Source organism: Dyadobacter soli (assembly GCF_900101885.1).
Lineage (GTDB): Bacteria > Bacteroidota > Bacteroidia > Cytophagales > Spirosomataceae > Dyadobacter > Dyadobacter soli.
Genome location: NZ_FNAN01000021.1, coordinates 115,344 through 171,166, shown reverse-complemented (window position 1 = coordinate 171,166; position 55,823 = coordinate 115,344). Strand labels below are relative to the sequence as shown.

The window sequence follows — 55,823 nt, the reverse complement described above, 5'->3', positions numbered from 1 at the left end:
AAGAGGCTGTCTCACATGAGGCAGTCTTTTTTCATTTTCATGGTTGGGTAATTTTTCTGAATTGATTATCTTTAGGTATAAGCAAATCAAGGAAAAATGGGTCGACGACAGCCTAATTTCAAGCCCTATCACCAGCAGCAGTTAATGCTGCTTCCCCCAAGTTTAGATGAATTAGTCCCCAAAGGTCACGTTGTACGTGTGGTCGATGATGTGATCAATAAGATCAATTTAGAGTCGCTCAATGCTGCCTACTACCTGACCGGCCCGGCGAGCTACCATCCCCAGATGCTGTTAAAAGTGCTTGTATTCGGCTACATGAGCAATATTTATTCAAGTAGGAAGCTGGAAGCGGCTTGTAAGGAGAGCATTTACTTTATGTATTTGAGCTCAATGAGCTTCCCTGATCATAACACCATTAACCGTTTTAGGGGCGTTCGTTTAAAGGATACGTTCAGGACGATTTTTGAGCAAGTGGTCAGCTTGCTTGCCCAGGAAGGATATCTGAGCATTGAGGAAGTATTTACCGATGGAACCAAAATTGAAGCGAACGCCAATAAATACACATTTGTCTGGAAGAAGGCGATTGCCAGCAATAAGGAGAAAATGAAAAAACAACTGGCTGAGATCTGGGCGTATGCACAGAGCGTGGCTGCCACCGAAGACAACATGCCCGAGCCGCCAGACTTGACCACAATCAATAAGGAGAAAGTCCAGGATACGGTCGATACGCTTAACCAGGTGCTCGGTAAAAAGGAGAACATCGACAAGAAAATGAAGACCAAACTGGGTTATGTGACCAAGCATTACCCGGCCAATATTGCCCGCTACGAGCAGCAGGAAGCCATTTTAGGTAGACGAAACAGTTATAGCAAGACCGATCCTGACGCTACCTTTATGAAGTTGAAGGAGGACCATATGCGCAACGGCCAGCTCAAACCTGCCTATAATGTTCAGATATCAACCTCAAATCAGTTCATCGTAAATTACTCCATCCACCCCAATACCACTGATACGAACACGCTGTCCAGTCACCTGGAACAGCATGAGAAAAGCTTTGGCGCTGCCCCCAAATCGCTGACTGCCGATGCCGGTTACGGCTCGGAGGAAAACTACACTTTATTGGAAGAAAAGAAGGTGACTGCCTTTGTGAAGTACAACCTATTTGACAAACGCCAGAACCGCGCCTTCAACAGGAAACACCCATTTGCCACCGACAAACTTTATTACAACCCGGGGCAGGACTATTATATCTGTCCGATGGGTCAGAAAATGGCTTACATAGGCGATCGGACAAGGAAAACAACCACCGGCTTTGGGCAGACCGTAAGGCTTTACAAAGCCAGAAACTGTCAAAATTGCCCATTGAACGGAGCTTGTCACAAGTCACAAGGCGATCGGGTGATTCAGATAAATGTCAATCTAGAAAGGCAAAAGCAGCAAGCTGACCAGCTGCTAACAAGTGAAGAAGGCATCCAGAAACGAAAGAAGCGATGCTATGATGTTGAACCGGTCTTTGGCAACATCAAAAACAATCACGGCTTCCGGCGATTCATGCTCCGCGGCAAGCAAAAGGTCGAAATCGAGTGGGGATTAATAGCATTAGCCCAAAATCTAAGGAAAAGAGCGGCCTAAGACAGCCGTTTTTTGCCTTCATTAACCAAATCGAGCCCAATAGCTTCTTGTCTAAGATATTACTGCCGATTCCAGATCATCAAAAATAAAATGAAAGAGGGTGCCTCGTTTTTTAATTGAGACACCCTCTTTTTTTATTGCAGGAAAACAGGCTGGCTGCCAAACCGCACGCGAGCTCCCCGAAGATTTTTATCGACAGAAGCCGTCTGACACGACGTAGTACTTCTAATAGATTCAGGAGTAGTTATTCTAATACCGGACATTTTAGTAGTTTCATAAGAAAATAGCCCTCGATACACCATACCATTGTCCTATGAGAATCCTCCTGGTCGCGTTGATTTCTCTCATTCTGCATAGCTTTCCCGTAGCTGCGCAGCAGGAGCAATTTATTGTTTCTCAATACAATACCGACAATGGCCTCCCTCAAAACAGCGTGAAAGACATCGCATTCGACGAATGGGGCTATTGCTGGCTTGCTACCGAAATGGGAATGGTGCGTTACGACGGGCAACGTTTTGTCACCTACGGTACCAATGAGCTGCCGGGGCTGAAATCGGCACGTTTGGCGGGGCTTACCGCCGACGCACGCGGCACGTTGTACGCGCGGCTGTATGGGGAGCAGATCATCAAGGTAGCGGCTGTTGGACCGCATGCTGCGCCGGCGCCGGTATTGCTTCCGCAATGGACGGTGCATGTGGGGCTGCAAGGCGTGGCGGTCGATGACAAGGGAATGCTGAACAAGCTGGCCTATTTTTACGAACATCTGGGGCAGAATCCATTTCTTTTTACGTCGAGTATTTCCAATCATGAAGTATACCTTCAAAACGAGAATTCTTTGCTCTATTTGTCGCCTGGCCTGAAAGCGCCGGTGCAAATCAGGGATTATACGGGCGCGAGGCCGCAGTATGCGATCTTTGGCGGGCAGTTCCTAGCTTGCATTTTACCGGGGAACCGGGTGGAAGCGTGGAAAAACGGCCGCGTTGTGCCTGCGTACACATCGATTGAAGGGCCATTGGCTTCCAGTCCCCTGTTTCTTTCCGGCGATTTTCGCACCTTTCCCAGTCCGGACGGGCTGTATGTTTACGCAGGCGACGATCTTTATAAAGTTGCGCTGCGGAACGGCCGCCTCAGTTCGGAAATCGAGCTGGACGGCGTTCAAATACCTTTTTTGAGTTGTATCCGCTATGTGCCCGAACAACAGGCCTACTACCTCGGTTCAACCACCGACGGGCTGTTTGTGGTACAAAAAAATCAATTTTCGTCGCCGACATTTTCGTCCCCCGTTCTCGAACAGAGCCTGTACGCGCAGGCGAAGCTGGACGACGGCCGTGTGGTCGTGAAGAATATGCTGGTTTCGATGGACCAGCCGCCCCGGCCATTGCCGATCAATACCGGCATCGGCCCCTGGTTGTTTGCACCGGGTAATGAACAGCTCTACTACGAGGAGAATTTTAAACTCAAAAAACTGGACATCGCAAGCGGCCAAAGTCGGGTAGTAGCTTCGGGATACGGGATGGTTCATATGAGTGAGGCGGATAAGGGTGGCTATTTTTTTGCTTCGTCCAGGGGATTCGGTAAACTCGTGAATGACAAGCCGGTCGGTTTCAAGAATTTTCCGCAATTGACGAATATCCTCTTTGCGAGGCAAATCCGGCCGTCCTATTTCCTGGTTTGTACGGAAAAAGGGCTCAAATGGTATGATTACGAGCGAAACCGGATCGATAAGTCGGTATTGGAATCGATGTCGGTGCGGACGGTGTACGCGGAAGCGGCGAATAAGATATGGATATCTACTTATGGAAAAGGGTTTTATCTTTTACACAACAAGAAACTCTACCACATGCCCACCGGCCCGCGGCGGGCGCTCACTACTGTCCATTCTTTTATCGAGGACGGCCACGGTTTTTTCTGGCTGCCGAGCAACAACGGCCTTTTCAAAGTGAAGAAAAGTGAATTGATGGCCTACGCGGAAAGAAAGCAGGACAAGGTCAGCTATTTCCGTTTCGACCGTACCGACGGACTTCCTACCAACGAGTTCAACGGCGGCTGCGATCCTTCGTTTGTGTGGCTGAAAGACAGCCTTTTATCGCTTCCATCCATGAAAGGGCTCGTCTGGTTTTATCCCCATAAACTCAAACCCTATTACCCGAGCCGCAACGTTTTTGTGGACAGCCTGACCGTGAAGGGCCGGCCCGTTGCGCTCAATGCAAAAGGCATCGATCTCTCGCCGGATTTCAAGCTGCTTGCCGTTCAGGTCTCGTCGCCCTACTTCGGCAATCCCGAAAACCTTGATCTCGAATACCAGGTCGCGGGCCTGGACCCGGGTTGGCATAAAGTGGAGAAGAATGGTTATGTAACGATCACCAGCCTTCCGCCGGGGGATTACAAGCTCCTGGTGAGGCGCAACGGCGCACATATACCGGATAGCGCGGGGCAGTTTGTCCTGCCTATCGAGGTGCAGCCCTGGTTTTACAATACCTGGTGGTTTTACGCGCTTTGCATTTGTGTATCGGTGGGGGTGGGGTATTTGTTATTTAAAAGAAGGCTAACCAAGCTGCAAAAGGAGGCGCAGGAACTCGAAAACACTATTTCGGCCCGTACACGCGAGCTGAAAAGCGCCGTGGACGACCTGGCGAAGTCGGAAATGGCATTGCTGGAAAGCAACCGGTTCAAAGACCATGTGATCACGATGGTGCTGCACGATATGCGGTCACCGCTGCGGTTCATTTCGCTCATTAGTGGTAACCTTTTGAAAAACCACACACAGCTCACGCATTCCGATCTCGATGCGTACCTGGGCGACTTGCATATGGGCACGCAAAATTTGCTGGGCTTTACCGAGCAGTTCTTCATGTGGATCAGCACGCAGCAGCAGGGTTTCAAGATCAGTAAAAACCTGTTTCCGTTGAATGCATTGTTCGAGGAAATTGCTTCGCTTTACAAGGAACTATTCAAGGTAAACCATAACCGGCTCACGATTGTGCACACCGATCTGGAATGTGTTTCGGACTACCAGATACTCTCCGTCGTGATCCGTAACCTGATCGACAATGCGAATAAAAACACGATAGAGGGCGAAATCACGCTTTCATGCCGGGAGGAAAACGGCCGGTTGCTGATCTCGATCGCCGACACAGGCCAGGGCCTGACCGACGAGCAGATCGCCCTGTTCATGAGCCGAGACAGGCAAGCCGGTAACCGCGGCACGGGCAGTCTGCTCATCCACACCATGCTCGACTACATCCAGGGCAGCATTGCCATCGCCAGCGAACCGGGGCAGGGGAGTACTTTTACGATTCTCCTTCAAAATCTGCCCCAATCTGATACATCTGGGCAAGATGGTTCAGTTCCAGCAAGTTCTTGATTTCCAGCTTGTCGAAAACGCGGCAACGAAAGCTGCTGGCCGTGGAGGCGCTGATAGAAAGTGCATTGGCAACTTCGAGTGCGCCATAGCCTTTGAGCAGGAGCAATGCTACTTCAAATTCCCGTTTCGAGAGCTTGTCGAAAGGCGTATTGGCTACATTACCGATCAACGCATTGGAAAAAATCTCGCTCTGCGACCTCGAAATGTACCGCCGCCCCTGGCTTACGACGTGTATAGCCTCGGCGAGGACCTGGTCGGGTTCGTTCTTGTTTACATACCCGAGTGCGCCTTCGCGGAAGAACCTGGCGGCAAAAACCTTGTCGGGCTTCATTGTTACGACCAGGATTTTTAGCTTGGGACGGATACGTAAAATGTCGGGGATCAGCGCGAGTTCGTTGGTCTCGGGCATGTTCAGATCGGTGATGAGCATATCGAAGTCCCGGGCGGTAACTTTTTCGATCACTTCCCGGCCGGCTTCGGCAAATTCTACGGTCACATTGAATCCCAGGACTTCTTTAACGACCATCTGCAGTCCTTTCCGGACAAGCTGGTGGTCGTCGGCTATAAGTATGGAGAGCGGCATATTTGAAACAGTCCTTTCAGGATTACGGTTTGATCGTAACGACTGAAATTAATGCATTTCAACCTGAATTACAAAACGGCGGGAGGCCATTAATTTGACAAAACCGAAGCCAGTTCGACGATGTTGATCACATTCTTTTTCAGCATGACCGTCCGTTTGATGGTGCTGATCGTGCTGTGCCTGACATTCAGTGCCGTCGCGATTTCCGAGGTCCTCATACCGCTGACGAGCAGGTTGGCTACCTGCTGCTCCCGGGGCGAAAGCTTGTTGGGCTTTCGTTGCAGGTTGTATTTGAGGAAGTTGCGTATCTGGGCCTGGTTGCTCGGGTCGAACAGGAATTCGTAGCCAAATTTCTGCAATGTACTTTCACAAATGTAGCGCCGCGCGTCGAGCACTTCCCGCAGGCATTTCTCCGTTTCCTGGTCGCGGCAACCCTTCGAAATGCACGCGCTGGCGCCGGAAAGTACGAGAGACAAGGCCTTTTTGTAGAGGTTGTCGTTGTACATGATCACCCACGGGATAGCGCTGTGCTTCTCTATCAGCCGCGCATCGATCCCCGATTTCTCGTTCACCCCCACCACTACCAGGTCGATTTTATGGTTTGCAAGATACTTCGAAACACCCGCTACGGTATGGGTTTCAAAGAATGTAAACTCGTTTCCGAGGTTTTTAAAAAACTCTTTAAGACCCCGCAGGATAATCGGGTGGGAGTCGTACAAAATTACGTGGCGCATGGTGATGATGCTTGTCTTAGAAGGGCTAGCCGGTAATCCGGTAATTGGTATACGTTATTCCAGTGTATGAATGGCCTGTACCAGGTTGGTCATCGAAAGCTTGCGGAACGCACGTGCTTTCAGGGTGCTCACGGTGCTGTGCTGAATTTGGAGGCGGTCGGCGATCTCCCCGGTTTTCATGCCGGTTTCCAGCATCGATGCGATTTCCGATTCACGGCTCGTGAGCTGGCGCACGCGGGGGCGATAACTACCCGTGGCGCCGTTGCGGATCGCCCTGAACCGCCAGTACTCGGCATTCACGTGCGCCTGGGTAGTGGCGCACACGTAGCGGCGCTGTTGCAGCACGGCCGAAATACCTTCCCGCAATGCGGCGTCGTTGCATTTTTTCGACATGCAGGCGCCTCCGCCGAGAGCCATCAGGTCCATGGCGTTTTCAGCCCCTTCTTCGGTGTAAAGCACTACGGTTTTAGGGAGTATCTTGCCAATCAGTTCGTTGTCGAAACTGTCTACGTCGTTCACGCTCATCACAATGAGGTCGAAGCGCTGGGTAGTGGCGTATTTGTAAAACTGGCGCACGCGGCCGGCTTCGGTCACTTTCATGCGCATGTCCATGGTATCCAGCAGGAGCCGGATTCCTTTACGGGAAATAGGGTGTAAATCGAAAACTAATACTTTCAGGGTGCTCTCAGGTTTCATTGTCACGGGGGCGATCTGTTTTTGACTGTGCAAAGATTCACCCCCGGCAGCTAATTGGTGGTGGCTCTCCACCGAACCCCATGTAGCTTTGTAGCCACAGCGATGTAGTACCCCGGCGTTCCGGCGTACCGGCGGCCCGGCGATCCGGCGATCCGGCGTACCGGCGATTTTGGCTAGTCCTTCCCCCGAGTACCGACGATCCGCTTGCCGGAGATTTACGCCCGGGCGCAATTATGCTGCCCCTACATCCGTGCTCGCCTGCGCGTGTACCTCATTCCGGAACCGGTACAGGAATGGCGCTTTGTTGGCGGCGCCGGTGAATTTCTTTTCCAGCCTTTCCAGCACATTCAGGTCGAGGATCTTTTTCTGGAAGTTATTCCGGGCGAATGCGCGGTCGAAAATGGATTCGTAAAGCTCCTGGACTTCACGCATCGTGAAAGTTTCGGGAAGGAGGTTGAATGCGATGAGCTTCTGGTCGAGGTTGAGCTGCAATGTTTCCAATGCGGAATGCACCATTTCGTGATGGTCCATGATCATCGGCGGCAATGCGCGTACAGGGTACCAGCTGATAGATTCGTCGAGCTCCGTTTTTTGTGGGACTACCTTATTGATATCCACCAATGCATAATAGCCGATCGAAACGAACCGGCGGGTAATCCAGTCGAACTCTTTGCGGTCGAAGCGCTTATCGCCGAGTTTGTCCTCATTGAGCTCGATCAGCCTTTCCAGGAAGCGGATATTCGATCTCGGCGCGTCGCCAAACACCCTGAATTGTTCGAGGTAAATATCTTTAATGCCCGTGCGGTCTTCCAGAATCCGGCGCGCCGCCTGGTCTATGCCTTCATTTTGATAAATAAACCCGCTCGGCAGCGCGCAGAAATCGCCCCGGAAATTCAGTTTGGGCACCAAAACGCTGAGCTGGGAATCCTGGTAACCGAAAATGACGCAGTCGATAGAAAGCTGCTGTATGTAATCCTGTTCGCTAGGTGAATGCATATGAAGAAGAAATCCAATGCCCCGGTCTTCAGACCGGGGAGAGATGTTGTTGTATGATTAGAATATATGTTAGTACAAAATTTATTGTCTCAAATATAGACAATAGTATTTTTTGCTGTACATTTGAAAGTCACAAATTCAAACAACCTAACCGGATGAAGAGAAAATTACAGGGCGTGCTGCTGGGCTGTGCATGGCTGCTGGTCGGTCATGTAATGGCGCAGGCGCCCAAAATGCAGTTGCTGGTATTCAGCAAAACGGCGGCTTTCAGGCATCCGTCGATCGAGGCGGGGAAGAAGGCGCTGGGCAAAATGGCGACCGAGAAGGGTTATGGCGTCAGTTTCACGGAGGACGCCGCGCAGTTTAAGGAAAGCAATCTGAAAAAATACAACACGGTTATCTTCCTGAATACCACCGGGGATATACTCGATGCCGAACAGCAAAGCGCATTCGAACGCTACATTCAGGCGGGGGGCGGCTACGTGGGCATTCACGCGGCCAGCGATACGGAATACGAATGGCCGTGGTACGGTGCATTGGCCGGGGCCTGGTTCCTCGACCACCCGATGCCCAACAATGTGCAGAAAGGGAAATTTATTGTTACCGAGAAAAATCATTGGGCCACGCAGGGTATGCCCGACGAATTCGAGCGGAGCGATGAGTTTTACAGTTTTAAAAATATATCCCCGAAAATCAACGTCGTCCTGAAAATCGACGAAAAGAGCTATACCGGCGGCAAAAACTCGGATTTCCACCCGATGAGCTGGTACCAGGAGTTTGACGGCGGCCGGTCGTTTTACACGGCCATGGGACATACCGACGAAACTTTCGAAGAGCCCCTCTTCCTGAATCACCTCTGGGCGGGCATTCGCTACACCACGGGCGGTGATACGCCCAAGCCGGTCGATTTTGCCAAAGCACGGCCGGAAGAAAACCGTTTTTCCAAAGTGATACTGGCCGAAAAACTGGACGAACCCATGGAACTCAGCGTGCTGGGTGACGGGCGCATCCTGTTTATCCAGCGGAAAGGCGAGGTGCTTTTGTACAATATCCAATCCAAAGAACTGAAAACCATCGCCAAGCTGCCGGTGAGTACCAAGTATGTGAGCAAGGAAGGTAAGGAATCCATGGGCGAGGATGGTTTATTAGGATTGAACAAAGACCCCAATTTTGCCCAAAACCACTGGATCTACCTCTACTATTCCGACCCGAACGAGTCGAAGAATGTGCTGGCACGCTTTGAACTGAAAGGCGACGAGCTGGACCTGGCATCGCGCAAAATCATGCTCGACGTGCCTACGCAGCGCGAAGAATGCTGCCATACCGCCGGCTCTATTGCCTGGGATAAGGATGGTAACCTTTACTTATCGACCGGTGACAACACCAATCCGCACGGCTCCAACGGATACAGCCCGAGCGACGAACGTGCAGGTCGCGAGGCATGGGACGCACAGAAATCTTCCGCCAATACCAATGACCTGCGCGGCAAGATCATTCGCATTAAACCGCAGGCGGATGGTACCTACACCATCCCGGAAGGAAACCTTTTCTCGAAAGGCACAGCGCAAACGCGCCCGGAAATCTACACCATGGGCCACCGTAACCCGTTCCGTATTTCGGTGGATAAGCACACCGGCTACGTATATTGGGGAGAGGTGGGGCCCGACGCTGCCAAACCCGACGCTAACCGCGGCCCGGCCGGTCACGACGAGGTAGGGCAGGCCCGCAAAGCGGGTAACTTCGGCTGGCCGCATTTTGTAGGAGATAACAAGGCTTACAACAAATATGACTTCACGGCTAGCCAATCTGGCGAGAAATGGGATGTAGCGGCGCCGACCAACAATTCTCCCAGTAATACGGGCTTGAAAGTGCTGCCTCCGGCGCAGAAAGCATTCATATGGTATCCTTACGACGCCTCGCCCGAGTTCCCGCTCGTAGGTGCGGGCGGGCGCAACGCCATGGCCGGCCCGGTATTCTATTCGGACGATTTCAAGACTGCCGGTGCATTTCCTGCCTATTACAATGGCAAGCTGCTGGCCTACGAATGGATGCGCGGCTGGATTATGGCCGTGACGATGGATAAAGAAGGCAATTACACATCCATGGAGCGCTTTATGCCGAGCTATAAATTCTCTAACCCGATGGATATGGAATTTGCACAAAACGGGGATCTGTACATGCTCGAATACGGCTCCGGCTGGTTCTCCGCCAATGACGACGCCCGCCTGATCCGCATCGAGTACAACGGCGGTAACCGCAAGCCGAAGATTGAAATGGCCGCCAACAAACAAGGTGGTTCCGCGCCACTGACATTGAAACTTACAGCTTCGGGCACAGACGATGCCGACGGGGACGCATTGACCTATTCATGGAAAATCACTTCCAAAAACGGTTTTACCAAAACAATCAACACCCGGGACGCGCAGCTAACGCTTGCCAAAACAGGGCTGTACAAAGCTGCACTAACTGTCAACGACGGAAAAGGCGGCATTTCGACACAGTCGCTCGATGTGACGGTTGGTAATGAGGCTCCGGTGCTGAGCCTGGACATGCCGGGGGCCAACAAGTCGTTTTTCGTGCCGGGCAAGCCGTTCCAATATGATGTAAAAGTGAAAGATAAGGAAGACGGTGCGCTCGGAAGCGGCATCGACGCCGACGCCGTGGCCGTGAACATCGACTACCTGCCCGAAGGTTTCGACAAGGTAGCCATTGCGCAGGGGCACCGCTCAGCGGACGCGACAGCGACATTTGCGAAGGGCAAAAAGCTTATCGAGGCAAGCGATTGCAAGGCCTGCCACGCCATTAGTAAAAAATCCATCGGCCCGGCTTACACCGACGTCGCCCGCAAATACAAAGGCAACGGCTCGGCCGTGGAAACGCTTACCAAAAAGGTGATCAATGGTGGTGGTGGCGTGTGGGGCGAAACGGCGATGGCCGCGCACCCGCAGCTTTCGGCCGCCGAGGCTTCGGAAATGGTGAAATACATTCTGAACCTTTCAAATGACGCCGCAAATGCTTCGCTACCTGTGAAAGGAAGCTACACGGCCGCATTACCGAATGGCGATAAGGGCAAGGGCGTGTTCGTCGTGCGCGCTGCGTACGAGGACAAGGGTGCGAAAGGCCTGCCTGCATTACGCTCCGAGCAGACTTTTGTGCTGCGGAATTCGAATATGGACGTGCACGGGTTCGATGTGTATGACAATGTCAATAAAATGTCGTACGGCGGTAATAACCTGGCTATTCCGGCAAAATCGGGTGCTTATATGGGGCTGAAACAAGTGGATCTGAATGGTGTTTCGGTATTCCGCATTATGGCTATGGCGCCGAAACCGCAGCTGAATGCGTTGGGCGGCAAAATAGAGCTGCGGCTCGACAGCCCGACGGGCAAGGTAATCGGCGAATCGGCCTACCTCGAACCGACCGACAAGCTCGATTTCAAACCGTCGGCCCTGGAAATTCCTGTAAAACTCCCCGCGGCGGATGGTAAGTCGCACGATGTGTATATGATTTTTGTAAACCCTTCCAAATCATCCGGCAGTCTGATGGTTGTAATGAGTGCACAGGCGGTGCTGGCATCGGCGGCGCAGTAGCGACCTTTTGAATTGGCATTAACCTGAATGGCGGCCCGACGATACCGGGCCGCCATTGATTTTTAGCGGGTGGCGGCCGGTGATGCTTTCGCCTGGTCGACGCTGACCCGGTCGAGCGGTTTCCGGGCGGGGCCGGTAAGTACTTCTCCCTCGCAGTTGAACCGGGCGCCGTGGCACGGGCAGTCCCAGCTTTTTTCGGAATTATTCCACTGAACAATGCATCCCGCGTGGGTACACACGGGGTCGAGCACGGTTACCTGGCCGTTTTCTTTTTTGTAAATACCTACTTTCTGACCCTCATATTCTACGATTTTACCGCTACCCGCAACAATTTCGCCCAACGATTCGATTTCCTCAATGCCGAACCGGTCTCCCACGAACCGGCCAACCACGTCGGCATTCTCTTTGACGAATTCTGTGAAAGCTGCCACCGGTTTAACCCGCGCGGGATCGAACAGCTTTTCATAAGGGCTGGTACCCTCCGAAATCAATTCGCTGAGCACGATTGCCGCCACCGTTCCCAGGATCATACCATTGCCGTTAAAGCCCGTGGCCACATAAATGCCCCCCGAAGCACCCGGCATTTGGCCGATGTAAGGCAGGCCATCGGCCGGGACATAATATTGCGCCGACCATTGGGTGGTAATCTTATCCACCGGGTAACATTTCTTTGTGTACTCGATCAGATCCGCGAATGCCTGTTCGGGATCGCCGTGGCCCGTTTTATGGTCGTGCCCGCCTGATACGAGGTATTTCTGGCCGTTAATGGCGTGCGTCCGGAAGTAATGGTAAGGCTCCTGCATGTCGTAGATCAGGGCATCGGGGTAGGCTTCGCCCTTCAAGGTAGCCGCCACGACGTAGCTGCGGTAAGGCGCATTACGGAAATGCAGCACATTGACCCCGCCCGGCGGAATGTGCGTAGCATACACGACAGATCTGGCTTTGATCTCCCGCTCGCCTGCGTGCGCGGTGTGGTATTCGTCGTTCGAATCGATGTGGTCGATCAGCGTATTCTCTAACACGATTCCGCCGAGGTCGGTAAATGCCTTTTGCAAGCCTAAAATGTATTTCAATGGATGAAACTGTGCCTGTTTGTCGAAGACGACGGCTTTCCGGAATGGGAGCGGCGCGGGCGCGTCATGCGCGGGCTCCGTGGACACACCAGCGCGTAAGGCGCTTTGGTAAAGATCGTCGAGCTGCTTTGTCTCCTCGTCCGTTTCGGAGTACACATAAGCCTGCTTCCATTCGAAATCACAGTCGATCCCGTACGTTTCCACCATATTGTGAATGAGGGCTACCGATTCTGCTATGGCCCCGGCAAATTGCTGCGAAGCTTCCTGCCCGAAACCGCTTTCCACTTCTGCATACGTAGTGTCGGCGAAGGTGTTAATGTGCGCCGTCGTGCCGCCCGTAGTCCCGTAGCCCGGCGAATGCGCTTCGGCGATAACGCATTTGCGGCCTTCTTTTTGAAGCAGCAAGGCCGTGGTAAGGCCGGTAATGCCAGCTCCAACGATCAGTGTATCAAAGATTTGTCCCGGATTTGCGGCGCTATTGTTGCCCGGCTGTGCTGTAACATTGGTTTGCCATAGGCTCTTGTTCGAACCGTCGCGTGCTACGCCCTTGGTGCGTGGACCGCTGTTTAGTATATTGTCCTGATTTGATATTGAGTTCATGGTATCCTGATTTTTTTGCGTGCAATCAGGACAAAATCCATGCCAACGATAGCTTCCCAAACACCTATGACCCGAAGAACCATCCTGCTGCTGACTTTGATCGTCCTGAAATTCCTGCTGCAATATTTTCTCATTATCCCCGGATACGAGCTGCACCGCGACGAGTACCTGCACCTCGACCAGGGGAGTCACCTCGCCTGGGGCTTCCTGTCGGTGCCGCCCGTCACCTCCTGGCTTGCGTGGGTGATCCAGGCATTGGGCAATGGCGAATGGACTGTGCGATTCTTCCCCGCGCTGTTCGGGGCGCTCACGATCCTGGTCGTCTGGCGAACCGTGGAGAGGCTGGGAGGCAATTTATACGCCTGTCTGCTGGCTGGCTTCTGCACGTTGTTTTCGGTTTTATTGAGGCTAAACCAACTTTTTCAGCCGAATTCGCTGGACGTGCTGTGCTGGACCGCGCTGTACTATTTCCTGATCAGCTTTATCCAGACCGATAACCGCCGCTGGCTGTATGCATTTGCGGCTGTTTTTGCCATTGGTTTTTTAAATAAATACAACATCGCATTTGCCGTCGTAGGGCTCCTGCCTGCCATTTTACTCACGCCTCAGCGCAAAATGCTGCTGAACAGGCACATTTACCTCGCGCTCCTGCTTGCATTGCTCCTCATCTCGCCCAACCTTATCTGGCAATACCAGAACAACTTCCCGGTATTTCACCACATGAAACTGCTCGCCGAAACGCAGCTCGTGAACGTGAACCGCGCCGATTTTCTGAAAGAGCAGCTTCTGTTCTTCATGAGCGCGATATTCGTCATCGTCGCGGGACTTTACGGGCTGCTCGTCCACAAGCCGCTGGCGCCGTACCGGTTGTTCTTTTTCAGCATCATTATCACCCTCGCGGTCTTCACGTACCTGCGCGCGAAGAGCTATTACGCCATCGGCATTTACCCGGTTTATATTGCATTCGGGGCTGCTTATATCGGGGCGAAAGTGAAAGCGGCGTGGCTGCGCGGTGTTTTTTTGCTGATTCCCATTATACTCTTCATCCCGCTGTTTTATGTGGCCTTTCCCAACAAAACGCCGGAGGAGATCGCCGCCAACCCGGAGCCTTATCAAAAGCTGGGAATGCTGCGCTGGGAAGACGGTAAAGACCACCAACTGCCGCAGGATTTCGCCGATATGGTCGGCTGGCGGGAGCTTGCGGGCAAAGTGGATGCCGCCTACGCATCGATGCCCGAGAAAGCCGCGACCCTCGTCCTTTGCGATAACTATGGTCAGGCCGGGGCCATTAATTATTATTCCAAAGCGGGCGTCAAAGCAGTGAGCTTCAATGCGGATTATGTCAACTGGTTTGATCTTTCGAAGCGCTACAAACACCTCATCCGCGTGAAATCCTGGGGTGATGGGGAGGATGAAATGAAAGAAACGGGGCCATTATTCGCGACCGGTTATGCGGCAGATTCGGTCACGAATCGTTATGCGCGGGAGTGGGGGACTACTGTTTTTGTGTTTCGCGATGCGAGGATTGACATTAATGCGAGGATTGAGAAGGAGATTGCGGAGGAGCGGTGGTGATACCATTACCATCAATATTTCCGAAAGGACATTCATTTCCAGCCGATCGGACATCGGTTTTCTTCCCCTAACCATTTCGGTATCAAATTGCAGTACTTAAATCAGTACCTCTAAATGCAAAACGGATACCTTGATGAAAAAACACTACACTATCCTTGCGGGAGCAGCTATCGCTGCGGCCGTTGCCTTTTTCCTGAATTTGAGCTCAATCATCCGTGATCGGAGCGATGAGAAAGCGTCTGTGAAACCGGGGAACCTACCCGGCGAGCGAGCGAATGTGCCGACAGGCAGCACATTAAACAGTATCAAGGGCGAAATTGCCCGGCGCGAGTATCATATCACCTACGATTCTTCGCACCACGTGCTGCAAAGCCCAAACCGGGAGCATAACCTGAGAGCATATTACCGGCCGGGCAACCTTACCGTCCAGAACCGCGTCGATTCGGCAGGCCAGAATTTCCGGATGGAGTTGGTAAATGAAGGGGTTTATGCGGACGGCGCGCTGATCGCCACAGCTGAATCCGATGCCGCAACGGACAATCGAAGCGATACACTGACTATTGCGCACCGGGACTTTGCCGAAGAATTTATCAATAATCAGTCAGGGATCCGGCAGAACTTCATTGTCTCCCGTGCGCCTGCACATACGCAACAGCTTTCCGTGCGCCTTTCGCTCCATGGTTTGCTCGCACGGCAACAGAACGCTGGTCAGCTGATATTTTATTCTGAAAACCGGGGCGAAGAGACAGATCGCCTCACATACAGCGACTTGCAATGCTGGGACGCGAATGGAAAACCACTCGTCGCTGAATTGGTGCTCTCCGGAAAACAAATTGAGATTAATGTTGACGTAGCCAATGCCGCATATCCGGTCACCATCGACCCGATCATCGCTAACGGCAGCCCGGCCAATGCAGATAAAACATTGGAAATCAACCAAAGCTACGCATGGCTGGGGTTCTCGGTTTCCACGGCAGGCGACGTCAACGGCGATGGGTATAGCGACGTGTTGGTAGGAGCCCCGAAATACGACAACGGGCAGGCGGACGAAGGCGCTGCATTCCTCTACCCGGGTACCGCCGGTGGCATCAGCCTTGCGGCCACTGTTTTGGAATGCAACCAGGCTAATGCACAAATGGGGTACTCGGTAAGTAACGCTGGGGATATTAATAAGGATGGTTTCTCCGATATCATGGTCGGAGCTCCATACTACGATGCATCTGCCGCAAATGAAGGCGCTGTGTTCATTTACAAAGGTTCTGCGGGTGGGATTGTTACCAACAACCCTTACGTCTTTAAATTAGATCAGGCCGAAGCGAACCTGGGTATTTCCGTGGCAATGGCCGGGGATGTCAACGGCGACGGCTATTCCGATATGCTTGCCGGAGCGCACCAGTTTGATAACAATCAGTCTAATGAAGGTATCGGTGTGGTGGTTCTTGGCGCGCCAAATGGCTTAGGACTGGTAACCTTTCTGGAATGCAACCAGCCCGGCGCCATGATGGGCTTCGCCGTAGCCGGAGCGGGCGATGTAGACGGCGACGGGTTCAGCGATGTCATGGCCGGAGCACGGCTTTATGCAAACGGGCAGGTACTGGAAGGGGCCGCATTCATTTTCAAGGGCTCGGCTGGCGGCGTGGTTACTGCAAATCCGACGGTTATAGAAGGCAACCAGGTCGACTCCCGGTTCGGGCATGCGCTATCATCCGCAGGCGACGTGAACGGCGATGGGTTCAGTGACATCGCCATTGGCGCCTATCTCTACGACAAAGGAAGCAGCAATGAAGGGGTCGTTATGATCCACCACGGTTCCGCCAATGGTATCAGCACGGTAGCTTCCCAAACCCTGGAAAGCGATCAGGTGGAAGCGCAGTTCGGCTTCTCGGTGGCTTGCGCAGGTGACGTAAACGGCGACGGTTACGCAGACCTGATCGCGGGAGCCCGGTACTACGACAAAGGCCAGGTCAACGAAGGTGCCGCATTTATCTATCAGGGATCAAAAGACGGGTTGAATGCGACACCGGTATCGGTCCTGGAAAGCAACCAGGGTGACGCGTGGATGGGTAGCGCCGTCGCTCCGGCTGGTGATGTAAATGGTGATGGTTTTAGTGATGTGCTGGTAGGGAGCTGGGCGTTTGATCATGGGCAGAAGGATGAGGGGAGTGTGTTTGTTTGGTATGGGGGGGGAAATAGCTTTCAAGATAGAACTTACAATGTCGTTTATACCAATCAGGTCGTTTCAGGATCGGGATGTTCTGTTGCCAATGCAGGCGATGTAAATGGCGACGGCTATTCTGATCTTCTAATCGGTGCCTACCTTTTCGATAATGGACAGTCTCAAGAAGGTGTTGCGTTCCTGTATTACGGTGGTCCAACTGGGATTGACCTGAATTCAAGTAAGTTGTTGGAATGCAATCAAGCGGATGCAGCTTTTGGTAAAGTGGCCGCAGCCGGAGATATCAATGGAGATGGATTTGGCGATGTGCTTGTTGGAGCGCCAAATTTTGATAATGTTGAGAACAATGAGGGAGCAGTGTTTGTTTTTCATGGCTCAGGAGCTGGTCTCAGTGGTATAGTAGCTACCATCGAAAGTAATATCTCGAATGCATTTATGGGTAATGCAGTGTCCAGTGCTGGTGATACAAATGGGGATGGATACGATGACATAGTTATTGGAGCCTCAAACTTAAGTAATGGGCAGACGGAGGAAGGAAGATTCTACATTTTTTTAGGTTCTGACAATGGCTTGGATAAAGCTTCAATCAAAACTTTTGAAAGTAATCAAGCGGATACCAGACTCGGGAATGCCGTTGCCTCGGCGGGCGATGTGAACGGCGACGGCTATGATGATATTGTTATTGGGGCATTTTCATCAGGCTCCACCGATAACGGATCTTCCTTTATATTTTATGGGTCAACTACTGGCATTAAGCTAGATTTTAGTACACATATAACAGGTGTCCAGCCCTATGAAAACTTGGGTTGGGCAGTTGCAGGCATCGGTGATATAAACGGAGATGGGTTTAGTGATGTTGCAATAGGCTCCCCGTATCATAATGGCGACGGCGTTGTATACGTTTACTATGGTTCTTCAAATGGAGTGGATAATGCCTTCATTTCTACAATAATTGGAAATCAAGCGGGGACGGCACTAGCATTCGGGTATTCGCTGTCGTCCGCTGGTGATGTAAACGGTGACGGGTTTAGTGACCTGGTTGTCGGAGCTCCTTACTATGTAGATCAACTCAATATGCATTTCGTTGGCGAAGCGTTAATCTACATCGGGTCGCCACAAGGAATTCAGCCAGATCCAATAGAATTCGATGTTAGCAAAAGCTATAACGATGATTACGTCGGCTTCTCGGTTTCAGGTGGTGGTGATGTAAATGGTGACGGATATAGTGATGTATTGGTAGGAGCACCTAATTATGATTGGTCATACCAAGACAATGATGCGGCATTCGTACACTACGGAAATAGCGCATTGGGCATCCGCAACAACCTCCGCCTCTACAACTCCGCCGATCTCACCACTCCCATCAACCACACCCAGTTCCCTCAACAAAACTTCGGCGCAGGCTTATTTGCCAAATCTTTCACTGGCAGAAACAAAGGCAAGTTGGCTTGGGAAACGAAACCGTTGGCGGAAGCCTTTTCCAAAGGCAGTAACAACCGCATTACCAACAGCACCCAGTCAACAGGATCGCAAAGCACTTATTCAAATTTGGGCACTACGGGTTTCGAGTTGAAAAATGTGATTGACAAGCAGGGGTCTGGTACTAAGGTGCGGGTTCGGGTGAAATATGATCCGGTTCTGGCATTGACAGGGCAATCGTATGGGCCTTGGCGTTACTTGCCTGCCTATTTGATGGGGAATAGTACTTCACCTGTACCGGAGGAAGTGGGGAATGATTTATTGGAAGCCGCCGGGGAAAGAACAGCGGAGTTAGAGGATAATAATGCGCTGGAACGCGTTGTGATTTATCCTAACCCTGCAACCGACCGTTTAAATATCCACGTCGAAGCTCCGGAGCAGGTATCAAGTATGAAAATCCTTACACCTGCTGGTTTGATGATTTACCAGGAATCGGGATTCAAGTCCTCCATTGAGGTTAGCCGGTTTTCTGCGGGAATTTATTACATCGTTATTACAGGAATCGATGGCGCTCATACGACGAGAAAGATTCTCATACGACGATAAATCGATATGGAAAGTTAAGCGTACGAAAGGTTTAGGTGTAATGCAGAAGGCGTTCTCGAGTTGTTCGTGAACGCCTTTTAGTTGTTCACCATAATCTTCGTCCGATGCGCCAGCCCCCAGTAATGCAGCTCTTCGAGCACCTTTTCAAGCGAGGCCCCATGCTCGGTGATGGAATATTCCACGGTCGGTGGGAAGGTGTCGAATACTTTCCGGTTTACCAGCTGGTTCATTTCCAGGGCTTTCAGTTCTTTCGAGAGGATTTTGTCGGTAATGCCGGTTACTTCGCCCGAGAGTTGCCGGAACCGCTTCGGGCCGGAGGATAGCGCGAAGAGGATCAGCAATTTCCAGCGTCCTTCGAGTGCTTCGAGGGCATCGCGAATGGATAATGCGGTTTTGGGGCAACCGTTTCCTGTGAGCATGTCGTGTTTTGTGATGAATGTAAGGCGCCGTTACTACCCGTTTGGATATTACTATCCGATCGGGAAAGTACTATCGGACGGATAGCGAAGGTAAATACTTTTGCTTTATCACAAAACATCATCCAAATGTCAATCAGAAAAACCTCGAAATGGCTGCATACCGCATTGTGGATCACGCAGGTATCGCTGTCGGTCACGCTCGTTTGGGCATCTTACATGAAATTATTCCAATCGCCGGAAATGCTTTCCGCGATGTGGCCCTGGGCAGGGCAGGTGCCGCCGGTGCTGGTGAAGGCGACGGGCGTCATCGATTTGCTGGCCGGGCTAGGATTGGTATTGCCTGCATTGCTGAATATCCGGGCCGGATTGACGTTCGTGGCTGCGGCGGGTGTGGTGTTGCTGATGCTTTGCGCAATGGCTTTTCACCTTTCCAGAGGCGAGTCACCGGTATTCAATGTCGTTTTTGCGGCGTTTGGGGGATTTGTGGCATGGGGGAGGCAGCAGCGGGCCGCCTCCCTATGCTGAATCAGTTGACCGACAACGACAAAGGCCCGAATTCTTCGAAATGAATATTGGCCTTTTCAATGCCGCGGTCGACGAGGTAGCGGTAATGCTGGCGGATGAATTGGCCCGGGCCGCAGATGTAGTATTTCGCTTCGGGATGCAGGGCTTCGGCCGGTAGCTGGTCGAGGGACACCCAGCCGAGGTATTCGTTGGCGGCCAGTTGCTCGGCGGAATCGTAGAAGAAATGCTTTTCGACGTTCGCTACCGCTTCGGAAATGGCATTCAGGTCGGTTTTGAATGCGTGTACCTGCTCGTTGCGGCACCCGTGTACCCACGTGATAGGCGCGGTGGCGTCGGTGCGTACGAGGGATTCGAGCATCGATAAGAGCGGCGTCTGGCCTACGCCGCCGCTGATGAATACCTGCGGTTTGCCGTCTTCGGCCTGCAATGTGAAGTTGCCTGATGGCGCGGAAAGGTCGACGACGTCGCCCGGCTCGACGAAATCGTGCAGGCGGTTGCTGATCATGCCGTCGGGGTGCTGGCTGCCGGCCTCGCGCTTCACCGAAATGCGGTAGTACTCGCCGTTCGGCGCGCTCGACAGGCTGTATTGCCGCGGCTGTTGCAGGTTGATTTCGGGCAGGAACAGGCGAATGCTGATGTATTGCCCCGGCTTGAAATCGGCCACTGCGCCGCCGTCGACAGGGTAGAGGTAAAAGGAGGTAATCTCGTCGGACTCTTTCACTTTTTTACGCACCACAAATGGCCGCCAGCCCGACCAGCCGCCGGGCAGGCTCACTTTTTCGTCGTACAGCGTTTGCTCGTGCCCGCTCATCAATGCGGCGAGCTGGTTATAGGCGACAGTCCACGCGTCGAGAAGCTCCGGTGTGGCGGCTTCGCCGAGTACTTCCGCGATGGAGGCGATGAGGTGCCTGCCGACGATCGCGTAATGCTCGGGGCGGATGTGCAGGCTCGCATGCTTGTGCCCGATCGTGTCGACCACCGGCAGCAGTACCGATGGGTCTTCGATATGCTCCGCGTATGCCAGTACAGCCATCGCAAGTGCGGTTTGCTGGCGTTTGTTTTGCTGGTTACCCATGTTGAAAAGATGTTTCAGCTCGGGGTTATGGGTGAACATGCGGTTGTAAAAGTGGGTCGTGAGCAGCACGCCGTGTTCTTTCAATACCGGTACAGTGGCTTTTACGAGGTCTTTTTGTAGTGGGGACATAATTTTGAAGTTTAGAATAAAGGATATTTTTGTCCTTTATTTGGGTAAAAAAATATTACTTGTTCAAGGTAAGCTGGCCCGTGATAAGCCCTTCATTGAATTTACCAATGGAAGTGTTTTGCAGCATGACCACAATTTGCCCTCTGATCTTCTTGAAATCGTTGTGCAGTGGGCAGGGATTGGTTTCCGAGCAATAACTGAGGCCCATCCCGCAGCCGTTGAAAATGCTGTCGCCTTCAATGGCCCGTACAATGTCGGCCAGGGGACGTTGCAAGCCTCCCGTATCGACATAAAAGCCTCCGTTCGGCCCTTTCGACGATAGTATCAGCCCGTCTTTGCTCAGTTTTTGCAGGATTTTGGCCAGGAACGGTTCAGGCGAATTGATATGCACGGCAATCTCGCGGATTCCAACCTTCTGGCCTTCCTCCGAACGTTGCGCGATGTAAAACACCGCCCGCATCGCATATTCGCATGTTTTTGAAAATATTCCCATTGGCTTTTCAGGTGCATTGCCGCTTACCTGGCACAAAGATAGCAGTGAATGTTTTAATAAAAGAGTTTTTTGTCTTTTATTAAATAAATAATATTTGAAATGCGCTCCGGATGTGTGTAAATCAATTATATTCAGCCCATTACTCAACGTTAAACTTACTACTCATGAAAACAGCTTTATGCAAGTTGGTCTCAATTTGCGTGCTCAACGCGCTCATCTTTTCCGCTCTCCAAGCCCAGACGTGCAATTTCACCGACTTACGCCTCAATTCACAGTCGGCCGTCAATTCGTTCAGTTCCTCTTGCAAGACAATTAATGGCGACATTACCATTTCCGGCACGGACATTACCGATCTCAGCCCTCTGCAAAACATCGAAACCATCAGCGGGAAGCTTACGATTCAGAACAACCCGGCGCTTTCGAGCCTGAGCGGATTGAAAAACCTGACTACCGCGCAGCATTTGTTGATATACACCAATAATTTGCTGAACGACCTCTCCGGATTGGAACGCCTGAAATTTGTTGGGGGCTCGACCCATATTCGTTACAATGCAGGCCTTGCCGATCTGAAAGGGTTGGACAGCCTTACTAACGCCAGTACATTCTATATTACCAATAACGATTCGTTAACCAGTTTGGCGGGATTGGGACGGCTCGAAACTGTGAGCGACATCCTGGCGATCAGTGCGAACAAAAGCCTGGTGACCCTGAACGGACTGACCAGTTTAAATTCCGTTAGCCGCATTAATATTGGTGAGAACGATGCGTTGACGAATCTCTCCGGATTGGAGCAACTGACGTCAGTCAGCTACCAGATGAATATCATGTCGAACAAAAAACTCACGAGTCTGCATTGCCTTACCAGCCTCAATTATCTCAGCGAAGCCTACATCAGTGACAATGATCTGATGACCGACTTGTCCGGATTGGAGCATGTGGGCTCCGTATACTGGCTGGTGATCGGCGATAACGGTGGTCTCACCAGTCTGAACGGCCTGAATAACCTTACTTCGGCCACTAACTTCATCATACGTTATAACGAATCACTGACGGACCTGTCGGGGTTGGAAAACCTGACCAATGTGGGATGGATACAGATCAGCGACAATGCCGAGCTGAAAAGCCTTTCCGGCCTGGGCACGGGTACGAATGCCGGGCGGGGGAGTGCGAACGGGCGCATTTCCGCGCTCGCGATCACCGGGTTGGTGATCAGGAATAATCCCCAACTGACGAGCTGCGCAATTGCTGCGGTGTGCGACTTTACCAGCACGGGCGAGGCGACCATTACCGCAAACGGCAGCGGATGCGAGAGCCAGGATGCGATAGAAATAGCCTGTTCGGCATTGCCGGTGACGCTTACGCATTTTAAAGTGGACGCGGAGAACGGTACCGCTCTTTTGCGATGGACAACGGCGGAGGAGCGCAACAGTGCAGTTTTTGAAATCGAACACAGCCTCGACGCCGTAACCTGGTACAAAGCAGGCGAAGAGGACGCCACGGGCGAGAGCAATGCATTGGTGCATTATCAATGGGTACATTTCACGCCCGCCAGCGGACTGAATTATTACCGCCTTAAAATGAGGGACCTGGATGGTTCCTTTACTTACAGCCAGATAGCCCGTCTCAGATTCGACGGCCAAACCGCAGCTATGGTTTACCCGAACCCGGTTTCGGATATAATGGTGGTGGAGAATAGCAAGGAAATTGTACAACTGCAAATCATCAGTACGGAAGGCAGAACGGTGTACGAAACCAGGAGCGTGCCCGATGCAATCCCGGTCAAAGGCCTGGCTGCGGGAATGTACCAGGTGCTGATCACGAGGCAGAACGGTACGGTGCAAAAGCAACGGATTGCGATTTTTTAATTCAATTTATTGATAATCAAATGCTTCTCCGGTTGTGCGAATGGCCGGAGAATTTTTTTGAAAATTTTTTTCAAGTTTTGTCCAGATGGCGAAATCCGATTGTCATTAGGTTTTTAAATCAAAAAATTCTCGAAAAATGGAAACCAGACTTAATTTCTTTCAAAAAGGACAAAATGCAGTAAAGCCGCTTTTCAATCTCAACGCCTATATTAAAAAATCGACACTCGGACATCAGCTGGTGGAACTCGTGGACTTCCGCGTGTCTCAGATCAACGGCTGCGCGTACTGCCTCGACATGCATTCCAAAGAATTGCGTGCAATGGGCGAGACCGAGCAACGCCTGTACGGATTGAGCGCATGGCGTGAAGCACCTTACTATACCGATCGCGAACGTGCCGCTTTCGCCTGGGCCGAAGCCGTGAATTCCCTGCACGTGACCGACGAGGTTTATAAAGAAGTATCCGCACAGTTTACAGAAGAGGAAATCGTGGACCTGACGATGGTCGTTACGGCCATCAGAAGCTGGAACAGCCTCAACATCGCATTCCCGGCCGGCGTGGGTACTTACCGTGTAGGCCAGTTCGGTTGATTCTGACCAAAACTGATTAGTTTTCGCATTCAAAAATATCAGACACTTTAAAAACGGTACCGTATTATGGACGAGTTCTTATTGGTATTCCGGCGCGATTTCAAGGATAAGGAAAATCAGCCGTCCCCGGAGCAATTACAGGAGCATTTTGAGAAATGGCACGCCTGGTACGACAGGATGACCGCCGAAGACCGGATCGTGTTCCGGAGAAAATGGGATGGGGAAGGTCTGGTGGTAAATGCCCAGAAAACCGTGCTGAATGGCCCATTTGCCGAAATTAAGGAAACGATCGGCGGGGCGGTGATCATCCGGGCGACGGGCTACGAAGAGGCCGCCGAGATTGCCAAAGCGGTACCGATCCTGGAATTCGGCGGGACCGTGGAAATCCGGAAAGCGCTCTGATTGCAGTTAAATAATCCTTTTTGATACTTTTGCGGGTAAACCGTTTGGGTCCGGCCGGGTAGGCCGGACCTTATTATCATGGAGGAAAAAGAACTGCTGCCACACCTTTTCAGGACCGAGTACCGAAAACTCGTTGCCGTGCTTTGCTACCTGTTCGGGATCGAGCACGTGGAGGTTGCCGAGGACATTGCGAGCGATACGTTCCTGACGGCGGCCGAAACCTGGGCTATCAAGGGAATACCCGAAAATCCGGCGGCCTGGCTGTATACCGTCGCCAAAAACCGGACGAAGAATCATTTGAAGCGCAATTCGCTGTTCGAACAGAAGGTGGCATCGGAGATCCGCTATTCGTCGGACAAGGAGGAGGAAATTGAGATCGATATGTCGCCCCAGAACATCACGGACAGCCAGTTGGCGATGATTTTCGCGGTTTGCAACCCGCTCATACCAGCCGATTCCCAGGTGGCGCTCGCGCTGAACCTGCTTTGCGGTTTTGGCGTGCAGGAGATTGCGGACGCTTTTTTGCTGAATAAGGAGGTCGTATACAAGCGCATCCAGCGCGCGAAGGAGAAACTGAAAGAGGGAAAGATCAGCATCGCGCAGCCGAGTGCAATGGAAATCGGCGAGCGGCTCGAAACCGTGCTGACGACCATTTACCTGCTTTATTCCGAAGGTTACTACTCCATTTCCCAAAATACCACATTGCGTAAGGAGCTTTGCGCGGAGGCCATGCGGCTCAATTTCCTGTTGGTGGAAAACGAGTTGACGGACCGCCCCGAAGCGAGTGCATTGCTTTCGCTGATGTGCTTTCACTCGTCGCGGTTCGAGGCGCGTACCAACCAGAACGGCGAAATGGTGCTTTATGAAGATCAGGACGAATCGCTCTGGAACCGGGAGCTTATCGAACGCGGCGCCTATTACCTCAGCCGGGCATCCACCGGTGAAAAGCTGAGCCGGTACCATTTGGAAGCAGGCATTGCCTATTGGCATACCCATAAGGAAGATTCCCAAGAAAAGTGGGCGCATATCCTCGACTTGTACAACCATTTGCTGGCCATCGAATACTCGCCCATTGCCGCATTGAACCGCATTTATGCCTTTGCCAAACTGAACGGGAAGGAAGCGGCCATCGCCGAGGCGGAGCATTTAAATTTGACCAACAACCATTTTTACTACTCGCTGCTCGGTAACCTTTACACGGGTATCAATGAAGCACAGGCCATTGCGCATTATCAAACGGCTATTAAGCTCGCGCATTCGGAGTCGGACAAGGCTATCCTGTTCAGGAATATCGCACGTTTGCAGGATAATGCGGGTTGATAGGCTATATTAGCCCAATCTAATCCCGCCGATATGTCAAAGCTGTTTTCGCCTGTTACGATTAAAAGTATCCGGTTCAAAAACCGGATCATAGTTTCCCCTATGTGCCAGTACTCGTCCGTCGATGGTTTCGCCACCGACTGGCACCTCGTCCACCTCGGCAGTCGCGCCGTGGGCGGTGCGGGGCTGATCATCACCGAAGCCACCGGCGTATCGCCCGAAGGCCGCATTTCGTCCGAAGACCTGGGCATCTGGAAAGACGAGCACATTGAAAAACTCTCGCAAATCACCGCGTTCATCAGCGCGCAGGGGTGCGTACCGGGCGTGCAGCTCGCTCACGCGGGCAGGAAAGCGAGTACGGCTGTTCCCTGGAAAGGCCGGGCGGAAGTGCCTCAAAGCCACGGGGGATGGCAGACATTCTCCGCCTCCGCGATCCAGTTTTCAGAAAACTATCCCAAACCCCTCGCACTCGATGCGGCGGGTATCGATAAAGTCGTTGCCGACTTCACCGCTGCGGCCAAACGTGCATTGCAGGCCGGTTTTAAAGTGATCGAAATACATGCCGCGCACGGCTACCTCGTGCACCAGTTCCTGTCGCCCCTCAGCAACCACCGCACCGACGAATACGGCGGCAGCTTCGAAAACCGCATTCGCCTGCTCCTGCGCATCATCGAATGCATCCAAACCGTATGGCCGGCCGACCTGCCGCTATTCACCCGCATATCCGCTACCGACTGGGCCGAAGGCGGCTGGAACCCCGACGACGCCGTGAAACTGGCGCACGTCCTCAAAGACAAAGGCATCGACCTCATCGACGTATCCTCGGGTGGCCTTGCGGCCCACCAGCAGATCACCATCGGCCCGGCGTACCAACTCCCTTTCGCCTCACGTATCAAACGCGAAACCGGCATTCTCACCGGCACCGTGGGGATGATTACCAATTCTTTGCAAGCCGAAACCATTCTCGTAAATGACGATGCAGATATGATCATCATGGCCCGTGAGATTTTGCGGAATCCATACTTTCCCCTGGAAGCGGCCAGGGATTTGAAAGATGCCATCGCGTGGCCGGTGCAGTATGAAAGGGCGAAGTGGTGACCGAAGGCTGACTGTGAAAGCGCATCGGGTTCTGCAAATCATATAGGCGATGAAAAGTCAATTTGCCAGGAATGTAGTCATTCGCGCCGGGGCGTACGTTGCTACGCACTTACTCGTGTTTGTGGGCAACTTTTATCTCTGCCAGTGGATATATGCAAGATGGAAGTTCGAACGTGTGCTGGATGCGCTCGAGGCGTTGGTTGATCTTCTAGTATATTCCTATGCGGCGTGGGCTCTTATATTCACTATTCCGCCAGCATTGATTTATATTCGCTTATATAAAAGGCCCAAGAGTATATTAAAGGCCGCCTCGCTTATATGCGTGATCTGGATGATTTTGTCCGATACTGCATTGCTAATATTATTTTTTGTGAATCCATAAATGGTGTGAGCAGGCGGACATCGAATAACCACACTATTTAGATTTATTAACTTGCTTTCATGAAAGACCTGAAAAACGAAAAAACACTTGCCGCCAAAGAAGCGGTGAAATACCTCTCAAACGGCCAGATCGTCGGCCTGGGCTCGGGGAGTTCGGCTTACATTGCCATTGCTGAAATCGGTGAGTTGGTGAAGAATGGGTTGAATATCAAAGGCGTACCTACTTCTGAAAAGACGCGCGAACTGGCTGAGTCGCTGAATATTCCTTTGCTCAAAATTGAGGAGGTAGATGCTATCGACATTACCATCGACGGCGCAGACGAGTTTACGACCGATTTGCAGCTGATCAAAGGCGGCGGGAGTTTTTTGCTGAAAGAAAAGGTAGTGGCGGCACTTTCGAAGCAGGAGATCATTATTACGGATTCAACCAAGAAGGTCGAGTTCCTGGGCAAGTTTACAGTGCCCATTGAAGTGATTCCCTATGCGCAAAACTACGTTTTGGCAGAAATACAAAAGCTGAGTGGAACCGGCAAAATCCGTTTGGTCGATGACGAACCATTGATTACCGAGCAAGGTAATGTGTTGATTGACGGTGATTTCGGGTTGATTCAAGACCCGGCTCTGCTGGCTGAGCAATTAATAAAGATCGTCGGAGTCGTGGAGCATGGATTGTTTATCAATATTGCCACAACGGTGATTATGGGCGTGGATGATGCGACAGAGGTATTTCTGAAAAAGTAACGCTGTTCGATCAGGAGAAAAAGCAGATTATATAAAATTAAATTATATATTAGCACTCGTTACAATAACGGGTGCTTAAAATACAAAAGCCGTCGGATCTTGTCCAACGGCTTTTTGTGCTTAACTACACTTAACAAAGACGCTAATTGATAGTGTATGTAGGTCTGAGTGGAATCTATTTCCAGCCGCCGCCGAGGCTGCGGTAGAGGTCTACGCGCGCTACGAGCGACTGGCTGCGGATGAATGCGAGGTTCAGTTCGGCTTGCAATGCATTGCCTTGCGCGGTAATTACTTCGAGGTAATTGGCCATATCGCTCTGGTACAGGAGCTGCGCATTGGAAATGGCTTGTGTCAGGATATTCACCTGGTTGCTCGCAATGGCTTCCTGTTCTTTCAGTTTCTGGGTTTGAACCAATGAGTTCGAAACCTCACCGACAGCATTCAAAACCGACTGGCGGAATTCGAGTACCGATTGCTCACGTTCGATTTTGGCAACTTCCAGGTTGGTTTTTAGCTGGCGTCTCGCAAAAATCGGACGGGCGATGGTACCGGCCGCAATGCCAAACAGTGAACCCGGAATGTTGAACCAGTTGCTCGATTTGAACGATTCGATACCGCCGCTCGCCGAGATAATCAGCGACGGGTACATGCTCGCCTGCGCTACACCGAGTTGCGCATTCGCTACCAGCACCGACATTTCGGCCGCACGCACATCGGGGCGACGGCTTACCAATGCCGCCGGAATGCCGGTAGCGAGGCTGTCGTTGGCTTTGAAATCGGAGAGTTTCACTTTCCGATCGATCGCATTCGGCATTTGTCCGGTCAGGATCTGCAATGCATTTTCCTGAATGGTAATGTCCTGTTCGAGCTGCGGAATGAGCAATGCGATGGCCTCGCGCTGTGCTTCCGATTGTTGCACGGAGAGCGATGTTGCTTCGCCGGCATCTTTGAGCAGGTTGGTCAGTTTCAGGGTGTTATTGCTCAGTTCGAGGTTGTGCTTGGCCACTTCGAGCTGTTTGTCCAGCATTAACAGGTTGAAAAAACCTTTGGCAATATCGGCCACCAGCCGGGTCTGAACCGCTTTGGTAGCTTCATAAGTTTGCAGGTACTGGCCCATGGTTGCCTGCTGCTGGCGGCGGATTTTACCCCAGATATCAGCCTCCCAAGACAAATCCACCGAGGCAATGTAGTTCTCAATGTGGCTCGATTTCAGGAAGTTGCTGGCGCTCAACCCGTTCAAACTGTTGTTCGAAGGGCGGTTGTACGTGCCTGCAACGCGCAGGTCGAGGCGCGGGAGTTGCAGTAATTTGGCCTGCTTCACTTGCTGCTGTGCGATATCGATGCGTTTCAGCGCGATTTGCAGGTCGTAGTTGTAGGCAATGCCGCGATCGATGAGGCGTTGCAGCGTGGTATCGGGGAAGAATTCCTTCCAGCCCATGTCCGCAATGGTGGCGGTGTCGCCGTAAGGCACATTGCGATATTCGGTGGGCAGTGCCAGTTCCGGGCGCTGGTAGTCCTTGCTCACCTTGCAAGAGGCGAGAAAGGTTACCAGCAGGATCAGAACAGCTATTTGCGTTAATCTGAATGTATTTTTCATGATGTTAATCTTAAATAAACGAGTCATCGCGTTTCGGTGCCGAAGCAGGGGCCACTATTGCACCTCCGCTTCGACCAGTTCCGGCTTAACCGGTTTTTTGACGACTTTTTCCTGCAAATACTGGAAGATCACGTACAGTACGGGGATCACGAACACACCCAGGATCACACCCGTGAGCATGCCACCCACCGCACCGGTTCCGATGGAACGGTTACCAAGCGCCGAGCCACCGGTTGCGCGCATCAGCGGCAGCAGACCGACGATGAATGCGAACGAGGTCATCAGGATCGGACGCAGACGGAGGCGTGAAGCTTCCAATGCCGATTCGACAATGCTCAGACCCGCCTCGCGCCGCTGCACGGCGTACTCGATGATCAGGATCGCGTTTTTCGCGAGGAGCCCCACGAGCATGATCAGACCGACCTGCACGTAGATATTGTTTTCAATGCCCATCCAGTTGATAAACAGCATTGAACCGAATACACCCAGCGGGATCGTCAGGATCACTGCGAAAGGCAGGATGTAACTTTCATATTGTGCCGCGAGCAGGAAGTATACGAACACCAAACTCAATACGAAGATAAGAATGATCTGCGAGCCGGAGTTGATCTCCTCACGCGTCATACCGGTCCATTCGGTTTTGTAGTTGTTCGGCAGCACCTTCTCGGCGGTTTCCTGTACGGCGCGGATGGCGTCACCGGTACTGTAACCCGGTTTCGGGGTACCGTTGATCATTACCGCGTTATAAAGGTTGTTGCGGGTCACGGTTTCAGGTCCGAACACACGTTTCAGCTGAACGAGCTGGTTTGCCGGTACCATCTCGCCTTCGGTGTTTTTGACATAAATCCCATCGAGCGAAGCCGGGTTCTGGCGGTACAGCGGGTCGGCCTGCGCCATTACGCGGTAGTACTTACCAAACCGGTTGAAATCCGACACGAAGCTCGAACCGTAGTAGATTTGCAGCGTTTGCAGCAAGTCGTTCACGGGAACATTCAGCTGTTTGGCTTTCGCATTATCTACTTCCAGCTGGAATTGCGGGTTACCGGTCGCGAACGTGGTGAATGCATAAGCGATCTCCGGACGCTGCATCAGTGCACCGATGAATGCATTGGTAGTCGTGCTGAGTTTTTCCAAAGAACCGTTTCCACGGTCTTGCAACATAAACTCGAAACCACTGACATTACCGAAACCATCCACGGTAGGGAAGGTGAAGAAGAACGCATTCGCATCGTTCACCGAACGTACCTGCTGCGACATCATACCCACGATCTGGTTGAAATCCTGCACCTCGCCGCGTTCTTCCTTAGGTTTCATGCGGATGAAGCCCACACCGTAAGGCGATGCGTTGGAATTTGAAATGATGTTCATCCCTTCCACAATGTAACGGTGGTCGGCGATCGGCGACTTTTTCACAATGCTATCCACCTGTGCCATGGCTTTCGACGTACGGTCGAGAGAGCTACCCGGAGGCGTGTTGAGCGCGTAGAGGAGGAAGCCCTGATCTTCGGTTGGGATAAAGCCCGTTGGTGTGGTTTTGGTTAGCCAGAATGTGGTACCTGAGATCACTATCAAACCGACGATGGTCACCCATTTCTGGCGGATCAGGAATTGAAGGCTCTTCACATAACGGCCGGTCATCGACTCGAAACCTGCATTGAATGCAGCAAAGAAACGTGCGCCGAAACCTTTCTTTTTCCCGTCGTGGCCTTCTTCCGCATGCGGGTTTTTCAGGAACAACGCGGTAAGTGCCGGGCTGAGCGTCAACGCATTCAATGCGGAAATCAAAATGGCTATGGCTAATGTAAATGCAAACTGCCGGTAGAATACCCCCGCTGGTCCCTCCATAAACCCGACCGGTACGAATACCGCGGCCATCACGAGGGTGATCGAAATGATCGCGCCGGAGATCTCATTCATGGACTCGATGGTAGCGGGTTTGGCCCCGAGGTTCGTTCGTTCCATCTTCGAGTGAACGGCCTCGACGACGACAATGGCGTCATCCACCACGATACCGATCGCGAGTACCAATGCAAAGAGCGTGAGGAAGTTAATCGTGAAGCCGAAAAGCTGCATGAAGAAGAACGTACCCACAATCGCCACCGGAACTGCAATGGCCGGGATCAATGTCGAGCGGAAATCTTGCAGGAATATAAATACAACGAGAAATACAAGGACAAATGCTTCCAGGAGGGTTGAACGTACCTGGTTGATCGACTCGTCGAGGAAGTCCTTCGAGTTGTACATAATGGTCGTTTTCAGACCTTTGGGTAATGTTTTGGAAAACTCGCCTACCAGTTTTTCAGCCTGGATCAGGATGTCGTTCGCATTGGTACCGGCTGTTTGGAATACTGCCACACCGGACGATGCATTGCCATCCAGCTTACCATTGGAAGAGTAGGTATAAGAACCGAACTCGACACGCGCCACATCTTTCAAGCGGATCACAGAACCATCGCTATTTGCTTTGATGATAATGTCCTCATATTCTTTGTTTTGCGTGAGTTTTCCTTTGTATTTCAAAACATATTCAAAAACCTCTTTGGATGCCTCACCCAAACGGCCCGGAGCTGCTTCAAGGCTTTGCTCGCGAATGGCGCCGGTTACCTCCTGAGGCGAAAGGCCCAGGGCTGCGAGACGGTCCGGTTTGAGCCAGATACGCATCGAATAATCGCGCGTACCGAAAGGCTGAGCCTGACCGACCCCCGGTATACGTTGCAGCTGAGGTACCAGGTTTATTTTAATGTAGTTCAAAAGGAACGTCTCGTCGTAAGTGCTGTCCTCGCTCGAAAGCGCTACGAACATGATGATCGAGTTCTGTTGCTTTTGGGTCGAAATACCGGCTTGCACGACTTCCTGCGGAATCTGGCTGACGGCCTTGGAAACGCGGTTTTGTACGTTTACCGCTGCGATATCAGGGTCGGTACCCTGTTTGAAGTACACGTTCAGGGCCATGGTACCGTCGTTGTTGGACGACGACGTCATGTAAGTCATGTTTTCAACCCCGTTCACGGCTTCTTCGATGGGCGTTGCCACTGCGCGGGCAACCACTTCTGCGTTCGCTCCCGGGTATACGGCGGTTACTTGTACCGTCGGCGGCGCGATGTCGGGGAATTTCGTGATCGGCAGCGTAGTGAGCGATATGATCCCCAGGAGTAATATCAGGATCGATATTACCGTCGAAAGGACGGGCCTTTCTATAAATTTCTGAAACATATTATTGTGATTTGTCCCCGTGTGCGGGGCTCATTTTCGAGTGTTTTGGCAAGGCGGGAGCGGTCCATCGCATTGGCTAATGCGATGGTGCTCTGCTAATTGGTGTGGAATTCGTAAACCTTTTACACCCCGGCTGCTTAGATCGGATTGGCGTGCAGCAGACTGTCCATTGACATTTTCTGCGGTGCGATGGCCATTCCGTCGCGGAGCCTGTCGAGTCCGGCGTATACGATCTTCTCGCCTGGTTTCAATCCTTTGGAAATCAGGTAGTAACGTCCGCTGCGGTCGGCAACTGTCACAGGGCGGCCTTCCACCTTGTTGCTGTCGAGCACGGTGTAAACGAACACCTTGTCCTGCAACTCGAAAGTGGCTTCCTGCGGGATCAATACCGATTTCGCGAGCTGGCGCGGAATGCGTATCCTGCCCGTGTTACCGGAGCGGAGCAGCCCGTTTCCATTCGGGAATGTCGCGCGGAAGTTGATCGCACCCATGGTTTTATCGAATTGTCCTTCAACGACTTGTACTTTTCCTTTTTGCGGGAAAACGCTGTTGTCGGCCAGTACGAGTTCAACCGGCGGGATGTTCTTGATTTTCTGCTCGATGGTACTTCCTTCAAATTCCTGCTTGAAATCGAGGAAATCCAGCTCGCTCATCGAGAAGTACACATGAATGTCTTTCGTTTCCGAGAGAACTGTGAGTGCTTCTACGTTGTTCTTGCCTACGAGGCTACCCGTTTTGAATGGGATAATGCCAATATAGCCATCGGCCGGCGCGGTCACCGAAGTATAACCGACGTTGATCTTCGCTGCATCTACGGCCGCCTGCGCTTGCGCTACATTGGCCTTGGCTGCGTCGTATCCCGCTTTTGCGGTTTTAAGCTGAACGTCTGAGACTACTTTGTTGGCTACAAGCGGCGTCAGTTTTTCGACATTGATCGAAGCGCTTTCCAATGCGGCCTTCGCCGATTGCAGGCTGGCTTTGGCGGTATTGAGCTGCTCGGTGTACGGGCGGGCGTCGATGTGGAATAACACCTGGCCCTTGTGTACGTACGCACCCTCGTCTACGGAGATGCGGTCGAGGTAACCATCCACCTGTGGACGGATCTCTATATCGCGGCTACCCTGGATGGATGCGGTGAATTCACGGTGCGACGTTACTTCGTGGTCGCTAACGGTGATAACCGGCAGTGCCTGTGCAGGCGGCGCCGAAGCGGGCGCGTTGGCGGTGGATGAACCACAGCTATATAGCGCTGCGGTACCAGCGGCCAGCAGCGCAGATGCTACTAGCACTTTTGCTGTTTTTAGTTGAACGGTTTTCATGGATGTGGACATTTTTGCGGTGATAATCAGTTGTTTGCGAATAGGTAGTGAAGTTATTAATACTAACGGTGTTAACCAAAAGATAAAAAAAATCAGAGGTTCTTGATGAATGCGTTAACAGAGTCGTCCATTACTTTTTTGTTCATTTGAGAGTCGTCGATATCCGAGCAGCGCATCATTACGATCGAAATCAGGCCGTGGAGTACTGACCAGAACGCATATATTTTGAAGCAAGTTTCATCTTCTGAAGATTTATTATCTTTTACGATTCCCTCGATAGCCTCGGCAATGTGTTCACGAAAGCTGTTGAATTCCGGCTTCGCTTTTCCGGGGCTTGAACAGGGCATTCCCAAACCGTACATGAGCTGATAGTATTCGGGATTTTTGAAAGCAAAGTTCCAGTAAGTTTCGGCGTGGGCCCTTAGCCGTTCTTCCGGATCGTCGTATTTGCGCTTGTCCTTTTCGAGCAATCTATCGAGTAACCGGAAACCGTCCATAGAAAGTTCAAAGAGAATCGCTTCTTTATTTTCGAAGTGATCGTAGATGACGGGCACACTGTATTCGATAGCATCTGCTATCTTCCTGATTGACAGGGATTGCCAGCCTTCTTCTTTGACCAATTGCAAGGCTACCGCCAGGATATTGGTCCGCATATTTTCTTTCTGCCGTATTTTTCGTTCGAGGATTCCCATGGTAATTCCAGTTTTACCTAACGATGTTAGCAAAGGTAAGGCGGCTTTTCGAGATTGTCAACTTTGACCGCCGACGGCCGACCGCCGACTTTCTGATCAGGTTACCTTTGCATTGCTGGCCAAAGGACTAAAACCGTGCCCGCCAGTAGGTGTCAGCGATCGGTGGCTTGTGCGATAGGCATTTTCACCGGTCCGAACAGCCTTTCTTCCATCTTGCGATCGTGCCCGTAGACGTCCTTGCGGAACTGCAAATTGCCGTGCTGGTCCACCCAGGACGTGAAATAGCCGATGAAAACCGGCATTTCGTTCTTGCCGCGCAGGCGCACATATTTTTCCTTTCCTGCATTCATCGCCGCAGTAATCTTCTCGCTCGTCCACGTGCTATCGCGGCGCAGGAGCCATTCGGCCATCTTTTTAGGTTCCGAGAGCCGGATACACCCGTGGCTGAATGCCCGCTGGCTTTCCTTGAACAGGCTTTTGCTGGGCGTATCGTGGAAATAAATGCTGTAACTGTTCGGAAAGAGGAATTTGACGAGGCCTAGCGAGTTGGATTTGCCCGGCTTCTGCCGCACGGAGCCGCCGTTCCATTCCATATTGTGGCGTGCCAGATAGTTGGGATTCTTCTTGATACCCGGCAAAACTTCCTTTTTCAGAATGCTCGCGGGCACGTTCCAGTAGGGGCTGAATACGACTTGATTTAAAGTACCTGAAAAAATGACAGTACTATTGGCCTCAGACCCCACCACAACCACCATATCGAATGACAATTTGCCATCCTCGTACGCGTGCAGGGTGAACTCGGGAATGTTCACGAGAATGTAATCGGTGGGCGGAGCAGCCGGCATCCAGCGAATGCGCTCCATGTTGATGAGCATCTGGCGGATGCGGCTGGCAATGGGCACATTCAGTTCCTTGAAGAATGCCGGCCCGGTTACGCCGGTCTGTTTTTGTCCGACGCGCTGCTGAAAATGCCTAACGGCGTTAGTAAGCGTCGTGTCGAAAATGGGCGTACTGTCCGGCTCCGGCAGGTCGCCGAGCAAATGCAGGCGGGCTTTCAGGGTTACGAGCAGGGTGTCGCGGTCGCCCTCGCGAAACTTTTTGTTAGTCCCGACGGTGTCCGGTTCGCCGTTTTTAGTTAATGCATAATATTGTAATACTTTCTGTTTTAATAAATTATAGTGTCTGTTAACCGGCTCGTATGCCGCTACGTTCTGTCCTTTGTTCTTCAACAGCGAATCCAGAAAAACCTCCGGATTCAGCTTCCGGCGGGGGATGAACCAGTTGAGCTCCTGCGTATTGATCTTGTGGTCGCCGGAATAGGCCAGATCCGTGTAGCGGAAGAACTGTTCCGTTAATGTGAGCTCCGCATTCACCGCCAGCGCGTTATCCGGGCTGATCTTTTTGAGCTGCGAAAGTGAATCGATGGTTTTGTCGAGCGTAGGATTGTATAATGAACTGTCGCCCGAATAATGAATGTAATCGTTCCGCAAACTTTGGAAAATAGGCACGAATTCGGCCACGCCGTCGGGAAAGAACCAGGCGAATTGGTAGTTCCGGTGATTATAAAAGCTGCGCAGCTTGGCATTCAGGCTATCGCCGAGCGCATGCGCGGTTGTGTACGAGGCTAGCGCCGTGGTGTCGATAAAGAGCTCTGTAAAAGAGTTTTCGACTGTAATTGTGGTATCGCGCACAGCGATCTCCGTTTTCTTTTCCGACGTCTGACGGCAGGCAGCCCCGGCAATGGCCAGGACGATGAACAAAGCGATTTTCTTCATATAAATAACAAGGTCGCGGATCGCACCAAGATAATGTCTTTACCGTTAGAAATCCCATTCCCGCCGAAGGATTGTAAAATTTGGTTGTCGCACCTCACATCTATTAGCTTCGGTTCAGAGATTTGGTTTTTTGTTGTTGATTTCTACCCGGACGCCAGGATGCTGATACCTGGCTCCGGGTTTTTTGCGTGGATTAGATTTTTATTATAATCTCTCAAACCCCTTACACGAGCGGCGGATTCGCATTTACTTTGTCATGATTTTCTGATACACCAATTCAACAGACCCATGACGCTTCTCAGTTTTGCACTTCGGATCAAGGAAGTCAGGGATTTGCAAAATTCCTATGCTGCCACGCGTGATATCGATGTTCTGGCCCGCCTGAAAGATATGGAAAAAGAACTTGACAGGCTGATTCACAGCATTGTAACAACTCCGCGTAACCCCTTCTAATGCCTCTCGCAAGCGGCGCGAAGCTATATGGCTTTGCGTCGCCTTTGCAATGTACCTGTGCGATGGGTAACATCGGACGGTTGGTAACTTTTAGCAGACAACCAACCTGATCCGACATAATGACTCATTCACGACGCCACTTTCTTGGCACAGCATCCACCCTCGCCGCCGGAGCCGGGCTTTCGGCCCTTGTCCCCGCTTCCGTCTCTGCTTTTGCACCGGTTTCACCGGCTGATAAGATCCGCATCGGTGCCATCGGCATCAATGGCATGGGCTGGGCGGACCTGACGGCGATCCTCAAAAACCCAGGCACCGAATGCGTGGCGCTTTGCGATGTAGACAAAAATGTACTCGACAAGCGTGCCGCGGAGCTGTCCAGGGGTGGGGCAAAAGTCAAGACCTATGGCGATTACCGGCAACTCCTGGCGGACAAAGATGTGGATGCGGTGGTGATCGGCACGCCGGACCACTGGCATTGTCTCATGATGGTCGAGGCATGCCAGGCGGGTAAGGATATTTATGTCGAAAAGCCGATCGGGAACTCCATTGCCGAATGCCGGGCGATGGTGGCCGCCCAACAGCGCTACAACCGCGTGGTACAGGTTGGGCAGTGGCAGCGCAGTCAAAAGCATTTTCGCGATGCCATCGACTTCGTGCATTCCGGGAAGCTGGGCAAAATCAGGCTGGTGAAGGTGTGGGGCTATTTTGCGTGGGTGAACCCGATCTCGAAACTGCCGGATGGTAACCCGCCCGCAGGAGTGGATTATAGGACGTGGCTGGGACCGGCAGAGAACAGGCCGTTCAATCCTAACCGTTTTCATTTCAATTTCAGGTGGTTCTGGGATTACGCCGGAGGACTGATGACCGACTGGGGCGTGCATTTGCTCGACTACGCGCTGTTAGGCATGAAATCGGCCACACCGCATAGCATTATGGCCGCCGGGGGCAAGTTCGCCAACCAGGACTCCGGTGCCGAAACCCCCGATACGCTCACGACCGTTTTCGAGTTCGACGATTTCAATATTCAGTGGGAACATGCCATGGGGATCGATGGCGGCCCCTACGCACGCGGGCACGGCATCGCTTACATTGGTAACAATGGTACGCTCGTCCTCAATCGCGACGGCTGGGAGGTAATTCCCGAAGGCAAACGAATGGAAGCCGTGGCGTTTCAGAAAGCTTCCGATAACGGCCTCGACCTGCATGCGCAGAATTTTATAGAGGTGATCAAATCCAGAAAAATGACCGATCTGCATGCGCCCATTCAAGTGGGTGCCGACATTGCCATTTTCTCGCAAATGGGCAACATCTCTTATCGGACAGGGAAGAAGATTTATTGGGATAAGGAGCATGGGAAGTTTACGGACGACGAGGCTAATAAGCTCATCGCCAAGGAGTATCACAATGGTTATAAACTACCTTCTGTTTCCTGAATTTTATTGGTAAATATGAAAAAGATATTATTCTGGTTGCTTTTCCTCCAAATAGCCTTCACACACACGGGCATTGCGCAGCGCTTGCGTGACGCGGACAAGCCTGCGGGTGCGAAGCGGTACCTTTATGTAGCCACTCCGGGAATCAGGGATTACCTGGGGTATGGCGGGCACGGGTTGCTGGTTTTTGATATGGATAACAATCACCGGTTCGTCAAAAGAATCGCTACGCGCGGTCTGCATCCGAATGGCAAGCCTTCGAATGTAAAGGGGATTTCGGTGAGCCTTCCGCTGAACAGCATTTACGTGAGCACGCTCGAAGGACTTCAAAGGATCGATCTGACGACGGAAAAGGTAGTTTGGGAAAAGGCTTTCGAGGGTGGCTGCGACCGGATGGCGATCTCACCCGATGGCCGCACGATGTACCTGCCGTCGCTGGAAAAGGGTTTCTGGAATGTGGTGAATTGCGAAACGGGTGACATTATAAAAAAGATTAATGTACATAAAAGGGCACACAACACGATTTACGGCGCTTCCGGAAATGCGGTGTATATGGCCGACATTGCCAGCCCATGGCTGCACATCGCCGACCCCAAAACGCACGAGCTGGTGGGTAAGGTAGGGGAATTTGACAATTACGTCCGGCCGTTCACGGTGAATGCCTCAGAAACAATGACTTACGTGACGTGCGACAGCCTGCTGGGATTTGAGGTAGGCGATATTAAAAAAGGAACCAAAATCGCCCATATCGAGGTGCAAGGATGGGAGCGGGGGCCTGTACGGAGGCATGGTAACCCAAGCCACGGCATCGGCCTGACACCCGACGAATCCGAAATTTGGCTTTGCGACGGTCATAATATGCGCATGCACATTTTCAGCGCGAAACCGCCTTACCAGCAACTGACGACGATCCCTGTGCAGGACATGCCCGGCTGGGTGACGTTTAGTTTGGACGGGCGGTATGCCTACCCGTCGAGCGGGGAGGTGATCGACGTGAAAACCCGCAAAATCATCACCACATTAACGGACGAGTTCCACAACAACGTGGCTAGCGAGAAAATGGTGGAGGTTCAGTTTACCGGAAACAAGCCTGTGCGGGCCGGAGATCAGTTTGGCATCGGACGCGCAAGGATGGCGGCGAAGTAGGCTTTACAATATGATAATGCACGTTTCGGAACTTGCTTTCCGTCAAAGGTCTTTTTAACTTATTCGGGGTAATGCGCTTGGTTTACTGCGTTTGCCCGGCTTTATGAATGAGAGACAAAAACGCCTCAGGGAGCGGCGGCTGATCAAGCTTTCGATCGTTACCGGTTCGGGCTTTACGATCTGGGCCATTGTGGTCGGTATTGCCGGCGATTCGAAATCCATTATTTTCGATGCCCTTTTTTCGATGGTAGGCATCAGCCTGTCGGGCGTATCGCTGCTGGTGAACAATTTCGTCCGCAAGCCCGATGACGACGACCTGCCGTTTGGTCGGGCGCAATTCGAACCGTTTTCAATGACGCTGCAATCGGCGGTGATCATTTTCCTATGCTTATACTCGCTTGCTACCTCGGTGATGGACATTATCAGCGGCGGAAAGTTCGTCGAGCTCGATATTGCATTACCCTACCTGATCGCTTCCATTATCGGCTGCTTTTTACTCTGGCTGTATTTTAAAAGAATGGCGCTGCAAATCCGCTCGGAATACGTGCGTATCGAAGCTACGGAATGGCAGCTCGACGCGCTGCTGAGCACCGGCGTACTGGTGGTACTCTCGCTCGGGTACTTTCTGCGTGAAACTTCGCTCGCTTACCTGATCCCGTACCTCGACCCCGGAATGGTGATCATTATTTCTATTCTGTTCTTGCGCATTCCCGTGCGGACATTTTGGAAGAACATCCGGGAATTGCTCCAATTCGCTCCCGACGACGAGGTGGAGGAGAAAATACATCAGGAAGCCGAAGCGATTTCAAAGCATTACGGCTTCATCGACGAGTACGTGCGCGTAGCCAAAACCGGCGGCAGCTACACCATCGAAATCGACTTTTTATTACCCGAAAAACTCGCGCATACGCAGGTAAAAGAAATGGATGCGATCAGGCAGGAACTGTACGAACGCATTCGGGGCGAATATAAAATGTGGCTTACGATTTCATTCACGACGGAGCGTAAATGGATGATCTGAGCGATCAGCGCCTCCGGTCCAACTGCATTTGCTTGGGCGTGGTACCAAATTTCCTTTTAAATGCCTGAATAAAATTACTGCTATTGGCATAGCCCACCTCCGCAGCGGCCTCATCGACCGTCAGGCATGAGTCGAGCAGCAGTTGGCGGGCGTGCAGCATTCGCTTTTCGTGGACCAGCTCATACACGGTTGTATTGTATTTTAGTTTAAAACCTTCACGAATCTGATGCTCCGAAAGTCGGGAATGACTTGCGATTGCTTCCAGGGAATCGACGGTCAGGAAATGCGTGCAGAGGTACTGGTACAGCTCGGACAGCTGGCGATCGGTACCGGCTTGAAGCGCGGGAGCTTTACGTTCTTCGCGGTATTGTTGCAGTTGCAATGCCAGCAGTTCAAGAATTTTGCCATTGAGATACATCTCCGACAGGTCGTCGGCGACGGGTGCGTGTAACATGCGTTGCAACACCGAATGCATTTCCGTACTTACCGCCGCAGCTTTGCCGAAAAGTGCCAGGGGCTGTCCTTGTCCCAGCGCCTTTTCGAGTGGTTTTGCCGGGCTGCCATTTTGTTGCAGGAATTGCAGCAAATGCTCCTTTTTGAGGATCAATGCAAGGTACTCGAAGCCGGTCTGGCGGTTGTAGAAAATGTCGGAATCGAAGTGTTCGGAATAATAAATATTGTACTCGGCCGGGCGGAGCGGGTGTTCGCCGGGAATGTCGCGAAAATGTGCATTGGAATGGCCCCTAACCTGAAAATGCAGGCTGATGTGGGGTTCGCTTTTCATGCCGCGGATCTGCATATCCTGCAAGAAATCGGCCTGGAAGCGGATAATGCCGAAGTTGCGGGCGTAGATATTCTTCACGCGATGGTTCACGAATGGTATCCGCGGCGCGTCGTGCTCGAAAGTATCCAGCGCAGGCTGCGCAAGAAATTTCCTGCCCGCGATCTCCCGGTACGATTCATTATCAATGATATAGGCCATGCACAAATTTCAATGTTTTTATCGGCTATCCCAATATTTTTCGAAGCCGCACACGCATACCTTTGCCGGAAATCAGCATTGAAACAGTCATGAGTATTTTAGTAACAGGCAGCGCGGGGCACCTGGGCGAGGCGCTTATGCGCACGCTCCGGGCGGAAGGGATGCAAGTCGTAGGAATTGATATCAAACATTCAGCCTATACCGATCTGGTGGGAGATATTTCGGATCGGGATTTTGTCAAAAAAGCGATGCGCGGTATCCGTACCGTCATGCACACGGCTACATTGCACAAACCGCATGTGGCGACGCACAGCAAGCAGGATTTTGTAGATACCAATATCACCGGAACGCTCAATTTGCTGGAAGAAGCGGTGCTGGCAGGCGTTTCCGCATTCATTTTTACCAGTACCACCAGCACTTTCGGCGCGGCAATGAACCCCGCCAAAGGTGAACCCGCAGCCTGGATTACCGAAGAGGTGGTACCGCAGCCTAAAAATATTTACAGCGTCACCAAACTCGCCGCCGAAAGCCTTTGCGAGCTTTTTCACCGGAAAACCGGCTTGCCGGTACTGATCCTGCGGACGTCGCGCTTCTTCCCCGAGGACGACGACAATGCGGAAACGCGGCAGCGCTACGAAACCCCCAATGTGCAAGCGTTGGAGCTGCTTTACCGCCGCGTCGACGTTGCCGATGCCGTTACCGCGCATCTGTCAGCCATGGAAAGAGCCGGGGCGATTGGCTTCGGCAAATACATTATCTCTGCCACTACACCATTTACACCCGCGCACCTGGCGCTGCTGCATACCGATGCGCCGGCGGTAATCCGTTCGTTATATCCTGAATGCGAAGGACTATTTGAAGCGCAGGGTTGGAAATTGTTTTCCGAAATCGATCGCGTGTATGTGAACGAGCGCGCGCGGCGCGACCTGGGCTGGAAGCCGCGATATGACTTTGAGCATGTGCTGGGATGCCTGCGGAACGGCACGGATTTCCGGAGCCAGCTGGCGCGGGATGTGGGAAGCAAAGGTTATCACGAAGAAGAATTCGAAGAAGGCCCGTTTCCTGTCGAGTAAATGGCGCGAAGCTCCTGCTTCGTGCTGACTATTCGGAGGCCTCTGGCCGGTCATGCATGTAAGATGAGCAAATGGCGCGAAGCTCCTGCTTCGTGCCGACTATTCGGAGGCCTCTGGCCGGTCATGCATGTAAGACCGGCCAGAGGCCTGCAAATAGCATACACGAAGCAGGAGCTTCGCGCCATTATTTTTCACTTGCTGCAATCACAGGCAACACAAACTGCCACGCCGCAGTAACAGGCTCCTCATGCTCTTTCCTAACAATTTCATCCATTCTCCTCAAAATATCCGGATGCTTTGCCGCCAGGTCGGTAGTTTCGCTGCGGTCGGTTTTGAGATTGTAGAGTTGCCACGCATTGCCTGGATTCTTGCGCAGGTCGGTTTTGACGCCTTTCCAGTCGCCCATTCGGATGGCGATCTGGCCGCCTTTTTCGGGATATTCGAAATAGAGGTAGGGGTGCTTTTGCTGCCGGCTGGTTTGGCCTAATAATTCGGGTAGAAATGAAATACCATCGGTGGGCGGTGTGGGCTGACCGGTCAGTTCCGCTAATGTGGCCAAAAGGTCGAACTGAGCGGAAATGTGGTCGGTTACGCGCCCTGGTTTGATCTTTCCGGGCCAGCGGGCGATGAACGGTTCGCGGATACCGCCTTCGTAAACATCCATTTTCAAACCGCGCAACCCGGCCACGCTGTTGAAGAACTGCGCATTCACACCGCCATTGAAAGTGGCGCCGTTATCGCTGCTGAACATCACAATTGTGTTATCGTCCAGGCCCATATCCCGGAGTTTGTCCAGAATAATACCAACCTGATCGTCCAGGAACGTTACCATCGCCGCGTAAGTCGAGAGCGGATACTTGGCGGAAGCATAGCCCTTTTCACCGTAGTAGGGTTTTTCGTCAAACTGGCCTGCATATTTTCGGACATACTCATCGGGTGCTTGCAGCGATACGTGCGGTATCGTGTAGGGCATGTAAAGGAAAAATGGGCCGTCTTTGCTCCGTTCGATAAATGCCAGCGCCTTTTCGGTCATCTTTGCAGGGGCATATTCTTTGCCTTTGAAGGAGTTGAAGTCCGCGTCGGTGGCGGAGGCGGGGTCTAGTTTGCGGTGGACATCCTGCCACGGCTGGGCAAGGGTGTCCCACCGGTCGTTCTCCCACAAATGCGAAGGATAGAGGTTATGTGCCTGTTTCTGGTCGAGGTAGCCGTAGTAATAGTCGAAGCCCTGCTTGCTGGGCGTGCCTTCGGTATTGTTCATGCCCATGCCCCATTTGCCGGTGAGGGCCGTGGCGTAGCCTTTTTGTTTAAGGAGCTCGGCGATCGTAAATTCAGCGGCGGGTAGCGGCATTTGTCCGCGTTCTCCGTCGTCGCGAAAAGTACCGAGTTCGAAATTCCCACGGATGGCCGAATGCCCCGCGTGCTTGCCTGTCATGAGCATCGCACGTGCGGGCGCACACACGGGCGTACCTGTGTAATGCTGCGTAAAACGAATACCTTCCCTGGCGAGGCGGTCGAGGTTGGGCGTTTTGATCTTCTGCTGGCCATAGCAGCCCAGTTCGCCGTAACCGAGGTCGTCGGCGTAGATGTAGACGATGTTGGGGAGGTTGGTTTGAGGCGTTTTGGCTTTTTGGGCCGTGGCGGCGTGGGTTATCGATAATGTCAGAAAGAAAAGGCTCAGAAGTTTCATTCAGGTGCGGTTTGGATTCAGAGAGCGGGGAATTTAACCAAAATTTAACCATCGGGGCGGGGAGTAATTCAAAATTATACCTTGTTATATTTGTCGCCGTATTTAATGCTAAACCCATATGTCTGAAAAAGCCAAACCCGGAACGCCCAAGCAGCCGGGCATATTCAGCTTACTGGCTCCATACAAGGGGTTGATTGTCCTGTTGCTGCTGTTTGCACTGCTGAGCAACGGCATCAACCTCTGGCTCCCCAAGCTCGTCGCCGACGGGATCGATGACTATACCCGGCAGCGTTTCGACCTGAATGCCATCCTGACCGAGTTTACCATCGCCGTCGTCTTCATATTTGCATTCGCCTACCTGCAAAGCATTATCCAGACATACGCTTCCGAAAAAGTAGCCCGCGATTTGCGGACGCGGCTTTCGGACAAAATTTCAAAACAAAGTCACGCATTTATCGAGCAGACTACCGCCGCGAAATTGCTCACCAACCTGACGGCCGACATTGATTCGATCAAAATGTTCGTGTCCCAGGCCATTGTAGCGATCGTTTCGTCGTTGTTTCTCATCATTGGCGCCAGCGCATTGCTGCTGAGTATCAACTGGAAACTGGCATTGACCGTGCTTGCCATCATACCCATTATCGGGGGAATGTTTGCGATTACTTTGAAGAAAGTCCGCACATTGTTTGTACAAAGCCGCGAGGTAATCGACTGGCTCAACAAGATCATCAACGAAAGCATTCTCGGCTCCGCATTGATACGGGTAGTCAATTCCCAACAATTGGAATACGCCAAATTCCTCGAAGCCAATACCAAAGCGAAAGGCTTTGGGCTGGCCATTCTGAGCCTTTTCGCGGGACTTATCCCGGTTGTCCAGTTTACCGCAAACCTTTCCATGCTCACGATTCTCGTACTCGGCGGGCATTTTGTGATCGAGGGCGATATGACACTCGGCAGCTTCGCGGCATTCAACAGTTACCTCGGTATTCTCATTTTTCCGATCCTGGTCATCGGTTTCATGAGCAACGTCATCGCGCAGGCCACGGCTTCCTACCAAAGGATTTCGGCCGTTCTGAATATCGCCGATCCGGTGGAAGGAGGCGTATCGAAGGAATCGTTGCGCGGGAACATCGAACTGGAACAGGTAACGGTCCGCTATGGTGAAAAACCGGCATTGAAAGACGTAAGCCTATCCGTAAACGCAGGCTCGCGCATTGCCGTGATCGGTCCGACGGCGGCCGGGAAAACGCAGTTGCTTTACCTGTTGACCGGCCTCATCCAGCCGCAGGAGGGCCGCATTACATTCGACGGCCACCCGATCGATCACTACGACAGCGAGTCGTTTCACCGGCAGGTAGGTTTCGTTTTCCAGGATAGCATCATTTTCAATATGAGTATCCGCGAAAACATCGCATTCAGCACAACGGTGACCAATGAATCCTTGCAGAAAGCCATCGATACCGCGGAGTTGGCCGCATTCATCGAAACATTGCCCGACGGCCTCAATACCGTCGTTTCCGAGCGCGGAGCGAGCCTTTCCGGCGGTCAGAAGCAGCGCATTATGCTGGCGAGGGCATTGGCGATGAACCCGAAAATACTGCTGCTGGATGATTTCACTGCGCGCGTGGACAATACGACCGAAAAGAAGATCCTGGCGAACTTAGAGGGCAATTATCCGGGCATTACCTTGATTTCTGTGACACAGAAAATAGCGGCCATCGAGCATTACGACCAGATCGTGGTGCTTATGGAGGGCGAGCTGATCGGCTGCGGTACGCACGACGAGCTCATGCTGACAAGTCCCGAGTATGTGCAGATTTTCAATTCGCAACAAAGCACCAGCAACTATGAACTACGATCTTAACAAAATTTCGGAGGAGCAGCAGAAAACCTCCACGTTGAAGGCGCTCGGTAAGTTGCTGAAACTGATCGCACACGAACGGGGCAATCTGGCGCTGGCGCTGGGGGCGATCACGCTGAATACGGCTGTCAACCTGGGCGGCCCGTACCTGATCGGCCATGCGATAGATAAATATGTGGTTACGAAGCAATTCCATGGACTGCTCGTTTTCGGAGGGATTTTGCTGGCGATGTACCTGCTCGGCCTCGCTACGGCCTATACCCAGACCAAACTGATGGGCGGGGTAGGGCAGCGGCTGCTGTTTACGCTCCGGAATGCCATTTTCAATAAGTTGCAGCAGCTTCCCGTCGCGTTTTTCAACCAGAATAGGGCCGGCGACCTTATTTCGAGGGTTAATAATGATACCGACAAGCTGAACCAGTTTTTCTCGCAGTCGCTCATGCAGTTTGTGGGGAGTATTTTTACGATGTTGGGGGCGGGTATTTTTTTATTGGTGATTAACCTAAAACTGGGCTCTGCCGCACTGGCACCGGGCGTGCTGATCCTGATTTTTACAATCCTGCTTTCGCCCTGGGTAAAGTCTGCGAACGCCAAAAACCTGAAAAGTACAGGTGCGCTGAGTGCCGAGATACAGGAAAGTCTGAACAATTTTAAAGTCGTGATCGCATTCAACCGCCGCGACTATTTCCGGCAGCGTTTTCAATTGGCTAACCTGGAAAATTACCGCACGGCCATCCGCGCGGGGCTGGCAAACAACATTTTCCTGCCTACCTATTCTTTCTTTTCCAACATCGCGCAGCTGGTGGTACTCACGTACGGTATCCATTTGATCAGCATTGGCGAGTTCAGTGTCGGGTTGCTGGTGAGTTATCTCGCATATGCCGTCAATTTTTACAACCCTTTGCGGCAGCTGGCAGCATTATGGGCCAGCTTTCAGGTAGCGATGGCTGGATGGGACCGCATTTCGCAAATTCTCGCTTTGGAAACCAACCTTGTACCAATGCCCGAAACCACCCGGGAAGCCGATGCCGCACTACTAGAATTCCGCGACGTGCGTTTCGGCTACGACAGCCGTGAAATTCTCCACCAGGTCAATTTCAAACTCGAACGCGGCAAAACCTACGCATTGATCGGCCCGACCGGCGGCGGCAAAACCACCACAGCCTCGCTCATCGCCCGCCTGTACGACCCGCGCGAGGGCACCGTCCTGCTCGACGGCCGCGACATCCGCACGTACACGCCGGAAGAACGCAGCCAGAAAATCGGCTTCATCTTGCAGGAGCCGTTCCTCTTTTCGGGCACCATTCGAGAGAATATCCTTTACGGGAACGATCAGTTGAAGGAGTATTCCAACGACAAACTGGAACAGGTGATCCGCAGCGCCAACCTGGGCGAAATCCTTGCATTGTTTGAAGACGGCCTCGAAACGAAAGTTTCCGCTACCGCCGACAGCACCAGCCTGGGTCAGAAGCAGCTCATCGCATTCATGCGCGCCGTCCTCCGCAGCCCGGAGCTTCTCATCCTCGACGAAGCCACCGCCAACATCGACACCGTCACCGAAAAACTCCTCGGCGACATCCTGAAACAACTCCCGGAATCCACCACGCAAGTAATCATCGCCCACCGCCTCAACACCATCGAAAACGCCGACGAAATCTTCTTCGTCAACTCCGGCGAAGTAAACCGCGCCGGATCGCTCGACGACGCGATGGGGATGTTGTTGAAAGGGAATCGGGCTAGTTAGATAATGTTTTGACTTGTTGAATGAGTGGCATCAAGTCGAAATACATGGATCTGAAACCGTCAGCCGGAGGGAGCGTTTCATCGGCATTAGCGAAGCGGAACCCCAATTTTTCGTAAAAACCTGAGGCATCGTAAAGCTTTTCGGGCGATTCTGCATCGTACAAGGCATCTACGGTTATAAACCTGACTCCCAGTTTAGGAACGAGTTCAAGCACGGCATACCGCATTGCCCAATCCATTAGCCTTCGTCCTGACCCCTTGGCTCTGGGATCGGCTGCCAACCACCCGATTTTGACCGCCGGAAATGTAGTATAGCGAACATCTTCGTCGACGAGGATCGGCGTTCCCATAGCCAGCTTATCGGCAAGTAAAGTGATGTAGGCCGCCAGTCCTTCTTCACAATTGACTAGCCAGCATTTGCTGATGTAGCTTCTCAGCTCATTGCGTATTTTTTGACCTTTAATGTAGGATACGAATTCACCACGACCGCATCGAAAACCAGCGCCAATATCCAATTGGTCTGGATCGTATTCGATGACAGCGTGCTTTGAAAAATCTATCCCGGAGAATTTGGGATAGGGCATCACTTCTGCGTGTTTGATTTTTCTTTTTTGATCTGTTCGGTGATCCTGCGAATGGTGACCCAGGCCTGTTCATTGGCCACATAGCCGCCTGTTTTAATAGCTTCTGAAAGTAGTTCCGCCTCACGTCCTACAACCGGTTTTGAAACGGTATCGCCTGAATATTTCATTTTGTGTAGTTTTTTGAATGAATAAATTTCAGCGAGCGGTTATCTGAGCGAATGTTTGATCAGAACCGCATTGGAACGTGAGTTTTTACAAAATTACAAATTAGTCCCTGTAATGAAAAGACGCCGGTCATTCCTGATGTAGAGCCGCGGCATAATTCCCTTCCAACAAAACCCACATCGCTTCCCTGCATATCTTCTCCGCATCGATCATGGGCAGGAAGCTTTCGTGAGAGCAGAAGGTCAAATCCATTCTTCCTGCGAAGGTACTTACTACCAAAGTGTTGGGGTTTCGCCAGGGGAATCCCACGGAGGGGCTGTGTATGGCGCGGACATGGAAGTTGTTGTAACTCACGGGAATGTCCAGCACGCCCATGTTGGAAATGGTGATATCGTGGCTGCCTTTGGTGGAGCGCATATGCCGGAGCAATGCGCCGGTGGAGCTGTGGAAGTACTCGGTAATGAACATCATTTCGGCTGCATTCACGTTTTCGGCTTTTTCGACGAGGGCCTGTTTCATCGTTCGTACTTCCTGCCAGAAGTCGTTTGGAACGCCCTTTTGGCTGAGCGAAAGCTCCACGATAGGCGCGAATGCAAACAGATGATCACGGCCAATGGCCGGCAGATAACGCCGGATGTCCACAGGGCTGATCACCTTGTTTTTCGACTCTTTCCCTCTCACCGATTGGTGCGCAATGAGTGACGCAGTACATAATGCCGCCTGAACGGTCGTTTTTTCAGCTTTGCATTTCCTGACCAGCGCGTTGGTGGTTTCCTTGTCGAGGGTATGTGTGAGCAGATAGTAGTTTCCTTCGCGTGGGGCCGGTTTCGGGTTCAGAATGGTGAAAAGACCCTTTGCCAGCCCGGAAAATAACTTTCCCTTCCAATGGATCATCCGGCTGTCCCGGATGGAAGATGGTACCAGCGAATCAACCGATTGAAAGCCCTCGTACGGTTCCAGTTCCATTTCAGGGTTGTCGAGCAGGAGGAGCAGCTCGCGCATGAGTGTAACGAAGCCGGAACCGTCGCAGACGCAATGCGGGCACACAAGTAGCAGATCGGAGACCTTTTCGGATCTTAGCCATACGAGCCGGGCTGCGGGTTCTTTCATCAGATCGAACTGTCGCGGCCATTCCAAAAGACTTATTTCTTCCCATTGAATGTCGGATGTCCGTTCGATCATGTCGATCGGAATGGGTGCGATCGCAGGATTTGTCACAAATGAAGGGACATTTGCCGCATTTCGCGCCACATTAGTGCGAAGCAAGGGATGCCGGTTTTGAATTTTTACGAGCGCATCTTGTAGTCGTTGCTCGGACAATTGTCCTTCCAAAGTTGCTGTAAAAACGCAATTAACCGGTGCGAGCCCGTCGGCGTACATAATGCGCTCTCCGACAATCATTTGTCTGTTCATTTCAATCCTGGATGGTAACGGGTTTGGTCTCCAATAAATGTTTTCTAAGAAGTTGCATCGCCGTGCCGATGATCAGCTCGGCATCCTGGCGGGCAATATATTGTTCTTCGGAGTGAAATGCGAAATCCATGCAACCGCCGAACGTCGATACCGACACTTTCGACGGATTGCCCATCGGAAATCTGGACAACGGACTGTGTACTTCGGCAACCGTGAGCGAACCGTAACTTTCGTTCAGCGGAATACGGCCGAGGTTGGCGAATGCGTAATCATGCGCACCTTTCCCTGCTTTGGCATATTTGAGGCTTCGCGGGTAAAGTGGCACGAGGTACTCGCTGAAAAGCAGCAGCCGCGGCGCGTCGGTACGGTCGATTTGCTTGTGCAAACGTTCCTTTAATGCATTGGCCTGCGTGTGGAAACTTCCATTCTTTCCCGGCGTGTCGAGGCCAACCATAGACGGGAACGGGAACATGTGGTCTTTTTGTATTTCGGGTAAAAACCTGCGCATATCTACGGAAGCGAACATTTTTCCGCCCGTACGCACATTGCCCGCACGCTCGAATGCACGCATGAACGCGAGGATCAGCGCACCATTGAGGTAGATAGCCTTTTCCTTGCAAACGGATAGCAATGTCGCCGTTTCCTCTTCACTCAGTTTCCAGCGGATGGTATAAAAGCGGTCTTTAATCACTTCTTTTTTACCAGCAACTACCAGAAGGAATAGCTTCGTAATGCCGGCGATTGCCTTGGCTGCCAACCTGTTGACGACGTTTTTCCTGACAGCCGCCGGGACCAGCCTTTCGGGTGAATAGGCCGGGTAGGGTTGCAACTCGGTTTTCGGATCACCCAGGCATTCGAGTAGTTCGCGCATGAGGGTTATGCTGGAAGTTGCGTCGCCGATGCAATGGTGGCAAACCACCAATAGTTCCGAAACCTCGTTAGATCGTACCCAGGTAACCCGCGCCAGGGGTACATTCGTTTGGTTAAATGGGGTGCCCCATTCCGTATCCGCCTCCGCTACCCAGGTTTCTTCGGAAAGCCTTTCTGTAATCCTTAGCGGAATAGGCAAAATAGAATCGGAGGTCACGTACCAGGGAATGCCGTCCGCGTCGGTTTCCATGGTTACGTTCAGGAAAGGGTGTTTTTGCTGAATTTTCTGCAATGCATTTAGCAATACAGATTCATCAGGATTTCCCACAATTTTTACAGGAAATACCACATTCACAGGCGTATCCGCGCCCGCGTACATGGATGCTTCCAGAAAACCTGCCCTTCTTTTCATACACGCACAGGATCGGGGATGGCTACTGTTTCGAACAGGATTTCCATGGCCTTTTCCCGGATTTTCATAGCCGTATTTTGCGGCATAAAATCCAGGTTTGAAACAAATGAGAAATCCATCTGACCATTGAAAGTAGTAGTAATGATGGTGTTGGGGTTTGCAAACGGGCCTATTACAGTCGGGCTGTAAATCGTATCGACGGTGAAGTTCCGGTACCGGGCAGGAATGTCGAGTTTGCCCATATTGGAGAACATGAAATCGTTGCCCACTTTGGCATAGGTCAGGAAACGGCGCAGCTTGTGCACAGAGCGATGCGAAGCCTCCATGATCATGCTGAATTCATAGGGATTCAGTTTCGCCATTTGCTTGGAAACATACGTTTGCAGTGTTTTTGCCTTTTCCCAAAAATGCACTCCGACTAATTTTTCGAGACTGATATTCAATGCTAGCCCATACGAAAACAGCATGTCGCGCTTCACCTCAGGCATATACCGACGGATATCCACCGGGCAGGTAGCTTTACCGTGCGCTCCCGCGCCATTCACGGCTTTGAATGCTTCCAGCAACGCCAGCCCGATGGCCGTATTGACAGTTACTTCCTCTTTTTTGCAATGGGCAAACAACGCTTTCGACTGTTCCTCACCGAGTTTCCAGTTAATGAGATAATCGCCGGAACGTGCGCCTGGTCGTTTTTTTGTTGAAATAAACAACGAGCCCAGCGACAACCCTGCGTGGACTAATGCCGCCGAAAGTTTGGCTTTGAACCGGTTTCGGCCACTTTCCAATATTTCCGCCGGTACCAGATCGCGTATGCTTTGAAATGCCGGTGCTTTGCCGATTACGGCTTGCGGGTCATCGAGCAATGCCAGTAAATCGGTAAGCAGTGCCACACCCGACCCGCCGTCGCACATGCAATGGTGGAAGGCCATGATAATGTCCGAAACTTCGGCCGAGCGGAGCCAGGTAATGCGCAGCAGCGGCCCGTTTTTAATGTCGAAAGAAGTGCCGAGCTCATGCAATGTCTCGCGGTTCCAGTCTTCGTCGCTATTCCTGTCAACAATTCTGAGCGGAATTTGCGGGGCGGACGGCGGCGTATGAAAGTACGGCCTTCCGTTGGCGTCGATGCCGATTGCTGTACGTAACATGGCGTACTTTTCCTGCAAGCGGGTAAGGGTTGCCGTGAATTTCAGGTAATCAATGTTGCCGTTGATTTTCAATGCATAAACACCATGAAACGGCTCGCTACCGTCGCCAAAAAGCACTCTTTCGAGGAAAAGCAGGTTCCGTTTCATCGGTCAGGCGTTTTCGGTTACACGGTTCGTGACGGCGAAATCTTCCAGTAGCGCAACCGCTTTCGCATTGCCACCCGCGGCATTGAATGTATCGCGGATGTGCTGCGCTGCAATGCGGTACTTCGGATTTTCGAGCAGCTCCCGCATGGCGTTCTGCACATCGGCCACACGCATGCGTTTGTACCTGACCTTAATTCCGCAGCCGGCATTTTCGATCAGCGCGGCGGTGTGGAAATGGTCGTAGGCAATAGGGGTAATGAGCATCGGCAGGCCGTTCATGAACGAGTCGTTCACGGTATTGAACCCGCCGTGGCAGATCACCGCATCCATTTTTGGGATAATATCTGCCTGAGGCACAAATCCTTGCACTATAAAGTTCTCCGGCCATTCGTCGATCACCGACGGGTCGGTAGCAGCCACGATCGTAATCGGTTCGTTGCCGAATGCTTCGATGAGTTTCAGGAAAAACTCCCTACGGATGTCCACCAGCAATGTACCGAGCGACACGAATACTTTGGGTGTTGTCGCTTTTTCGAGCCTTTCCCAATCGAATGGCGTATCGTTCGGGCGGCCTTTCACCGGGCCCACAAATTTCATATGCGGCTCCGGCTCGGGAAACCCGGCAAATTCCTTGGAAGTGAATACGATGTTCATCTGGTGCGAATGGATCATGAACTCGTCGGTATAAATGCCGAGCTCGCGTTGCAGTCCTTTGATCAGGTTCTGCTGCCATTCGAAAATTTTCGGTGCCGAATTGGCGGTATCGCCCATCACATCCGGCGGCACGGGCGTGGTGGTCACGCAAGGGATGCCTTTGAGGTGCGCCACCAATGCGCCTGCGAAGGTAATGCAGTCGTTCACGATCACATCCGGCTGAAAGTCGTCGGCCACGCGCGAAACGCCGGGCACCATGATCCGCGCAAAGGGAATGTAGGTTTCTTCCAATGCCAGTTTCATTACTTCCGGGCCGGAAAGGGAAGGGCCGTCGTCCTGGCGTTTCAGGATGCGTGCGATCTCTTCCTGGTGCGGCGCGAGCTCCTTTTCGGGAAGAATATAGCGTCCGCCTTCGGGTATGTGCTTGTCGGCAAGAGGGATCAGGCCCGTCCACGCGACTTCGTGGCCGTTGGCGATAAGGCTTGCCCCGACGCTGAGGGTAGGGCTGATATGCCCGAAAAATGGAGGTACTACAAATAGAAATTTAGCCATTCTGAAATACTTTAATGGTTATCTGGTCGAGCCACTGCGCCGCGGTTCTGGTACCGCCGGCCTGCTCAAAGGAGCCTTGAATGCGCCGTGCCGCGAGCCGGTAATCCGGATCAGTTAATATATCGTTGACCGCATTGCGAAGGTGCGGTGCTTTAAACCGGTTAAAATTGAGTCTCACCCCGCACCCGTTCGCGACTACGCGCCCAGCCACGTGCGACTGGTCATAAGCGATGGGGATCACCACCAGCGGCAAGCCGTTCGATAATGCCTCGGAGACGGTATTATGGCCTGCGTGGCATACGACGCCGTCGAGATAGGGGAGTAATTCGAGCTGTGGAATGCGTTGTTGTACCAAAAAATTGGAGGGCCAGCTTTCGAACAATGTTTCGTCCGACACTACTACCACAAATATGTCCTCCCCGCCGAATGCGTCGATCACTTTCGAAAAAAAATCCTTTTTGAACTGGTGATCGAATGTAGTACCAATGGAAATGAGGATTTTAGGGAAGGTCTGGCCATTCAATTTTTCCCAATCAAAAGGAATTTCGGCAATGCGGTTGCCGATCACCGGCCCGGGAAAGCGGTAATAATCAGGTAGTTCCATTTCTCCGAAAAACTCACGGGAAGTAAACACGAGCGTCAGCAACTCCGAGGTAGCCAGCGATTTTTCCCCTTCTATGCCGAGCTCCTGTTGCAGGCCGATGATCTGCTTCACTTCCCATTCGTGAATTTTGGGCAGATCCTCCATCATTTTCACAGCCGCAGGCGCGGTAACGGACGTTGCGTAAGGAATATCGAGCAAATGCGCGGCCATACCTCCCGCAAAAACCTGGTGGTCGTTGATCACGACGTCGGGCTGCCAGCTTTGCAGGAGTCGCACAATGCCGTCGAACATGTAGCGATTGAGCGGCACGAGCACTTCTTCGTACAGGAATTTGATGCTTTCGATGCCGTAGACATTCTTTTTGGTGATAACATCGAGGTACTCGGCATTCGCCTGCTTTTCAGAATCGTCCTGGTCGTACCGGATGACGAGTAACTGCCCACCGGTCGGTAACTGGGCCTGCAACTGTTCATCCAGACCGATCCAAGCCACCTCATGCCCCAGCGCCAACAATTCAGCGCCTACGCTGAGTGTCGGGTTGATGTGACCAGTGAGCGGCGGGACTATAAAAGCGAATTTTGACATTTTGCGTTTTGATATCGGACGTTAAGTGGTTCAGTATCGGGTGTTAGCGGTTTAGTGTCGGGCGTCATACAGATAAGTATCGGGCGTTAAGCAGTCTGGTACCGGGCGTCATGCAGATAAGTATCGGGCGTTAAACGGTTCGGTATCGAGCGTCATACAGATAAGTATCAGGCGTTAAGCAGTCTGGTGCCGGGCGTCAGACAGTCTGGTACCGGGTCGGCTGTCGGGTTTAGCATCGTATCCCCGGACTAAAGTCCGGGGTTAGGGGAGAGGATCCAGCCCACTAAATCTATTGCCGTCGACTTCAGTCGACGGATTAAGGATTAATTAAGCTAATTGGAATGATTGATTGAATCTAAAATTGATTGATTGAATCTAAAATTGAGATTGTCAGCAAATTCCAGAAACTTTTCCAACTCCTTTCCTACAACCTCCGGCTGCTGCACAGGCACATTGTGATCGCCCGGTACGAGCACCAGCGTTGCATTCGGGATTCTCGAAGCCAGTGTCCGGCCGGAAGGTACGCAGTTGGATTCTTCTCCGTAGATCAACAGCGTCTCATGTTGGATCGCGGCTACCGCAGGATCATTGAAAAACTCCTTTTCTCCCTCCATAT

At 52.1% G+C, this 55,823-nt stretch carries 42 protein-coding genes (1 of these 42 only partly in view); 19 read left to right on the top strand and 23 right to left on the bottom strand.

The window, feature by feature from the left end:
- Positions 1-96 precede the first annotated feature (96 nt).
- Positions 97-1,632 carry an IS1182 family transposase gene (locus BLQ88_RS29610; protein ID WP_090145524.1) on the top strand — a complete coding sequence of 512 codons (1,536 nt, stop codon included), beginning with the start codon at positions 97-99 and terminating at the stop codon, positions 1,630-1,632.
- A 313-nt stretch (positions 1,633-1,945) separates the two neighbouring features.
- Positions 1,946-4,996: a sensor histidine kinase gene (locus BLQ88_RS29605; protein WP_090156627.1), complete on the top strand. Its 3,051-nt coding sequence runs from the start codon at positions 1,946-1,948 to the stop codon at positions 4,994-4,996.
- On the opposite strand, the gene BLQ88_RS29600 is transcribed toward BLQ88_RS29605, so the two are convergent.
- The 4 genes from BLQ88_RS29600 to BLQ88_RS29585 form a co-directional block, all read right to left on the bottom strand.
- A complete protein-coding gene (locus BLQ88_RS29600; RefSeq protein WP_090156626.1) occupies positions 4,923-5,579 on the bottom strand; it encodes a response regulator in 657 nt (218 codons plus the stop codon). The genes BLQ88_RS29605 and BLQ88_RS29600 overlap by 74 nt on opposite strands.
- Before the next feature lie 89 nt (positions 5,580-5,668).
- Positions 5,669-6,313, bottom strand: coding sequence for a helix-turn-helix transcriptional regulator (locus BLQ88_RS29595; RefSeq protein ID WP_090156625.1), 645 nt, complete (start codon positions 6,311-6,313; stop codon positions 5,669-5,671).
- A 54-nt stretch (positions 6,314-6,367) separates the two neighbouring features.
- Positions 6,368-7,009, bottom strand: a complete 642-nt coding sequence (locus BLQ88_RS29590; protein ID WP_090156624.1) for a response regulator transcription factor — start codon at positions 7,007-7,009, stop codon at positions 6,368-6,370.
- 231 nt (positions 7,010-7,240) lie between these two features.
- Positions 7,241-8,005 (bottom strand): NUDIX hydrolase, encoded by a 765-nt coding sequence (locus tag BLQ88_RS29585; RefSeq protein ID WP_090156623.1) that lies wholly within the window; start codon positions 8,003-8,005, stop codon positions 7,241-7,243.
- Between the two features lie 155 nt (positions 8,006-8,160).
- On the opposite strand from BLQ88_RS29585, the gene BLQ88_RS29580 reads away from it, so the two are divergent.
- Entirely contained in the window at positions 8,161-11,595 is a 3,435-nt protein-coding gene (locus tag BLQ88_RS29580; protein ID WP_090156622.1) for a ThuA domain-containing protein, read from the top strand.
- 62 nt (positions 11,596-11,657) lie between these two features.
- Here BLQ88_RS29580 and BLQ88_RS29575 read toward each other — a convergent pair whose 3' ends face one another.
- Positions 11,658-13,268, bottom strand: a complete 1,611-nt coding sequence (locus BLQ88_RS29575) for an FAD-dependent oxidoreductase (RefSeq protein WP_090156621.1) — start codon at positions 13,266-13,268, stop codon at positions 11,658-11,660.
- A gap of 66 nt (positions 13,269-13,334) precedes the next feature.
- Between BLQ88_RS29575 and BLQ88_RS29570 the strand changes: the two genes are divergently transcribed.
- Both BLQ88_RS29570 and BLQ88_RS29565 read left to right on the top strand, forming a co-directional pair.
- A complete protein-coding gene (locus BLQ88_RS29570; RefSeq protein WP_090156620.1) occupies positions 13,335-14,843 on the top strand; it encodes a glycosyltransferase family 39 protein in 1,509 nt (502 codons plus the stop codon).
- 133 nt (positions 14,844-14,976) lie between these two features.
- The gene (locus tag BLQ88_RS29565) at positions 14,977-19,044 is read left to right on the top strand and encodes an FG-GAP-like repeat-containing protein (RefSeq protein ID WP_090156619.1); all 4,068 of its coding nucleotides are present in this window, start codon (positions 14,977-14,979) and stop codon (positions 19,042-19,044) included.
- Positions 19,045-19,121: 77 nt separating this feature from the next.
- On the opposite strand, the gene BLQ88_RS29560 is transcribed toward BLQ88_RS29565, so the two are convergent.
- Positions 19,122-19,463 carry a winged helix-turn-helix transcriptional regulator gene (locus tag BLQ88_RS29560; RefSeq protein WP_090156618.1) on the bottom strand — a complete coding sequence of 114 codons (342 nt, stop codon included), beginning with the start codon at positions 19,461-19,463 and terminating at the stop codon, positions 19,122-19,124.
- A gap of 126 nt (positions 19,464-19,589) precedes the next feature.
- On the opposite strand from BLQ88_RS29560, the gene BLQ88_RS29555 reads away from it, so the two are divergent.
- Entirely contained in the window at positions 19,590-19,988 is a 399-nt protein-coding gene (locus BLQ88_RS29555; RefSeq protein WP_090156617.1) for a DoxX family protein, read from the top strand.
- 1 nt (position 19,989) lies between these two features.
- On the opposite strand, the gene hmpA is transcribed toward BLQ88_RS29555, so the two are convergent.
- Positions 19,990-21,192 (bottom strand): NO-inducible flavohemoprotein, encoded by a 1,203-nt coding sequence (hmpA, locus tag BLQ88_RS29550; RefSeq protein WP_090156616.1) that lies wholly within the window; start codon positions 21,190-21,192, stop codon positions 19,990-19,992.
- A gap of 55 nt (positions 21,193-21,247) precedes the next feature.
- Positions 21,248-21,685: an RrF2 family transcriptional regulator gene (locus BLQ88_RS29545; protein ID WP_090156615.1), complete on the bottom strand. Its 438-nt coding sequence runs from the start codon at positions 21,683-21,685 to the stop codon at positions 21,248-21,250.
- A gap of 164 nt (positions 21,686-21,849) precedes the next feature.
- Between BLQ88_RS29545 and BLQ88_RS29540 the strand changes: the two genes are divergently transcribed.
- The 6 genes from BLQ88_RS29540 to rpiA all read left to right on the top strand — a co-directional run bounded on the left by BLQ88_RS29540 (position 21,850) and on the right by rpiA (position 28,081).
- Complete coding sequence (locus tag BLQ88_RS29540) at positions 21,850-23,550, top strand: T9SS type A sorting domain-containing protein (RefSeq protein ID WP_090156614.1); 1,701 nt, start codon at positions 21,850-21,852, stop codon at positions 23,548-23,550.
- A 136-nt stretch (positions 23,551-23,686) separates the two neighbouring features.
- Positions 23,687-24,139: a carboxymuconolactone decarboxylase family protein gene (locus tag BLQ88_RS29535; protein WP_090156613.1), complete on the top strand. Its 453-nt coding sequence runs from the start codon at positions 23,687-23,689 to the stop codon at positions 24,137-24,139.
- A gap of 66 nt (positions 24,140-24,205) precedes the next feature.
- Positions 24,206-24,541, top strand: a complete 336-nt coding sequence (locus BLQ88_RS29530; protein WP_090156612.1) for a YciI family protein — start codon at positions 24,206-24,208, stop codon at positions 24,539-24,541.
- Positions 24,542-24,619: 78 nt separating this feature from the next.
- Entirely contained in the window at positions 24,620-25,861 is a 1,242-nt protein-coding gene (locus tag BLQ88_RS29525) for an RNA polymerase sigma factor (protein WP_090156611.1), read from the top strand.
- A 33-nt stretch (positions 25,862-25,894) separates the two neighbouring features.
- Positions 25,895-26,959 (top strand): NADH:flavin oxidoreductase/NADH oxidase, encoded by a 1,065-nt coding sequence (locus BLQ88_RS29520; protein WP_090156610.1) that lies wholly within the window; start codon positions 25,895-25,897, stop codon positions 26,957-26,959.
- Between the two features lie 441 nt (positions 26,960-27,400).
- Entirely contained in the window at positions 27,401-28,081 is a 681-nt protein-coding gene (gene rpiA / locus BLQ88_RS29510) for a ribose-5-phosphate isomerase RpiA (RefSeq protein ID WP_090156608.1), read from the top strand.
- A 175-nt stretch (positions 28,082-28,256) separates the two neighbouring features.
- Here the strand turns inward: rpiA and BLQ88_RS29505 are convergent, their stop codons facing one another.
- The 5 genes from BLQ88_RS29505 to BLQ88_RS29485 all read right to left on the bottom strand — a co-directional run bounded on the left by BLQ88_RS29505 (position 28,257) and on the right by BLQ88_RS29485 (position 36,677).
- Positions 28,257-29,678 (bottom strand): efflux transporter outer membrane subunit, encoded by a 1,422-nt coding sequence (locus tag BLQ88_RS29505; protein WP_090156607.1) that lies wholly within the window; start codon positions 29,676-29,678, stop codon positions 28,257-28,259.
- A gap of 54 nt (positions 29,679-29,732) precedes the next feature.
- Complete coding sequence (locus BLQ88_RS29500; RefSeq protein WP_090156606.1) at positions 29,733-32,891, bottom strand: efflux RND transporter permease subunit; 3,159 nt, start codon at positions 32,889-32,891, stop codon at positions 29,733-29,735.
- A gap of 137 nt (positions 32,892-33,028) precedes the next feature.
- Complete coding sequence (locus tag BLQ88_RS29495) at positions 33,029-34,210, bottom strand: efflux RND transporter periplasmic adaptor subunit (protein ID WP_090156605.1); 1,182 nt, start codon at positions 34,208-34,210, stop codon at positions 33,029-33,031.
- Positions 34,211-34,302: 92 nt separating this feature from the next.
- Positions 34,303-34,902: a TetR/AcrR family transcriptional regulator gene (locus tag BLQ88_RS29490; protein ID WP_090156604.1), complete on the bottom strand. Its 600-nt coding sequence runs from the start codon at positions 34,900-34,902 to the stop codon at positions 34,303-34,305.
- Between the two features lie 152 nt (positions 34,903-35,054).
- The gene (locus tag BLQ88_RS29485) at positions 35,055-36,677 is read right to left on the bottom strand and encodes a L,D-transpeptidase family protein (protein WP_090156603.1); all 1,623 of its coding nucleotides are present in this window, start codon (positions 36,675-36,677) and stop codon (positions 35,055-35,057) included.
- Between the two features lie 288 nt (positions 36,678-36,965).
- Here BLQ88_RS29485 and BLQ88_RS36900 point away from each other — a divergent pair, with 288 nt between their 5' ends.
- The 4 genes from BLQ88_RS36900 to BLQ88_RS29470 all read left to right on the top strand — a co-directional run bounded on the left by BLQ88_RS36900 (position 36,966) and on the right by BLQ88_RS29470 (position 40,730).
- Positions 36,966-37,130: a hypothetical protein gene (locus BLQ88_RS36900; protein ID WP_176885153.1), complete on the top strand. Its 165-nt coding sequence runs from the start codon at positions 36,966-36,968 to the stop codon at positions 37,128-37,130.
- 119 nt (positions 37,131-37,249) lie between these two features.
- Positions 37,250-38,563 (top strand): Gfo/Idh/MocA family protein, encoded by a 1,314-nt coding sequence (locus tag BLQ88_RS29480; protein WP_090156602.1) that lies wholly within the window; start codon positions 37,250-37,252, stop codon positions 38,561-38,563.
- Positions 38,564-38,578: 15 nt separating this feature from the next.
- The gene (locus BLQ88_RS29475) at positions 38,579-39,709 is read left to right on the top strand and encodes a YncE family protein (RefSeq protein WP_229212923.1); all 1,131 of its coding nucleotides are present in this window, start codon (positions 38,579-38,581) and stop codon (positions 39,707-39,709) included.
- 103 nt (positions 39,710-39,812) lie between these two features.
- Complete coding sequence (locus BLQ88_RS29470) at positions 39,813-40,730, top strand: cation diffusion facilitator family transporter (RefSeq protein ID WP_090156601.1); 918 nt, start codon at positions 39,813-39,815, stop codon at positions 40,728-40,730.
- A 4-nt stretch (positions 40,731-40,734) separates the two neighbouring features.
- On the opposite strand, the gene BLQ88_RS29465 is transcribed toward BLQ88_RS29470, so the two are convergent.
- Positions 40,735-41,712 (bottom strand): helix-turn-helix transcriptional regulator, encoded by a 978-nt coding sequence (locus BLQ88_RS29465; protein WP_090156600.1) that lies wholly within the window; start codon positions 41,710-41,712, stop codon positions 40,735-40,737.
- 89 nt (positions 41,713-41,801) lie between these two features.
- Between BLQ88_RS29465 and BLQ88_RS29460 the strand changes: the two genes are divergently transcribed.
- A complete protein-coding gene (locus BLQ88_RS29460; protein ID WP_090156638.1) occupies positions 41,802-42,785 on the top strand; it encodes an NAD-dependent epimerase/dehydratase family protein in 984 nt (327 codons plus the stop codon).
- A gap of 184 nt (positions 42,786-42,969) precedes the next feature.
- Here BLQ88_RS29460 and BLQ88_RS29455 read toward each other — a convergent pair whose 3' ends face one another.
- Positions 42,970-44,472, bottom strand: a complete 1,503-nt coding sequence (locus BLQ88_RS29455; protein WP_090156599.1) for an arylsulfatase — start codon at positions 44,470-44,472, stop codon at positions 42,970-42,972.
- Between the two features lie 118 nt (positions 44,473-44,590).
- Here BLQ88_RS29455 and BLQ88_RS29450 point away from each other — a divergent pair, with 118 nt between their 5' ends.
- Together BLQ88_RS29450 and BLQ88_RS29445 are read left to right on the top strand one after the other, a co-directional pair.
- Positions 44,591-46,336, top strand: coding sequence for an ABC transporter ATP-binding protein (locus tag BLQ88_RS29450; protein ID WP_090156598.1), 1,746 nt, complete (start codon positions 44,591-44,593; stop codon positions 46,334-46,336).
- Positions 46,320-48,077, top strand: a complete 1,758-nt coding sequence (locus tag BLQ88_RS29445; RefSeq protein ID WP_090156597.1) for an ABC transporter ATP-binding protein — start codon at positions 46,320-46,322, stop codon at positions 48,075-48,077. The genes BLQ88_RS29450 and BLQ88_RS29445 overlap by 17 nt, the downstream gene beginning before the upstream one ends.
- Here BLQ88_RS29445 and BLQ88_RS29440 read toward each other — a convergent pair.
- The 8 genes from BLQ88_RS29440 to BLQ88_RS29410 all read right to left on the bottom strand — a co-directional run.
- Positions 48,070-48,660, bottom strand: coding sequence for a GNAT family N-acetyltransferase (locus tag BLQ88_RS29440; RefSeq protein ID WP_090156596.1), 591 nt, complete (start codon positions 48,658-48,660; stop codon positions 48,070-48,072). The genes BLQ88_RS29445 and BLQ88_RS29440 overlap by 8 nt on opposite strands.
- A complete protein-coding gene (locus BLQ88_RS36895; RefSeq protein ID WP_176885152.1) occupies positions 48,660-48,827 on the bottom strand; it encodes a hypothetical protein in 168 nt (55 codons plus the stop codon). The genes BLQ88_RS29440 and BLQ88_RS36895 overlap by 1 nt, the downstream gene beginning before the upstream one ends.
- Before the next feature lie 127 nt (positions 48,828-48,954).
- A complete protein-coding gene (locus tag BLQ88_RS29435; protein ID WP_090156595.1) occupies positions 48,955-50,238 on the bottom strand; it encodes a condensation domain-containing protein in 1,284 nt (427 codons plus the stop codon).
- 1 nt (position 50,239) lies between these two features.
- Positions 50,240-51,520, bottom strand: a complete 1,281-nt coding sequence (locus tag BLQ88_RS29430) for a condensation domain-containing protein (protein ID WP_090156594.1) — start codon at positions 51,518-51,520, stop codon at positions 50,240-50,242.
- Entirely contained in the window at positions 51,517-52,812 is a 1,296-nt protein-coding gene (locus BLQ88_RS29425; protein ID WP_090156593.1) for a condensation domain-containing protein, read from the bottom strand. Before BLQ88_RS29425 ends, BLQ88_RS29430 begins: the two co-directional genes overlap by 4 nt.
- Positions 52,813-52,815: 3 nt before the next feature.
- A complete protein-coding gene (locus tag BLQ88_RS37070; RefSeq protein WP_090156592.1) occupies positions 52,816-54,018 on the bottom strand; it encodes a glycosyltransferase in 1,203 nt (400 codons plus the stop codon).
- Positions 54,011-55,207, bottom strand: coding sequence for a glycosyltransferase (locus BLQ88_RS37065; RefSeq protein ID WP_090156591.1), 1,197 nt, complete (start codon positions 55,205-55,207; stop codon positions 54,011-54,013). The genes BLQ88_RS37070 and BLQ88_RS37065 overlap by 8 nt, the downstream gene beginning before the upstream one ends.
- A 332-nt stretch (positions 55,208-55,539) precedes the next feature.
- Positions 55,540-55,823, bottom strand: the 3' portion of a protein-coding gene (locus tag BLQ88_RS29410) for an alpha/beta fold hydrolase (RefSeq protein WP_229212922.1). The gene runs 538 nt beyond the window's last position; 284 of the gene's 822 nt are visible here — the last part of the coding sequence; its start codon lies beyond the right edge, outside the window — the gene reads right to left on this strand; the stop codon is at positions 55,540-55,542.

Excerpts from the sequence above, each read along its gene's own strand:
- BLQ88_RS29590 (WP_090156624.1), bottom strand. The coding sequence starts at position 7,009 with ATGAAACCTGAGAGCACCCTGAAAGTATTAGTTTTCGATTTACACCCT.
- BLQ88_RS29610 (WP_090145524.1), top strand. The coding sequence starts at position 97 with ATGGGTCGACGACAGCCTAATTTCAAGCCCTATCACCAGCAGCAGTTA.
- BLQ88_RS29585 (WP_090156623.1), bottom strand. The coding sequence starts at position 8,005 with ATGCATTCACCTAGCGAACAGGATTACATACAGCAGCTTTCTATCGAC.
- BLQ88_RS29465 (WP_090156600.1), bottom strand. The coding sequence starts at position 41,712 with ATGGCCTATATCATTGATAATGAATCGTACCGGGAGATCGCGGGCAGG.
- BLQ88_RS29455 (WP_090156599.1), bottom strand. The coding sequence starts at position 44,472 with ATGAAACTTCTGAGCCTTTTCTTTCTGACATTATCGATAACCCACGCC.
- BLQ88_RS29435 (WP_090156595.1), bottom strand. The coding sequence starts at position 50,238 with ATGAACAGACAAATGATTGTCGGAGAGCGCATTATGTACGCCGACGGG.
- BLQ88_RS29605 (WP_090156627.1), top strand. The coding sequence starts at position 1,946 with ATGAGAATCCTCCTGGTCGCGTTGATTTCTCTCATTCTGCATAGCTTT.
- BLQ88_RS37065 (WP_090156591.1), bottom strand. The coding sequence starts at position 55,207 with ATGTCAAAATTCGCTTTTATAGTCCCGCCGCTCACTGGTCACATCAAC.
- rpiA (WP_090156608.1), top strand. The coding sequence starts at position 27,401 with ATGAAAGACCTGAAAAACGAAAAAACACTTGCCGCCAAAGAAGCGGTG.
- BLQ88_RS29530 (WP_090156612.1), top strand. The coding sequence starts at position 24,206 with ATGGACGAGTTCTTATTGGTATTCCGGCGCGATTTCAAGGATAAGGAA.
- BLQ88_RS29570 (WP_090156620.1), top strand. The coding sequence starts at position 13,335 with ATGACCCGAAGAACCATCCTGCTGCTGACTTTGATCGTCCTGAAATTC.
- BLQ88_RS29595 (WP_090156625.1), bottom strand. The coding sequence starts at position 6,313 with ATGCGCCACGTAATTTTGTACGACTCCCACCCGATTATCCTGCGGGGT.
- BLQ88_RS29425 (WP_090156593.1), bottom strand. The coding sequence starts at position 52,812 with ATGAAACGGAACCTGCTTTTCCTCGAAAGAGTGCTTTTTGGCGACGGT.
- BLQ88_RS29555 (WP_090156617.1), top strand. The coding sequence starts at position 19,590 with ATGTCAATCAGAAAAACCTCGAAATGGCTGCATACCGCATTGTGGATC.
- BLQ88_RS29500 (WP_090156606.1), bottom strand. The coding sequence starts at position 32,891 with ATGTTTCAGAAATTTATAGAAAGGCCCGTCCTTTCGACGGTAATATCG.
- BLQ88_RS29475 (WP_229212923.1), top strand. The coding sequence starts at position 38,579 with ATGAAAAAGATATTATTCTGGTTGCTTTTCCTCCAAATAGCCTTCACA.
- BLQ88_RS29480 (WP_090156602.1), top strand. The coding sequence starts at position 37,250 with ATGACTCATTCACGACGCCACTTTCTTGGCACAGCATCCACCCTCGCC.
- BLQ88_RS29440 (WP_090156596.1), bottom strand. The coding sequence starts at position 48,660 with ATGCCCTATCCCAAATTCTCCGGGATAGATTTTTCAAAGCACGCTGTC.
- BLQ88_RS29430 (WP_090156594.1), bottom strand. The coding sequence starts at position 51,520 with ATGAAAAGAAGGGCAGGTTTTCTGGAAGCATCCATGTACGCGGGCGCG.
- BLQ88_RS29580 (WP_090156622.1), top strand. The coding sequence starts at position 8,161 with ATGAAGAGAAAATTACAGGGCGTGCTGCTGGGCTGTGCATGGCTGCTG.
- BLQ88_RS29545 (WP_090156615.1), bottom strand. The coding sequence starts at position 21,685 with ATGGGAATATTTTCAAAAACATGCGAATATGCGATGCGGGCGGTGTTT.
- BLQ88_RS29495 (WP_090156605.1), bottom strand. The coding sequence starts at position 34,210 with ATGAAAACCGTTCAACTAAAAACAGCAAAAGTGCTAGTAGCATCTGCG.
- BLQ88_RS29460 (WP_090156638.1), top strand. The coding sequence starts at position 41,802 with ATGAGTATTTTAGTAACAGGCAGCGCGGGGCACCTGGGCGAGGCGCTT.
- BLQ88_RS29520 (WP_090156610.1), top strand. The coding sequence starts at position 25,895 with ATGTCAAAGCTGTTTTCGCCTGTTACGATTAAAAGTATCCGGTTCAAA.
- BLQ88_RS29525 (WP_090156611.1), top strand. The coding sequence starts at position 24,620 with ATGGAGGAAAAAGAACTGCTGCCACACCTTTTCAGGACCGAGTACCGA.
- BLQ88_RS36900 (WP_176885153.1), top strand. The coding sequence starts at position 36,966 with ATGACGCTTCTCAGTTTTGCACTTCGGATCAAGGAAGTCAGGGATTTG.
- BLQ88_RS29470 (WP_090156601.1), top strand. The coding sequence starts at position 39,813 with ATGAATGAGAGACAAAAACGCCTCAGGGAGCGGCGGCTGATCAAGCTT.
- BLQ88_RS29445 (WP_090156597.1), top strand. The coding sequence starts at position 46,320 with ATGAACTACGATCTTAACAAAATTTCGGAGGAGCAGCAGAAAACCTCC.
- BLQ88_RS37070 (WP_090156592.1), bottom strand. The coding sequence starts at position 54,018 with ATGGCTAAATTTCTATTTGTAGTACCTCCATTTTTCGGGCATATCAGC.
- BLQ88_RS29450 (WP_090156598.1), top strand. The coding sequence starts at position 44,591 with ATGTCTGAAAAAGCCAAACCCGGAACGCCCAAGCAGCCGGGCATATTC.
- BLQ88_RS29575 (WP_090156621.1), bottom strand. The coding sequence starts at position 13,268 with ATGAACTCAATATCAAATCAGGACAATATACTAAACAGCGGTCCACGC.
- BLQ88_RS29505 (WP_090156607.1), bottom strand. The coding sequence starts at position 29,678 with ATGAAAAATACATTCAGATTAACGCAAATAGCTGTTCTGATCCTGCTG.
- BLQ88_RS36895 (WP_176885152.1), bottom strand. The coding sequence starts at position 48,827 with ATGAAATATTCAGGCGATACCGTTTCAAAACCGGTTGTAGGACGTGAG.
- BLQ88_RS29565 (WP_090156619.1), top strand. The coding sequence starts at position 14,977 with ATGAAAAAACACTACACTATCCTTGCGGGAGCAGCTATCGCTGCGGCC.
- BLQ88_RS29535 (WP_090156613.1), top strand. The coding sequence starts at position 23,687 with ATGGAAACCAGACTTAATTTCTTTCAAAAAGGACAAAATGCAGTAAAG.
- BLQ88_RS29485 (WP_090156603.1), bottom strand. The coding sequence starts at position 36,677 with ATGAAGAAAATCGCTTTGTTCATCGTCCTGGCCATTGCCGGGGCTGCC.
- BLQ88_RS29560 (WP_090156618.1), bottom strand. The coding sequence starts at position 19,463 with ATGCTCACAGGAAACGGTTGCCCCAAAACCGCATTATCCATTCGCGAT.
- BLQ88_RS29540 (WP_090156614.1), top strand. The coding sequence starts at position 21,850 with ATGAAAACAGCTTTATGCAAGTTGGTCTCAATTTGCGTGCTCAACGCG.
- BLQ88_RS29600 (WP_090156626.1), bottom strand. The coding sequence starts at position 5,579 with ATGCCGCTCTCCATACTTATAGCCGACGACCACCAGCTTGTCCGGAAA.
- hmpA (WP_090156616.1), bottom strand. The coding sequence starts at position 21,192 with ATGTCCCCACTACAAAAAGACCTCGTAAAAGCCACTGTACCGGTATTG.
- BLQ88_RS29490 (WP_090156604.1), bottom strand. The coding sequence starts at position 34,902 with ATGGGAATCCTCGAACGAAAAATACGGCAGAAAGAAAATATGCGGACC.